Below are 57,671 nucleotides of genomic sequence, written 5' to 3' on the forward strand. Positions count from 1 at the left end.
CTTTTTTATTTTCTTCTTACTCGTTGCACTTCAATTGTAAATTCGTCATACAAAAAGAGCCGGACACTGAAGATGCCTGACTCTGAATAAATATTTAGTTGATAATGTTAAGACTTTTAGGGCTGAGGATAGGTTATTACTCCAGACTAATCAATTTAATCTAGTAAAATAAAAACGCCTCTATTAAGGGATTCAAGTAAAGAATATATCTTGAATACTTAATGGAGGCTGTTCTTTTACTTATAATAAGGTAAATCAAGAAAGGTGATGATAAATTCAGTTCCTTGACCTACCTGGGATTTGACTTCAATCGCATGACCAAGTTTGTCAATCATCTTTTTAACTAAATACAAGCCCATACCAGTAGATTTACTACCTGATTGACGGCCATTGCTACCGGTGAAGCCTTTGTTATAAATTCGACTAACATCCTGATTGGCGATACCAATACCATTATCTTTGATATGCAATTCGACATTATTATTTTTATTTGTTGTGAAAATAGAAATTTTGCCACCACGATCAGTGTATTTCAAACTATTTGAAATAATTTGATTGAGAATAAAACTCAACCATTTTTCGTCAGTTAAAATTTTCTTATCAGTAATGTCTAAACTGATGCCAATACGTTTGTTAATAAAGAGACGTTTGTTGGTTCTGATAGAAGCCTTAACAATATTGTTGAGATTCTGTTCTTGAATCAAATAGTCATTGGAAAAGTTATTCAGACGGGCAAAGTAGAGCGCCTGATCAACTAAGTAATCAATTTGATCAATTTCTTCATCAACTAAGTTTTTGTCTAACTCATCATCTTGTGAAAGCTTCAAGGCTGCTAAAGGAACTTTAATATCATGAACCCAAGATTCTGTATACTCCCGTTGATCCTTTTGATTTTGATAAAGTTTGGTCAATTCATTACGGTATTCTAAAGAAATGTTATTAATTTTTTCCTGAATATATTTTTGCTCATTATTGTTAGCACCAACCAGTTCTTTGGATAAGTCGTTTTGATAACTTTCTAATTGTTTGTACCAAAATTTCTTGTGATTGTAAGAAATTGATAAATTTACCACTAGAAAAACCATAGCTAAAATCCATGTATAGATTAGTGTACCAGGATAGAAATTGACGTTAGGGTCGAGAAAGAGAACTATCTCTACAAAAGTAACACCAATCAGTACAATTAAAATTGAATAAATATGATCTTTTAAATATTTGAAAAATGACATGATTTACCTCGTTAAGGAATAATGTATCCTTGACCAACTTTAGTTACAATATAATTTTTGAGACCATACTTCTCGATCTTGCTACGAAGGCGATTGATGTTAACGGTTAGAGTATTATCGTCAACAAAACGCTCATCATCCCACATGAAATTGAGCAATTGTTCACGGGTAACAATTTTGCCCTGATCTTTTAAGAGACGTTGAAGTAATTTGTATTCATTTTTGGAGAGATCAATTTTATTATCATCAATTTCAACTGAACCGCTTGAAAGATTCAATTTCAAACCGTTGTGTTCGATCACATCGCTAGTATTCTTGGTAAAATCGTAAGTTCTACGTAATAAAGCATTGATTTTAGCCACTAAGATATCAACTGAAAAGGGTTTTTCTACAAAATCATCAGCACCCATGTTCATGGCCATAATTTGATCCATATTGGAATTGCGAGATGAGATGATTATAATGGGAATTTTAGAAATTTTTCTAATTTCTTGATTCCAGTAGTAACCATCATAAACGGGTAGATTGATATCTAAAAGAACCAGATCGGGTTTGTATTCGTTAAATTGATCAATGATATTATTGAAATCCTTCGTAATATAAGAATTGATTTGCCATTTGGCAAGGTTCTCACTGATTAACTTGGAGATGGATTGGTCATCTTCGATAATCATAATTTTAGCCATATTAAAATTCCCTCCGTGCTAGAATGAAGACACTGTGTATATAATATGATAACAATAATTATTTAATTATGGAGAAATTACGTTGCAAATAATTGTAAAGAATATTTCAAAAGATTTTGGAAAGAAAAGAAGTGCTGTTCACGCTATTAAGGATATCAGTTTAAAAGTTGAACATGGTGAGTTTTTAGGAATCATGGGTCCTTCAGGTGCCGGCAAGACAACACTTTTAAATATGATATCTACCAATGAACGTCCTGATCATGGTCAAATAATTGTTGATGGTCAAGATCTGACACAATTGCATGATCGTGATCAGACTAAGTATCGTCGTAACAAGATGGGGTTCATCTATCAAAGCTTCGAATTGCTGGACTCTTTGAATGTGAAGGAAAATGTTATTTTACCACTAGCCTTAAATCGGTCAAATAAGAGATTAATTGAAGAGCGTTTCAATTATATGATGAATTTACTTAATATTGAAAAACTGAGCAAACGTAATATTGATGAATTGTCTTTAGGACAGCGTCAAATTGTAGCAGCTGCCAGAGCTTTGATCAATAGTCCGGAGATTTTGTTTGCAGATGAACCAACAGGAAGTCTTGATTCAAAGTCAGCTACGATTTTGTTGAATTATATGCAATTAGTTAATCAACGTGAAAAAACGACCATTTTAATGGCAACACATGATGCCTTTACAGCTAGTTATTGTAGTCGTGTGATTTTTATTAAAGATGGAGTAGTTTTTTCTGAAGTTGTTAATCCTGGTAATCGAGATAAGTTCTTCGAACAGATCATCAATATGCAACGGACGATTGGAGGGGGAAGCTATTTCAATGTATCACAAGATAATTAAGCGTAGTTTATATAATATGCGTGATAGCTATTTAATATACATTCTGGCTTGTGCTTTTGCCATAGGCGTTTTTGGAATTCTGATTTCTTTGGGTGATAATCCTTCGGTTCGAGTTTCACTGCGGTCGTGGAATTCATTTATTTCAGATATAACTGTCATAATGAGTGGGATTTTTGCTTTTTGCGCCTTTATTTATATGGTTTATGTTGGTGGCTTTTTCATTAAACAGCAACGTAATGAGTTTCGAACTTTTGAGAAATTAGGGATGCAACGCTGGGTCATCGTGGCAATTAGTTTTATTCAAACAACGATTGTGCAGGCTTTTGCCTGGATTATTGGTCTGACCACAACTTTAATTTTTCAAAAGTTTATGGGAATGGCACTATTTTATCTGATGCGCTTACGATTTAATTTCATAATGCATATCAGTTGGAATGATGTTTTCCTTTTAACCAAGATATTTTTCTTTTCGACATTGGCTTTGAGTGTGATTAACGCTATTAAGACTTTTTTGATTTTACATCGAAAGACAGTTAAACGTGAAATAAAGACTCGTTGGTGGTTAAGAATTCCAGCAGGACTCTTTGGCTTATTGTTATTGTTTAGCGCCCAGATCTGTACGGTATCGTTATTCTACGATATGCATACGATCAGTTACTCGTCCAAACCAGGTGTCGAGATATTTTTTGTTATGCTGGCTGATATTTTTGGAACATATTTAGTTTATTTTGGATTCTTGCCGACTATTTTGAATACTTTACAGCGAATTCATTCAGTTTCTTATTCAGGAATCAATATGTTCTCTTTTAAATACTTGAAGGAGAGATTGTTTCAAAATATTTCTATCTTATGGTTTGTAACTGAATTATCGGCCCTGGCTTTGATGCTACTGACTTTTTGCTATTTTGGATATCAAGCAGTACATCGTAATTATAATAGCATCTATCCTTTTGAATTGGCTGCTGATAAAAGTACTGTCGGTGTGATTAAGCAGGAACTGAAAAATAGTAAGGCCCACATTAAAGGTGAGTATCAGACAAATGTAAAAGTTAATTTGGTATCTTACTATAAAAAGGACAATCAAGACTATATTCGTCAACCAATGACTTTCATGTCATATAGCGATTATATGTCTTTACCCAAAAGGATGCGAAAATGGAACAGTAAAATTAATTCGCGTGAATTCCTGAAGATTGATTATAACGGATCAATTTTTGAAAATCGTCACTTTAAAGAACATGATATTCAAGTCAAAAATTCGCCTGTCATTGCTACGGTTAAAACAGGAAGCTCGTTTCCATATGGTAGTTCGATGCATTTTGGACCGATGATGGTTGTGCCTGACAAGTATTATCAAAAGATGCCGGCAGAAGTTGAAGATACTTTTTACGGTTGGGATTTTAAACGTGGAGATCGTTTGAGCACGAAACAATTGGAAAAACTCGATAATTTTCGTGATGCTTATTATATGAAAGTTGATTTTAAAAAGACCTTGGATCAATCGACCATTGAAGTATTGAAAAAAGCTCCTGATAGAGGAGAATCAATCTATACTCAAGCTGGATTCTTAAGGCAAGGGAGCATTAAGAAGAATTTTACCCAAGCTGGTGGATTCTATCTCTTTATCGTATCTTTGTTCAGTATTGCCTTGTTGATTGCCTTAGGAAGTGTTTTGACGTTGAGAATCTTATTGAGGGATGATTATCAATCACGACAATTGCGGACATTACAAAAAATCGGTGTCGAAGAAAGTGAGGTCAAGCGTATTGTTCGTCGTGAAAATACGTTAACTTTCCTGATACCGTTGATTTTTGCTCTGGCACAATCAATTGTTGCGATTGCGATGTCGAATACTGGACGGCACATCTCAAAAAATATTATTTTGATCTATGCTGGTTATGTCGTTTTATATGGTCTCTTTGGTTTAGTGAGTTTCAAAGTTTCTTGGCATGGCATTAAACACAAATTTAGTCTGTGACGATTGAGTAACTCTTAGTGAAGAAACCAAAGTCTTCCTCATTAGTACCCTGAATTTGTGATTGAACTTCTAGTTGTAAGTTTTTGTTCCATTGCTTTATTTGATGAGTTTGTGTAAAAGTTTTAAGAATTAAATATTCTCTTGGACTATCTCTTTTTTGAAAGACAGCTGTTGCGGTAGAATTAAAGGAGTATTCATGGAGACTGAATAATTTATTCTCAAATAACTTGGCTTGATCGGGATTGAATTTCAGATATGTCAAGGAATATAACCTATTAAATTCTTGATATTCTCCATTGATACTGCGGTATTGTGCAAAAGTGGACAACTTTTTTATTAAAAGATGGTCTGCGTTCAGACTAAATAAGGGTTTTAATAAAGTATCAGCAGAAGTTTGCTGACTCTTTAAAAAATTATATGTGCCTAGCTTTAATGTTATGTTCATAATTATTGAAATCCTTTCAATTTAAATTTTTTGGAGGTTTCTATGTTAGTTACAGTATTAGGTTTTTACGGAGGGTATCCTTATAAAGGAATTGGTACTTCTGGATACTTATTGCAAAACGACGGTAAAAATTTGTTGATTGATTGTGGTAGTGGTGTTCTAAATTCACTATCTAACTACATGCAACCAACAGATTTAGATGCTGTTGTTTTATCCCATTATCACCATGATCATACAGCAGATGTGGGTGTTCTGCAGTACAATTGGCTCGCTGCTAAGAAAGAAAATCCACTACCTATTTATGGTCATACACAAGATTTTGTCAACTTTGCTCAACTGACAGAACCAAATGCAACTAAAGGAATCGCCTATAACGACTATGAACCAACTGAGATTGGAACGTTAAAGTTCGAATTTCTCAGAACAGTTCATCCAGTTCCAGCTTATGCGATGAGAATTACCGATAGTAAAGGTAAGGTAATCGTTTATACAGCTGACACCACATATTTTGACGGTTTAGTTGACTTTAGTAAAGATGCAGATTTATTAATTGCTGATACTAATTTTCCGGATGACGTAACAGGTCGTAAATGGCACTTGAATACAAGGGAAGCTGGAACTTTAGCTAAGGATGCTAATGTTAAGCGTCTTATGATCAGTCATTTACCTCAAACAGTTGATGTTGAAACAATGTTAAGTCAATCACAAAAATATGCAGGAGAAATTCCGGTCGTGAATGCCTTCCAAGGTTTAGAAATCGAAGTTTAATCGCAGAGCGATAGGATTCTATTTTCAATGAAAGTACTATAAATAATAACTAATGCAATAAATTAATTCTAGTTTATGATATTTGTGAAAAAAATACATAAGCGGCTATTTATTGGGTACATGTTTTCACAATTAAACAAATTTCGAACAAATATTCGTAACTTTTTATTGAAAAACTATAGATTTTATTAATGCAATGGGTTACAATATTATTGTGTTTAAAGAGTTTGATACTACACAGGAAAGGAGAGATTATATATGGTAACCATTTATACATCTCCAAGTTGCACATCATGTCGTAAAGCCAAGGCTTGGCTCGAGGATCATGACATTCCTTACAAAGAAAGAAACATTTACTCAGAACCTTTAAATAAGCAAGAAATTAAACAAGTTTTACAAATGACTGAGAATGGTACAGAAGAAATTATTTCTACACGTTCAAAGGCATTCCAAAACCTTAAGGTTAATTTGGACGATTTAACAATTGATCAATTGTTGGATTTAGTTCAAACAAACCCTGGTTTGTTAAAGCGTCCTATTATTATGGATGATAAACGTCTTCAAGTTGGCTTCAATGAGGATGAAATCAGAAGATTCTTGCCTAGAAGTGTTAGAACTATGGAACTTCAAAAGGCTCAATTAATGGCTGGATTATAAAATATGAACAGAGCATTTCCTAATGGAAGTGCTCTTTTTTTTGTCTCAAATTTAATAAGGATATTTTGAACAATCTTTTAAAGAATATATTCACAATAGAACAAATATATTTATATTAATTGAAAAAGTATATTCATGACGTTTGGTATAATTCATCTTAAGAAAACGATTTCAAGGTGGACATTATGCATATATTCAGAAAATTCATCTTAAATAAGAATTTTTTTGTCATATTATTGGCAATATTATTTTTGGAAACCCTGTGTATAACTGTTTTTGAAACAAAGGATGTACAGGCAGCTACGGAAAATGATCTACAGCAATTGTTAAATCAAAATGCTGCTAATTTAATGAACAATGAAATTCTTGCACAAACTGATGACTTGATACCCACAGCAGCAACAATTACATATAGTGGCGTCAATGGTACGGCTAATTGGGACATTGACAGTACAGGAAAATTAACGGTTCATTCGGGGCAATTAGCTTATGGTGTGGGCAATTGGAAGAATTATGCTAGTTCAATAAAAAGTGTTTATGTAGAAGAGGGGGGTAAAAGTAAATAGTGACTTTGTTACATCAAATGGTAATAATGGAGTTTTTTCAGATTTAGAAAATGTTACGACAATTGATGTAACCAATTTAGATGTATCAGCAGCTAGGACATTGGGATACATGTTTAGTGGTGATAAAAAATTAACAGAAATAATTGGTCTTGAAACTTGGAGAACACCCAAAGTTAATTGGCTCAGTAGTATGTTTTACGATAATAATTCTTTAAAAAGCTTGGATTTGTCGAACTTTGATACTAGTCAAGTAAATAGCTTTTCTAGTATGTTTATGAATTGTCGTTCGTTAGAGTATCTTAATATATCGGGGTTCGATACTTCTAAAGCTGACAGTTTAAATCTTCTTTTTCTGGGGGTTCCTGGTGAACTAATTGGATTAAAAGGTTTGGATACATCCAATATAACTTCTATGAGGTCAACATTTCAGAACGTAAATTTCATTAAAAATAATCCTGATGATATCAAGGATTGGGATGTTTCTAAGGTTACGGATATGTCAGGCTTGTTTGATGGAAGTAAGTTTAATGAGTTGGATTTAAGCAAATGGAATATAGGTAAGGTTACAGACATGTCCTCAATGTTTAATGGTGATAGTAACGTTTCACAAGTTAAAGGAATTAAAGCATGGGATACTTCGGGTGTAGAAAATATGTCTTCAATGTTTGCAGGGGTAACCGATAGTGATCTTTCGGTGGTAAATGATTGGAATGTCTCAAATGTCACTTCAATGTACTCAATGTTCGGCAATTGTTCTAATTTGGCAGAATTAGATTTGTCCAATTGGAGTACTCCGAAGTTAAACAATGTGAAGAGTATGTTTAACAATGATAAATTACTCAACGAAGATACGTTGAAAGGATATGAAACTTTAGTTACTGATAAAACTTTGTATATGGGTTCTATGTTTTCAGGAACAGGATTCAAAACGATTGATTTATCACAGTATGATACTTCCAATGTGAAAGACTTAAGCAGCGTATTTATGGGAACTACTAAATTGCAAAAGATAATTGGTACGTTTGACACTAGTTCGGTGGTTGATATGACATCATTATTCAGTGGCTCGGCTATTACTGACTTTGATGGTTTAAATATTGTTGATTGGGATACCTCAAAAGTTGAGAACATGAACCGTATGTTCCTAGGAACATCGATATCGAATTTTGATTTCTTGAAGGATTGGAATACTTCGTCCCTGACTGATTTAAATTCGACATTTTCAAGAAATACTAAGGCTAAGACGATACCGTTGGTCAATTGGGATGTGTCTAAAGTTAAGAGCTTTTATTCGACCTTTTATGGTTCTAGTGCGTTGGAGAGTTTGCCCATTGAAAACTGGAATGTTACTAGTGCGACAACAATGTATGGGATGTTTTGGAATGCATCTTCTTTGAAAAAATTAGATTTCTCTAAATGGAATACTCCTAATGTGAAAAATTTTTATGCAATGTTGAATAGTACCTCTGGTCTAGAAACAGTCGATCTCTCAGGATTGGATACCACTAATGCAACTGATATGAATTATTTCTTTGGCGCAGAAAGTAATCTGTGGAAGATTACGCTTGGTTCTAAATCAGTTATGAAAAATCTTCAAGGGCAACCAAATACGACTGGAGTTCAATTTCCAAGTCCGGTTGTAGGTAAAGAAATTAATGATTCATCAACTTCTGAATCTTATAGTGCAATTAGTGATAAATGGCAAGAGGTTGATTACGAAAGTGGAGGTTCTGATCATCAACCAGTGGGAAATCTCTTTTCAGCACAAGAAATTGTTGATCAATTTTCCAACATAGGTAATCCAGTTACTACTTATGTTTGGCAGCAACATCCAATGATTAATATCAAAATGCAAGTACCAGATATTGATTTTGGTACGATCAATAATGCACCGCAGATCTTTCATCGAAAAGATAAAAATTTTGCTATAACGATTAATAACAACAATTATCCATCCGATAAAGTTGTTTCAAAAATCATGGTTTCTTTATCTGAACCTTTAATCACGTCAGATGGTCGAAATACTTTGGAGAATGCCTTAGTTTATCATGAAGAAGGAAAGGATCAGCAAATTCTATCAGATACTCCAATCACGGTTTATGAAAAAGAAATTCCCGATGGTATTAGTTCCATTAATTGGGATGATGAAAATGGCATTTTGTTAGATATGAGCAATCAAGGTTTTGTTAAGAGTGATAGTTACTCAACCACTTTAAATTGGACTATGATTAACAGTTTATAAGTCGTTACTTTTGACTAGTTTTTCGAGTTTTAGTATATTATTTGAATGACTCGAATTATCGGTATATGATAGTTGAAATAGTTTATAAGACTGTTAGAATGTAGATACAGAATTGAGGTGACTATGATGGAGATGGATCGACTTAATGAGAATACAATCAGAGTCATTCTTAGTACGGAAGATTTACAAGAACGTGGTGTAACTGTTTTAGATTTGTTAGGTAACAAAAAACAAATCGAATCGTTCTTTTACAGTATTTTGGATGAGGTTGATAAGGATCATGTCTTTACGAATAACGAACCAGTTACTTTCCAAATAATGCCAAACAAAGCAGGTTTGGAGTTGTTGATTAGTAAGAGTGATGATTCTGAAGATACGGATTCATTGCCATTAAATGGGCTACAAGGTTCAGTCGTTAATAATAATGATGATACTAACGAGGCAAAGATGGGTACTGAGGAATATGATAGTGATACAGCACCATATTTGAATGACCCGGATACACCTACGAAGACGATTATTGTTGAATTTAAAGACTTTGAGGACTATGTCCAATTGGCTGATTTATTACACTTAGAAAGTGGAATTTCAAATCTTTGGGAATATGACAATAAATATTACTTGCAATTGATTCTATTCACAGATGAGATGCATGAAATGACTTATAGTGATGTTTTAGCTTTACTTAGCGAGTATAGCTTTAAAACAAAAGTCACAGCGGCTGTCTTATCAGAGTATGGTAAGGAAATTATGTCCAAAACAGCGTTGGAACTTACTAGATATTATTTTGATAAATAAAACCAACTCAATCAGAGTTGGCTTTTTTTTGCGTAATTTTAATTAGAGGTGATAGAAGTGTACGCTGCTTTAAATGAGTCCGGCCTACTAGTTGATGCGCTAAAAGCAAAGAAAGAGGATAGCTATTATTGTTGTTATTGTAAACAAAAAGTTAAATTGATCACTACACAATCACGGATTTACTTTCGACACAAGAATAAATGTAACAATGAAATAAATGAACGACTGATTCATCGAAAAGGTAAAAAGATATTGATGAATGAATTGAGCAAATTGAATTTGCAATCCTTGAAGAGTGAAGTTTATTTGTCAAAAATTAAACAACGACCAGATATTCTAGTTAATGGAAATTTTGCAGTTGAGTATCAGTGTGCACAGATTAATGTTGATATTCTAACTAAAAGGGTCAACGGATATCGTACTGTAGGCATAAAGAATATTTGGATTTTGGGTGGTCACTATTTGAAGGCTAAGTTAGGACGTGAACATTTAAAATTTATTACTTACAATAAAATTTGGCGATTTTATCTGTTAACTTTAGATTCACGACAAGGAGTAATGAAACTTTTTTATAATATTGAATTCATCGGTCCTTTTAATAAATTAATTTATCAAGTGAAAGTTTTTCCAAGAACAAAATTTTACAAATTATTTATATTTCGACCGGAAATGACTCAAAAATCGAGAATATATTCCAATAAGCACTGGTTAAAGAAAATTCGAAAAAAGAATGATTTAGTTTCACAAAAGTTTAAATTAGACTTTTATAATGCACATAGAATAACTGTGGAAGAGTATCTTAAAAAGGGTAGATTTGAGGCTGAATATCCTATTTTTGCCAATCCGGCTTGGCAAAGACATTGTGGTCAAATATCCAGGCGATTGCGACAGCCATTGTTAAAAAAATAGCTACTAGAAACCCAATTATTAGGATCTCTAGTAGCTATATTCGTTTGTAGAGCTATTTTCTAAATCTATCTAAACTGATAACTGTTCCAGATGAAGAAACGTTACTGGCAACGTCTTGTGGAAGTTCTCGTTCCAACATGATATTAATGTTATTAGTGATATTTTCCTGAGAAGTAGATTCTCCGAAATTATTGATCATCACACCCGGTTTTTCATCGTCATCACAATCAAAGATTACAGCTGTTGGAGCCTTTTGAATATGCATTTCCATTGATAGTTGTTGATCACGTTTTAGACCTTGACTGACACATTGACTTTCTTTGTCAGTCATAATGGATTTGTAATCAAGCCCACTATTGTTAATTACACGTCTGATAGTGTTATCATCAAAGGGATTATTCAAAATATTTACTTGTTCTTGAAGATTCATTAAAAAGTTACGTGCTTTTTTGTTACCCTGACAGGATGCTGCTTTGTATAGTTTTGCAGCTTCAATTACATCTTGAGATGCACAGGTACGTTCCTTAATGTCGGTAATCTTGAAACCTTTTAATTGAACATAATCGTTAATTGTTGCCATATTATAGTTCGTCACAAAATGATATTGTGTATCAATATCGTGTTTTCTAGTGAAGTCAATAATTGCTTGTTCCACTTTTAAACAATACGAACATAATGGATTAATATATAAAAATACTTCCCACATTATGTTTCCCTCCATCTCTATTGCAATGTCATTCTACCAACATTTTTAAAAAAGGTAAAATTTTAAACTCAAAGATTGGTAATATTTATATTTAGATGAATCTTTTACAAAACTACGATATATTTATATTAAAGCGAGGTTATTATGTCAGAAATCAAATGGAATGAATTTTTGATACCTTATTCACAGGCAGTTGATGAGTTAAAAATTAAATTTAGAAACCTACGAAAAGAGTTTCTTGAAAAGAATGAACATTCACCCATTGAATTTGTGACGGGACGTGTTAAAACGGTTGATAGCATTAAGGAAAAGATGCGTCGCCGATTTATTTCTAAGGAATTATTGGAACAAGATATGCAAGATATTGCAGGAATAAGAATTCAGTGTCAATTTGTAGAAGATATTTATGAAGTGGCTAAATTATTACATATTCGTGAAGATATGCGAGTTATTGAGGAACGTGATTACATTGCTAACAGTAAGCCAAGTGGTTATCGTTCATATCACGTAGTAATTGAATATCCAATTCAAACGTCTAATGGACAGATAAACATCCTTGCCGAGATCCAAATTAGAACTTTAGCAATGAACTTCTGGTCAACAATTGAGCATTCGTTAAATTATAAATACAAAGGTGATTTTCCTGAAGAGATCAATGAACGATTGAAACGAGCCGCTGAAGCTTCCTTCATGTTGGATGAAGAGATGTCCAAAATACGAGAAGAAATTCAAGATGCTCAGCAATACTTTACAGATCGAAAACGGGATTTAAATGGCCCAACGGAGCAGGATAAAAAATGAAATTATGGATTAATAATAATAATAAAGAACAATCAGTTCAAGCAGCAAATAAATTACGTAGCAAGTTGTTAAATGCTGGTTTGATTTTGGATCGTCGTAATCCGCAATTAGTTATTAGTGTGGGGGGCGATGGAACACTTTTAAGTACCTTTCATGCTTATGCAGCACATTTGGATAGTGTGAGATTCTTAGCTTTACATACTGGTCATTTGGGCTTTTATTCTGATTGGACGGATACAGAGATTGATGAATTAGCTAAGCGAATTATTGAATGCCAAGATAATATTCCTTCAACCAGTTATCCGGTTTTGGATATTGTTGTTGAAAATAAAGAAGGTTCACTCTTTCATGGAATAGCAATCAATGAAACTGTTGTCAGACGTTTGTCCTCTTTAACTATGAAGACGCGGGTTGACTTAGATAAAGAATTCTTTGAGAGTTTTCGTGGGGATGGACTTTGTTTTTCAACACCAACGGGATCGACTGCTTATTCTAAGTCAGTTGGTGGTGCTTTAATTCATCCTAAAATTAGTGTCTTTCAAATGATTGAAATTGCTTCGATTAACAACCGTGTTTATCGGACAATTTCTTCACCAATCATTATTCCTCACAATCAACAAGTTGACCTTTATCCACAGACAGCTGATGATTACGTTATTAGTTGTGATGGAATTACTACAAAGCTCAAAAATGTTAAGAAGATTACAATTAAACTTAATTATCAACGAGCCCAATTTGCCCAATATCGTCATAGACACTTCTGGACTAGAGTAGAAACAGCCTTCTTAGCGCAAAATGAAAAAAAATAATCGTTTCCTAAAATTTATAGTCAATTCTCATGATAAAAAAACTATCCGTAAGTTTCTCGTGCAACATAAATTTTCCTCTAGTCAATTGCACAATATGAAAAATAAAGGCGGACGTATTTTTGTCAATCACAAACAACGACATTTCAATTTTCAATTACATGATGGGGATGAGATGTTGATTGTTCTTAATGCTGAGGAACCGTCTGATTTGATTAAACCAATGACAGGATCAGTAGATGTGCTCTTTGAGGATGACTATTTATTAGTTGTCAACAAGCCACCAGGGATAGCTAGTTTACCTGCTAAAGCTCGTGATAGTAAAACCATGGCTAATTTAGTTAAGGGGTATTTAATTTCTAAAAAAGAGAATAGTACGATTCATTTAGTTACTCGATTGGACCGTGATACTTCAGGCCTAATGGTCTTTGCTAAGACATCCTATGCTCATTCATTGCTAGATCAAATTCTTCATACAGAAGATTTCCAAAAATTTTATTTAGCAATGATTTATGGTCATATTCAACCAGCTAATGGATTAATTGATTTGCCTATTGGTATTGATCCAGATGCCTTTTATAAGAGAACGATTGATCATCAAACAGGTAAGAAGTCACAGACTGTTTATAAAACGGTGGAGAATTACAGCAATGGCAGCTTGTTGGAACTTAAATTGCTAACGGGTCGAACTCATCAAATACGAGTTCATTTGTCAGCTAGTGGTCATCCTATTATTGGTGATGATATGTATAGCCAAAAGATTGATCCTAGAATTCGTCGCCAGGCGTTACACTGTTATAATTTACAAATAGTTCATCCAGTAACAAAGGAGTTATTAAATTTAAAGGCGCCTTTACCTCAGGATATGGTAATCTTAAAGGGTGTATTAAGGGGTGAGGGAAATGGATGAAAATGAAAAAAGACTGCAAGAAAAATTTGAACAGTTAAAACGGTACCTCGATAGTGATGACAAGAAGAGATTTAGAAAAACCTATCTTGATATGCATTTTTACGATCAAAGTACGTTCTATCTCACTTTAAACAAAGAAGAACGAATTACGCTTTATTCCATCTTGGAACCGGATGAAATGGGTGATATGTTCGATACCATTGAAGATGATAATCCAGCAATTCCTGAATTATTGAAGGAAATGGATTTGGATTATGCTTCGAAGATGTTGAATGACATGTATGATGATAACGCCGCTGATGTTTTGGAACATTTAGACAAAGTTGATGTTGATCGTTTCTTGGAACAAATGCCTCGAAATGATGCTAATAATCTAAGAGGATTGTTACATTACGATACTGAAACAGCTGGTGGTATTATGACCACTGACTATGTTCAATTCCATGAAGAAGAGACGGCTTCTGTAGCTATTAAAGCTTTGAAACAATTTGCAGAAACTGCAGAAACAATTTATTATCTGTATATTTTAGATAGTCACAATGATTTAGTTGGAGTAATGTCGTTACGTGATTTAATTATGTTAGATGATGATGCTACTTTAGGCGATCACATGAATAGTGACGTTATAACGGTGAATGTAGATGCTGAGCAAGCTGAAGTAGCTCAAGTCTTTAGAGATTATGAGTTCTTAGCTGTTCCAGTAGTCGATCATTCAAATAAAATGGTTGGTATCGTTACGGTTGATGATGTTATTGAAGTTATTGATGATGAAGCTCAACAAGACTATTCTGGTTTGGCCGGTGTTAGTATGGATGAGGCCAACAATGATGGCCCGTTTAAGGCAGCCTCAAAACGTTTGCCTTGGTTGATAACACTGTTATTGTTAAGTATGATTACGGCAACTTTAATTAATCACTATGAGAATCTTTTGGCTGAAGCTAGTATTTTAGCGGTCTTTATTTCAACTATTACAGGTACGGCTGGTAACGCGGGTACACAGAGTTTGGCCGTGGCTGTTAGGCGTTTAGCAGTTGAAGAAATTAATCGTCATGAATTTTTGAAATTGATAGGCAAAGAATTGATCACTGGTTTTGTAACCGGACTAGTTACAGGTGTTTCAGTCTTCCTATTAGTTGGTATTTGGAAACATAACTTTGTTTTAGGTATGGTTATTGGCTTAGCAATGTGTGCCGCTATAACGGTAGCTAACTTAGCTGGAAGTTTAATTCCAATGTTAATGTCTAGCTTTGGATTTGATCCAGCTGTAGCGAGTGGACCATTTATTTCAACATTAAGTGATTTGACCAGTGTTTTGATTTACTTCAGCATCGCTGGTGTATTTATGCAATATTTCGTTAAGGTTTGAAAAATCGAACACAGAAATTTGGTCTGTGCAATTCGTTTCTGTCAAAAAATAAGTATTAAAAAAGCTCAGTATAACGACCATCAGGGTTGTTACACTGGGCTTTTTTAGCTATTTATTAATACCGTCGATAACCTTAGTACCGTGAACTTCTTTGACACCTAACTTTTCGGCAATAGTATCACAGTTTTGATAATTAACACCACCACCAGGTAGAATTGTAATTCTACCAGCAGCATAATCAACGTATTCTTTGATTTTATCGATGGTCTGATCAATAGGAGTAGTCAACGGGCCACCATGAGTAAGAATTCGGTCGACATCATGATCAACTAACCAATTAATAGTTGATTTCTTATTATCTTCTGCTAAGGCATCGAATGCCATATGAAAAACAATTTGCATACCGGCTGAAGCTGCAATTAGTTGTTCCATGGCATCTTCATCTAAATCGCCATCAGGAGTCAAAGCACCAAAAGCAACTCCGTCAACACCTAATTTTTGAGCCTGAAAGAGATCTGCTTCCATCATTTTGATCTCTAAATCATTATAAACAAAGTCTCCACCACGAGGACGAATCATTTCAACGACGGGAATAGATTTTTCTTGTAAATATTTTGTGCTTTCTTGAAGTACTCCTAAGCTAGGGGTAGTACCACCAACGGCAAGATTGTCGTTTAGTTCAATTCTATTGGCACCTTTTAATACAGCAGTAGGAATATTAGTGAAATTTTCAACAGCAACTTCTTTATAAATAATACTCAGCTCCTCTTATATTTATTCTTTTAAAAATAAAATCCCGACCAATTATAATACAATTGATCGAGATTTAACTAGCATATGAAATTAAGCCATCAATGCTTTAGAACCAAAGTAAGCAATTACGATAATAGCTAAGATGATTCTGTACCAACCAAAGGCCTTGAAATCATTACGTTTAATGTAATCAAGTAAGAATTTGATTGAGGCATAAGCAACGATAAATGATACCAAAGTACCAACAAGAAGAATTATCGTTTGATCACCAGTAAAGGTATTACCATGTTTGAAATATTTAAATATTTTCAAAAGACTAGCACCAAACATTGTTGGAATAGCTAAGAAGAAAGAGAATTCAGTAGCTACGAATCTAGATGTACCAACTGTCATACCACCTAAAATAGTTGCACCGGAACGTGATGTACCAGGAACTAGTGAAAGGACTTGGAAAAGTCCGATTTGAAAGGCAGTTTTGTAAGAAAGACTATCCAGATCAGCTGTTTGAGGTTCTTTATTTTTGAGCCAATTTTCAACGACAATGAATAAAATACCATAAATTAGTAAAGTGGCTGAAATTACTTGCCAACTAGTAAGGTGTTTATCCATCCAGTCATTTAATGGAAGTCCGATAATTACGGAAGGTAAGATAGCAACAATAACTTTAAACCAAATACTCCATGTTTGTTTCTTTTCTACATTATTTTTCTTAGGTGAGAAAGGATTCAATTTGTGGAAGTAGATGAGGATAACGGCTAAAATCGCCCCAAACTGGATAACTACCATGAACATATTGATAAAGGCAGTGGGTTCGTTTAATTTAACGAATTCATCAGCTAAATACAAATGTCCAGTTGAACTGATAGGTAGAAATTCAGTAAAACCTTCGATAATACCAAGGATAATGGTTTTAATGATTTCAATGAACATAATAATTAATTATTCTCCTGACTAAATTTGGAACTAAATAAAGTGTACACATACACACTCAGGAATGGAAATATTATTTTCCAAACTAGTCAAAATTCCTTTTTTCATATTTCTCTTAAAGATAGTGATGTTATCTGAATCTTGGTTAGCTGCGATCAAGTACTTTTCAGAAGGATCTAAATCAAAATCACGAGGGCCTTTACCATCTGATGAGGTAGTATTGATTTTCTTGAGACGGTCACCTTTTTCATTAACACCGAAGAGAGCAATTGTGTCAGCTCCACGGGTTGAAGCATAAAGGAATTTACCATCTTTAGTAATTCGAATAGCTGCAGTAGTATTCTTTTGCTCATCTTTAGCAGCTTCAACTTCATCAACCAATGTCAATCCGGCTGTTTCAGCATTATATTCCATAACTAGAATTTTAGATGATAATTCACAGGCAACGTACACGTATGGTTTGGTTGGATTGAATACTAAATGTCTTGGTGCGTATCCAGCAGGTGCAATATAGTTATTCATCAATTTAGGATTCTTAGCATCAGATATATCATAAATATAAATACGATCAGCACCATAATCACAAATGATCAACTTGCCATCTGGTGTAAGGCTACTGAAGTGAGGCTTAGATTGATCTTGTTCAACACGAGGGCCATGACCTTCAAATTTAACTTCAGAATAGTGTTCGATTTTACCGTCGTCAGTTAAATGATCGATTTTAACTTTGCTCAAATGGAAATAAGCACTAAAAATCAAATTACGACTAGCATCGAATTTAACATATGATGGGGAAGTTTCTTCCGAGAAGTCTTCATCCAATAATTTTGGTTCGTCACCGTTGATATCGTAAACAACAATACCACCACGATCACCTTTTTTAGCTAAAGCAATCAATTTCAAATCGTTTGTTACGTCAATATATGTAGGACCGTTTAATTCAACTAGGACTTTAGGTGTAGATAATTCACCGTTGTCGGAATTGAATTCAGCTGAATAAACACCTTTACCAGCTTTTTTTGTGTAACCACTAAAGAGAACCTTTTCAAACATTACAAAAACCTCCAAACATTGTATAGTATATAGTATATTCTTAATAGAAAATTTTTGGGGAGTACTTTATGAAAGAAACGCCGGAAAAAAGAAAAAGTTGGTTTTACCAATGGTTCTTGAATAACCAATTGACGGTGATTTTGATTAATGTTTTCTTGGTATTTTTGATTATCTATTTTTTTTCAAAAATAAAATTTGTCTTTGATCCGCTTAATCAAATTTTAGGAATAACCATGCCACCGGTTATTTTAGCCTTGGTATTGTATTATTTGATTAATCCGTTGATCAATGTTTTAGAAAACAAATTTCATGTTAATCGAATCATTTCAATCACATTTGTTTTTATTATTATTTTGGCACTATTAATTTGGGGCGTTATGTCCTTGATTCCGTTCGTTCAAGATCAGATTGATTCATTGGTTAAGAATTGGCCACAATATTGGAATTCATTGAATAAAAGCTTGCAAAATATGTTTTCTGATCCTAAGTTGCACATGGTACGTCAACGTTTAGTACAGACAAATGCCAGTATCACAAAGAGCTTTGAAAAATCGATGGATCAGATTTTACCACAAACAGTTAATAATATTAGTTCTGCTGTTAGTGTTTTAACGAATGTGGTTGTTATTATTATGACAGCACCATTCATTTTGTTCTTTATGCTAAAAGACGATCGTAAATTTAAAGAATCAATTGTTAAAGTGATGCCTAATCGTATTAAAAAGTCAGTAGGCGATATGCTTTCTGAAATCAGTCAATCGTTGAGTTCATATATAACAGGCCAATTGACCGTAGCATTTTGGGTTGCTGTGATGTTCTTTGTCGGTTATTTAATTATTGGACAGAGATATGCTTTAGTTTTAGGAATTGTAGCTGGAATTTTGAATTTGATTCCTTATATCGGTTCGACTTTAGCTTTAGTTCCTTCACTGGTCATTGCGGCTTTTATTGCACCATCAATGGTATTAAAAGTTTTGATTGTTTTTGTAGTCGAACAAACGGTTGAGACCCGTGTTATCTCTCCAATAATTGTTGGTAATAAAATGCAAATGCATCCAGTTACAACTATTTTGGTTTTGCTAGTTTCAGCAGGGATGTATGGTTTGGTCGGTATGGTTGCAGGTATTCCAATCTTTGCTATTTTGAAGATTATTTTTACCCGATTCTTCAATTGGTTTAAACGTAATTCCAGTTGGTATGATGATGAAGATGCTCAAAATCTGGATACAGAATCAGAAACGAATCCAGATAATGAAAAAAAATCTCAAGAAAATCACAAATAATTCATTTTTGTGTTGTCTAGACCGTACATGTCGTATATAATACACTATGAGTTTGCGGTTATTTGTTTTTCTCAGAAGAGATTTTGACAAAAGCAAGTAAACATAAGGCTTTACTAGCGCATGTCCTTGCTGTGGTGTTCACCGAGGGTATGCGCTTTTTTGTTTAAAGAAGGAGAAGAAATAAATGACTAATCACATTGCTTTATATGAACCATTAATGCCAGCTAATACTGGTAATATTGCTAGAACTTGCGCCGGTACTAACACTAAACTACATTTAATTCGTCCGTTGGGATTTAGTACAGATGATGCACATATGAAACGTGCAGGGTTAGATTATTGGGATAAAGTTGATATTACTTATCATGACAATTTGAACGATTTTTTAGATTCCATTCCTGATGATAAGTATTTATACTTGATTACAAAGTTCTCAGATAAAGTTTATAGTGATCAAGATTTCTCGGATACTTCGAAAGATCATTATTTCTTATTTGGTAAGGAGACAACTGGTCTTCCAGAAGATTTCATGCGTCGTAATCCTGAAAAATGTTTAAGAATACCAATGAGTGATAACATTAGAGCACTTAATTTATCAAATAGTGCTGCTTTAGTAATTTATGAAGCCGTTCGTCAACAACATTTTGCAGGTTTAGAACTAAGTCATCATTACGAAAACGATAAGTTAGACTAAAAATAAGTTATTAAGGAACTCGTTATTATTTTAAATACAAGGGGTAAATTAATATGAAAATAAATAAAGGTGAAGTTAACGTTCAATCATTCCATTACGATGTGGAATCACCAAGTGCTGATGTAAAGACAGAATTAAACATCAATATTGAACATCCAGAATTCAAGGATGAGAATGGTGAACCATTGAATGAGGATGAAGGTAAAATTTTACAAGTGGTTGTACCATTCGAAATTCATCCAGAAAATGCACCATTTAAAGTATCCGGTTTGATTGGTCAAGTGGTCCAACCAATTGGTTTCCATGGTGAAATTCAAGATTTAGAGGCTAAAGATGTTCAACAATTATCACGTCCGGTAGTTGAATACATTGAAACGTTGACTTATCAAGTAACAAGCGTCTCATTGAATCGGGGATTCTCGTTGAATTTTAACAAAGATATTGAAATTGAACCCAACCAAGCATTGAAGGATTTGAAGAATAAAGAGTCTAATAAATAAAAACAGTCCATGCGGGCTGTTTTTTTTGAGTATCAAAACAGGTATAATTTTAATTGATTATTTATAGAATCGTGTGAGGTATTTATGGCAAGAAAAAAGGCAACTTCGAAGCCTAGAAAGAGAAAAACAACTACAAACAATTCGCGTCTGATTAGGTCATTAATTAGTTTAGTTTGGATAATATTGTCAATTTTAGGTTTGTTCAAATTTGGAATTGTCGGTAAAACGTTTGATAATCTATATCGAATGTTAGTAGGAGACAGTTATCCAGTCTTATTGATCATCAGTATTTTTGTTGCGGCGTTCGTTATAGCAACAGGAAGAATTCCCATCATGACGCCAAAGAGAAACTTTGGACTGTTGCTTGTATATTTAGGGTCACTAATTATTTTACATGGCATATTTTTCTCTAGTATGTCGTTATACCATAATTATAATTTAGTAACTTGGAATACTTTGGCAGCTGATATGACTCAGGTATCAGTCGATAATTCAGTTGGTGGCGGTATGATTGGTTCATATCTATATAGCTTTTTCATGCCAATGTTTTCAACCGTTGGAACATATTTTGTAACTGCTTTGATTATCTTCATTGGAATATTGATGTTATTTAATGTAACGATGAAACAAGTCTCAATTGTAACGACTAATGTACTAGTTTACTTTAAGCATCTAGCTATCAAAATTAAAGATGCTGTTACTGGTAAGTACGGTGATTATGTCGATCAGAAAGCTGTTGAAAAAGAAAAAGCATCACGAGTTAAACCAGAACCTGTAATTGAACGTGATGATAATAAGTTTAAAGATGTTAATAGTTTTGCTAAGAAAGAATCAGAACCTTCAACTGATGATTCTGATTTTCATATTGATATGCCTAAGGCACCGGAGTTGAAACCAAATTTGGCCGATTCGACTTCTAATAGTACAGCTGAAGTTGTTTCAAAACCTTATGGAATTGATGGAACTAAAGATAAAGATTTGCCAGAACCAGTTAGCTCCAAAGCGGTCGATACTGACGATAGTGACTATAAATTGCCAGGATCAGACTTGCTCAAGCAAATTCCACAGACTGATCAAAGTGCAGAAGTGAAATTGATTGATGACAATAAAGACAAATTAAAGAAGACTTTTAAGAGTTTTGGCGTCGATGTTGAGGTCAAAAAGGCTAGTCTAGGACCAACTATTACTAAGTATGAAGTTCAACCAGCTGTCGGAGTGAAAGTAAGTAAAATCGTTAATTTGGCTGATGATTTAGCTCTAGCGCTTGCAGCCAAAGATATTCGAATTGAAGCTCCGATCCCTGGTAAGTCTTTTGTTGGTATTGAAGTACCTAATCAAACAATTTCGACAGTATCATTTCGTGATATAACTGAGAATCAAAAGGATAAAACACATCCATTGATTGTTCCGTTGGGAAAAGAAGTTTCTGGTAATATTATTGAAGCCAATATCACTAAGATGCCCCATTTATTAATTGCTGGGTCAACTGGTAGTGGTAAATCTGTAGCTATCAATACTATTATTACCGGTATTCTAATGAAAGCTAAACCTAGTGAGGTCAAATTGATTCTAATTGATCCTAAGATGGTTGAGTTAAACGTCTATAACGGAATTCCCCATCTCTTGATTCCCGTTGTAACTGATGCTAGAAGGGCTGCAGGTGCTTTACAGAAGGCTGTTAAAGAAATGGAACGCCGTTATAAACTATTTGCAGAAACTAGTCATCGTAATATTGGTGAATACAATGCAGATGTTGATAAATTCAATAAAACTGCTACTGATGAAGACAAGATGGAACGCTTGCCTTATATCGTCGTTATAGTTGATGAGTTATCTGACTTAATGATGGTTGCTGGTCATGAAGTTGAAGCGGCAATTGTTCGCTTGGCTCAAATGGCCCGTGCAGCCGGATTACACATTATTATTGCAACACAGCGTCCATCTGTTGATGTTATTACCGGATTGATTAAGGCTAATATTCCATCACGTATTGCTTTCGCTGTTTCTAGTGGGGTCGATTCAAGAACTATTTTGGATTCTGTTGGGGCTGAGAAGCTTCTAGGACGTGGTGACATGTTATTCCAACCAATTGGGAAGAGTAAACCAATTCGTTTGCAGGGAGCTTATATTTCCGAATCAGAGGTTGAAAATGTAGTTAACTTTGTAAGTAGTCAGCAAGCGGCTGATTATGATGAAGATATGATTCCAACGGACGTTGATGAGGGTGGTTCGACGAGTGATGATAAACCTAATGATGAATATTGGGATGATGCTGTTGAGATGATTGTTAAACAACAGTCTGCTAGTGTTTCGATGCTACAAAGAAGATTCCAGATTGGTTATAATCGTGCTGCTCGGATGGTTGATGAAATGGAAGATAAGGGTATTGTTGGACCTTCAGAAGGTAGTAAGCCAAGGAAGGTTTTAATTACCGAGGAACAGTTAGATACAATTAGAAAAAATCAGGTGAAAAATTGAAAAAAAGATTAGCAAAAAATATTTTTTTGAATATTAATCCAATAAAAAAATTCCGTACTATCAAAATTCAAATAGATTTCTTACGTCCATTAAATAAGGATGAAATGACTAGTCGACGCTTGTTGGCAAATGTTTTATCAAATTCAACGAAAGATTATCCTAGTTTTCAAGCGATAAATGATCGTGAAATGGATCTCTATGGATCAGAGATAAATGTTTATACACGCAATTTATTGAATTTCAATGACTTGGCTTTCAGTGTGGAGTTTGCTGATCCTGCATTTTTGATTGATGGAAAGACTCAAATTAAAGATAATTTAGATTTACTTGGAGAGATTATTTTCAAACCTAATTTGGATGGAGCAAATTTTGATAATGAAGCTTTTTCCACTGAAAAACGTAATTTAATGTCTAATTTATTGTCAATACAAGATAATCAAGATTTAGTCAGTTCGCTCGGCTTGATCAAGTTGATTTATCGTGATGATCCTAATCGTCAGGTTCCAATTTTTGGTAGTGTGGAGCAATTAGAGAAATTGAAAAATGATCAGCTTTTAAAGGCATATCAAGATATCATTGCTAACGATTTAGTGATTATTAATGTAGTTGGTAATATTGATGAGACGGAATTTTTGGAATATTTGAATGAAAGTATTTTTGCTGAAAAATTAAAGAACGATCGCAATGACTTAACTATCTCTTTCAGTAATTTTGACAATTTAATTAAGAATCCAGCTAATCAAATAGAACATAAGCACTTGAATCAGAGTCGTATAGGCTTAGCTTATGCAACCGAAGGTGTCTCTAAGGATTTCAATCGTTTGGCACCACAAGTCATGAATTTGATTCTAGGTGGCGATGATCAATCACAACTTTTCTTGCAAGTACGTGAGAAAAATAGCTTGGCATATTCAGTTTCAAGTACTTATCAACCAATCAGTCATTTGGTAACGATTCAAGCTGGCCTGGATGCAAAGTCAATTGAAGAAGCTTTAAGATTGATCAATGATCAAATTGCTTATATTAAGAATGGTAAAGTTACAGATGAACAAATCAAACATGCTCAAAAAGTGATGCTTACACGGAGAAAAATATCTACCGATTCAATTCAGTATTATATTATGCGTAGTATTTGGGAGACCATTTATCCTAAAACTTTGTTGACCAATCAACAATTTGAGGATGAATTAGATAGCCTAGATAAAAAGCATGTGGCAAGTGTAGCTACACATATGCATGCAATCGCACAGTATCAATTGATTGGAGACTAGGGATGACAGAGAGATTACAAAAATATACTAAAAAATTGGCAAATGGATTTGAAATTGAAATTGTACCTTTGCCAGGATTTAATCAAGTCTATAGTGTTGTTATGGCTAATTTTGGTTCAGTTGACACCAAGCAAGGCATTAAAACTTTGCCAGCTGGAATTGCTCACTTTATTGAACACAAGCTGTTTGCCAAACCAGGGTATGATGTTTCAGAGAAATTTGCTAAATATGGTGCTAATTCTAATGCCTACACTAGTTATACGAAGACAGCCTATTTATTTCAGACATTGGAAAATCCTTATGATAATTTGAAGACACTTTTAGATTTGGTTCAGAATCCCTATTTTACTGAAGAAAATGTTGCTTCTGAACGTGGAATTATTAATCAGGAAATTCAAATGTATTTAGATATGCCAGAGTTTGTTTTGGAACAAAGAATTTTAGCTCAGCTTTATCCTAACGATCCAATAGCCGAAGATATTGCTGGAACTAATGACACATTGCAATTGATCAACAACAAAAATTTGTTACAGGCTTATCAAGATAACTATCGTCCAAGTAATATGGATTTGGTTATTGTTGGGGATGTTGATCCTGAAAAAATTGAAAATATTGTTGAAAATTCTAATTTTCAAACATTGGGTCAACCATTAGAAAAAACTTTCAATAAATTAACTCCAATTGGTTCTGGCGGCCAAGAGCAAATGGATATTAGTCAGGCCAGATCTGCCTATGGTATAAGGATCGATATTGATATGTCCGGCTATGATTTAGTCAAAAAACAATTCGAAATGAATATGGTGATGGAAACTTTAATCGGTGAATCCTCTAGTAATTATCAAGAAATGAACCGATTAGGAATAATTGATGATAGTTTTTCTTATAATGTGGTTGCAGAAAACAACTATTGTTTTATCATTATTAGTGGGTCAACTAATAATTCTGAAGAATTTCAGGAATATCTTCGAAAAAATTTGTCATATGAGAGTTTGAAGGCCGTTTTAACGGACACTAAATTTGAACGAATCAAGCGTGATGCTATTGGTGCTTACTTATTTGCGCAAAATTCACCAGAGGCAATTGCTAATCAGATGGCAGAATTGTATTTCTACGATGTGGATTACTTAGAATTAATTCATATGATCAATTCAATTCATCGTGATGACTTACTAGAAGTTTCTGAACAATTTTTGAAAGATGAAAATTGTACCTACTATAATTTATTACCAAATAGGAAGTAAGCTATGTATGCATTGATCATGGGTAGTTCAGGAGATATTGGAACAAGCAGTGCTAAGAATTTAGCTGCCAAAGGGTGGTCTCTTTATCTGCACTACAATAAAAATTCTGAACGTATCGAGAAATTGCGAGCGCAACTCGTTGAAAAATATCCAAAACAAGATTTCATACCAATTAAATTTGATATGGAACATGACAAAGTTGAAGATCTGACAAAACAGATTTTCGGACTGGATGCAGTCGTTTTTGCACAGGGCAATACGTATTATAAATTGTTAGTTGATATTTCTGAATCAGAGATTGATTCTTTGTGGAATATTCATGTCAAATTACCAATTTTAATTTTGAAACAACTTCAAGATAAGTTGGCTAAGACGCAACATGGAAGAATTGTTTTCATTGGTTCGATCTATGGGAAAGTTGGTTCAGCAATGGAGGTTGTCTATAGCACGGTTAAGGGTGCTATGTCTTCTTTTGCTGATGCCTATGCTAAGGAAGTGGCTTCGCTAGATATCTCGGTGAATGTAGTTGCTCCTGGAGCGGTAAATACTAAAATGAATACTCAAGAATTTTCTAGTGAAGATTTAGAAAATGTTAAAGAAGAAATTCCAGCTGATAGGTTGGCGAATCCTGATGAAATAGCTGATTTAGTCAGTTATCTTGTCAATATCAAATCAAATTATTTAACTGGACAAACGATTTATTTTGCCGGCGGCTGGTTGTTATAAGGTCGTTAGTAGTTAGATAATAATTTATGTTATACTTAGAAAAATTAGTTAATCGGTGGTAAAAAATGGACGAAATTGGCCAAAAATTAAGAAATGCACGTATCAAAAAGGGCTACACAATTGATGATTTGCAACAAATCACCAAAATTCAAAAACGTTATTTAATTGCTATTGAAGAAGGTCAATTTGATCATCTTCCTGGTGATTTTTACGTTAGAGCATTTATCAAACAATATTCTGATGCTGTTGGTATCTCTAGTGATGATTTATTAGAGGAATATAAAGCTGATATTCCTAATTCTCAACCATCACAAGAAGCAACTCAACAAGAGACAAAGACACGTTCTATCAAGGAAGAATCAAATTCTTTCTTCTCTAATTTAGGGAACTATATTCCTCAAATTGTTGTGGGAATTGTTGTTATTGTTATTATTGCTGTAATTGCTTTTGGAATGGTTCATCGTAATCAAAATGCATCCAGTGTAACTATCCCAAAGGATAGTACAACTCAAACAACTAAGAAGAAGACAGCCAAGAAGTCAACTAAGACAACAAAAAAAGCTACTGCTAAAAAGAAAACAGCAACTAAGACTGTTAGTGTCAAATCTTCAGGAGACAATACATATACTGTTACTAACATGCCTACAGGTGGCCTAAAAGTCGTTGTAGCTGGTAATGGTGGTCAAGCTTGGATTCAATTTACTGAAGGTTCAAATACAACTTGGCAACAAGCTTTGAGTTCAGGTGAAAAGAAGGAAACAACTGTTCCTGCTGATACTACTAGTTTCAAGATTCAAACTGGTAATATCAACAATACAGAAATTACAATTGATGGTAAGAAGCTTGACTTAGGAACTACTGACAGTAGCAGTTCGATTGTCAAAACACTTACATTTAATGTTGAAAAATAAAGTAATGGTGTCTAATCTAATAAGAGTGGACACCATTATTTTGTAAAAAAGAGTTATTATTGGAGGATGTTTTAAATGGTATGGAATTTACCCAACAAATTAACAATGCTTCGAATTATTCTAATTCCGGTATTTATTATTCTATTGGCTTTCGGTTGGTCAGATTTGGGGGAAATTTATGTTCTGAACAATTTGATCCCAATGAATCATGTTTTAGCAACAATTGTCTTTATCGTAGCCTCATTAACGGATTTAGCTGATGGTAAGATTGCTCGTAAAAATCATTTGGTAACTAATTTTGGTAAATTTGCTGATACTTTAGCAGATAAAATGTTAGTTATGACAGCTTTTATTTTCTTAGTAAGTTTCAAAATGGCACCTGCTTGGGTTGTTGCAATTATTGTTTGTCGTGAATTAGCTGTCACTGGTCTTAGAACGATTGTTCTTGAACAAGGTGGTAAAGTCATGGCTGCTCAAATGCCTGGTAAGATCAAAACTACTACACAAATGGTTGCAATTATTTTCCTATTGATGAATAATATTTTCTTCTCTGCAATCAATGTTCCAATCGGACAAATTTTCTTATATATTTGCTTAATTTTCACTATTTACTCTGGTGCTGATTATTTCTATCAAGCAAGAGATATTTTTAAGAAATAATACGTAATTTGAAAGAGAGAGCAATGAATAAATCAATTGAAATTTTAAAAGAAGCTGAACAGGCCAATTTTGAAAATGGATTGCCTCAAAAATGGTCTGGTTTTGCTACGGAAACAGTTGAAAAACTTAAACAAAATAAATTGAAAGTTACTGCGGCCGAGAGTTTAACAGCGGGTCTTTTTCAAGCAACTGTTGCTTCAATACCCGGAGCATCGAATATTTTTGATGGTGGATTTGTTACCTATGCTGATGATATCAAAGTTCAATTATTAGGAATGGATCCGAAGTTGATTGAAGAATATACAGTAGTCAGTAATCCAGTAGCCCAAGCGATGGCTGAATTGTCAGCTGAAAAAATAAAGGCTGATATTGGTCTTGGTTTTACTGGGGTAGCTGGTCCAGATCCTCTGGAGGGTAATCCTGTAGGGACAGTTTTTATTGGTGCTTGTAATCGTCAAAATCATCAAGAAATTATCAAAGAATTTCACTTTGAAGGTACAAGACAGGCTATTCGTTTAAAATCAGTTTTATGTGGATTTGCTCTCATTCAAGAAATAATATAACGAACAAACATTTGTTCGCTTTTTTCTTGCTTTTTTGGTAGATTACTAATAATATACTTAGTGATGAATGCATTAGGAGGAAAGCAATTTGGCTAAAGATGAACGACAAAAGGCTTTAGACGTAGCCTTAAAAAAGATTGAAAAGGATTTTGGTAAAGGTGCCATTATGAGAATGGGTGATGACCTTAATACTCAAATCTCTACAGTTTCTACAGGCTCTTTGGCTCTAGACAATGCTTTAGGCGTTGGTGGATTTCCAAGAGGTAGAATTGTTGAAATTTATGGACCTGAAAGTTCTGGTAAAACAACTGTAGCTTTGCACGCCGTTGCTGAAGTACAAAAGCAAGGCGGAACAGCCGCTTATATTGATGCTGAAAATGCCATGGATCCAGAGTATGCCAAAGCATTAGGTGTTAATATTGATGATTTATTGCTATCCCAACCTGATACTGGTGAACAAGGACTAGAAATTGCTGATGCATTAGTAAGTAGTGGTGCGGTCGATATTGTTGTTGTCGATTCTGTTGCCGCTTTGGTACCACGTGCTGAAATTGAAGGTGAGATGGGTGATGCTCATGTTGGTTTACAAGCAAGACTAATGTCACAAGCATTACGTAAATTATCTGGTTCTATCAACAAAACTAAAACAATTGCGCTTTTCATTAATCAAATTCGTGAAAAAGTTGGGATTATGTTTGGTAACCCTGAAACTACACCTGGTGGGCGTGCTTTGAAATTCTATTCAACTATTAGATTGGAAGTTCGTCGTGCAGAACAAATCAAAGATGGTTCAGATGTAATTGGTAATCGAACAAAGATCAAAGTTGTTAAGAATAAGGTTGCTCCACCATTCAAGGTTGCTTTAGTTGATATCATGTATGGTAAGGGAATTTCTCAAACTGGTGAACTGGTCGACATGGCGGTTGATAAGGATATTATCGATAAAAGTGGTTCATGGTATTCATACGGTGATGAAAGAATTGGTCAAGGTCGTGAGAATGCTAAGACTTATTTAGCTGAGAATCCAGAAAAGATGGATGAAATTAAACAAAAAGTTCGTGCTGCTTATGGCATGGATGGAACCAAAGAAGAAGCTGGATCTGAAGAAGAGAAAACTGATTCTAAAGTTAAAAAGGATGCTAAAGATTCCGAGAAAAAGAACGAAAATATTGATTTAATTCCTGATTCGAATAAAAAAGAGACTGAATAAGTCTCTTTTTTTCTTTTTATTTGGTTGACAGGCTATATTTATTCTATAATATTAAGTTGTATGTAAATAATTTGTAACAATAAATTTTACAAACAAAATTTTTAAAAAAGCAAATATGGAGGTGATAGCATGTATCCAGCTATCATAACCTTCTCTTTCGCTCTAGTAACATTGATCGTGGGTATACTCTTCGGATATGCTCTCTGTAAGGATGCCTACGAAAAGAAACTTTCACAAGCTAAACAAACTGCTGAAGATATTGTTTCAGATGCAAAGAAAGCTGCTAAATCCTTGCAAAAGGAAAAGCTTCTTGAAGCTAAAGATGAGATTCATCAATATCGTGAGAAACAAGAAGATGAATTGAAGGAACGTCGTAAAGATGTTCAGAGACAAGAAAATCGTATTCTCGAACGACAAGACATTTTGGATAAAAAAGACCAATCGCTTGAAAAGCGTGAGGAAAATATCGAAAACAACGAGAACGATATTTCAGCACGACAACAGAAACTTAGTGAAAAAGATAAACAATTGACTGAAACTCTTAATGAACAGCAAGCGGAGCTGGTAAGAGTAAGTAACTTAACACGTGAACAAGGTAGAAAGATTATCCTTGGTAAGTTAAACAAAGAATTGGTACACGAACGTGCCAAGATGATTAAGGAAAGCGATGAACAAGCTAAACAGCATATTGATAAAGATGCGAAGGCTTTGATTATCGCTGCTATCCAAAGAAGTGCAGCTGATACAGTTTCTGAATCAACTGTTACTACCGTTACTTTGCCTAATGAGGACATGAAGGGAAGAATCATTGGACGTGAAGGTAGAAATATTCGTACAATCGAATCCTTAACTGGTGTCGATTTAATTATTGACGATACACCTGAAGCGGTCGCTTTGAGTGCTTATGATCCAGTCAGAAGAGAAATTGCTCGAATGGCTTTGGAAAAATTAATTGAAGATGGTCGAATTCATCCAGCTCGTATCGAAGAAATGGTCGATAAAGCTAGAAAAGAAATGGATGATCATATTCGTGAACTTGGTGAACAAACTATTTATAGTTTGGGTATTAGTTCTATTAATCCAGATTTAATTAAGATCATTGGACGTATGCAATATCGTACAAGTTACGGTCAAAATGTTTTGAGTCACTCAATTGAGGTAGCAAAGTTATCCGCTGTGATGGCTGCTGAAATGGGTGAAGATGTTATGTTAGCAAAACGAGCAGGTTTATTACACGATATCGGTAAGGCCATCGACCGCGAAGTTGATGGATCACACGTAGAAATAGGTGTTGATATCGCAACTAAGTACAAAGAACCAGAAGTAGTTATTAATACAATTGCTTCACATCATGGGGATGTTGAACCAACGTCATTTATTGCAACAATTGTTGCAACAGCTGATGCAATTTCTGCAGCACGTCCTGGTGCTAGATCAGAATCGATGGAGAATTATATTCATCGTCTTGAGAAATTGGAAGAAATTGCTAATAAGCATGATGGTGTTGATCATTGTTATGCAATTCAAGCTGGTCATGAAATCAGAGTTATGGTTAAACCAGAAGAGATTTCTGATGATCAGGCAGCAATTCTAGCTCGTGATGTTAAAGGTGAGATTGAGCAAAACCTTGAATATCCAGGTCACATTAAAGTTACTGTGGTCCGTGAAGTTAGAAAAGTAGAATTGGCTAAATAAAAAGGGGGTGTATCGTTTGATACGCTCTTTTTTAATTTACTTTTTGTTTATGCCATAGGTATTGTATAATTGTTCTATTAACGGAAAGTGAGTTTTTCAAAAATGTCGGGTATGTTTAGTGTAATAGTAAAATTATTTTTAACGATGATTCTGTCGGCTATAATAACTCCTTTCGTAGTGAAGTTAGCCTATATTTTGGGTGCTGTCGATAAACCAAATGCACGGCGTGTAAATATAAAGCCAATGCCTACGATGGGTGGATTGGCCATTTTTATAGCATTTAATTTTGCTACGTTTGCTCTGTTGCGAGAACAATTCCCAACACATGAGTTATTCAGTGTTTTTCTAGCAGAATGTATTATTGTATTAACAGGTATTATTGATGATATTCGTGAATTATCGCCCAAGGCTAAGCTAGCAGGTATTTTCGCAGCTTCTTTAGTTATTTACTTCTTGGCAGGTATCAGAATGAATGAAGTTACATTGCCAATTATCGGTTCATTCGAACTTGGTTGGTGGAGTTTGCCAATAACGATCATCTGGATTATCGCCATTACTAATGCGGTGAATTTAATTGATGGACTTGATGGATTAGCTACTGGTGTTTCCATTATCGCGTTGTTCACAATGGGAGTCATGGCTTACTTCTTCTTAAATCTAACTAATGTTTATGTGGCTATTTGGATTTTTGCCTTAGTATTTGCTTTGGTAGGTTTCTTACCGCACAATTTCCATCCAGCCAGTATTTTCTTAGGTGATACGGGTTCACTATTTATTGGATTCATGATGGCAGTGTTCTCACTTAAGGGATTGAAAAATGTTACATTCATTACTTTGTTAATGCCAGTGGTAATCATGGGTGTTCCTATCACTGATACTGTTTATGCAATTCTTAGAAGACTTTTGAATAAAAAACCAATTATGCAAGCTGACAAGCATCACTTACATCATAGATTGATGCAATTAGGCTTGTCTCATCGTCAAACTGTTTTAGTAATATATGGTTTGTCTCTGGTTTTTGCTTTTATCTCAATGCTTTATCCACTATCAACTTTGTGGGGGAGCGTACTATTAACGATTGGAGTTCTGATTGGTTTGGAATTATTTATTGAATCAATCGGTCTATTGGGGGATAATCGTCAGCCGTTACTACATGCAATTCAAAAATTTATTAAACGATTAGAAAAGAAGGATTAACAGACGCCGTTATAGCGCCTGTTTTTTTTGTGTCTGACAACGGTTCTACAATTGCTAGACACTGGTAGACTGGATTCAACAGTATACAGTATGTAGATAGTATAAATAGATGACACCTCTTTTAATAGATTTCAAGGAGAGATGAAAAATGAAGTTAGGCGAGCAATTGAAGAAGTACGGTGATGAAGGAAATCTTGTTTTTGATAAACATTTTGTTTTAAGAGATGGGGACTACGAATAATAAAAACTCTCAATCAATTCGTTTTTAGAATTGGTTGAGAGTTTTTAATTTGCTTCAATAGGAACCTGTTTATAATTTTTTTCAGTTTCCTTTAATGTGATTTGGTTTTGGAAGAGATCTTTAATATTTTGAACCGTTTGTTTAGCGCTATCCAAATCTAAGAAGATTTGGCATTTAACATCAGTCGAAAATTGTTTATCTTCTAAATTTATTTTTTCCTTTTGGGCATAGTTATCAAATTTATCGAACATATGATAGGGAATTGTTAATTCGTATCCTTGTTGAATTCGATTTTCAACTAAACCGATTTCCTTAACAGCCTCAGCAGTAGTTGATGAATAGGCTCTAATCAGACCACCAGCACCTAATTTGATACCACCGAAATAGCGAGTCACAACGACGGTTACATTTAAGAGATCTTGTTGTTGAAGAACGTTGAGAATTGGTGAACCAGCTGTTCCGCTAGGTTCGCCATCGTCAGACATACGTTCAACCTTGACATTTTCCATAACGATAAAAGCAGTGCAATTGTGAGTTGCTCCAGATTCTTGTTCTCGAATTTTTTGGATAAAGGCTTTGGCCTCATCCTCAGAGAAAGTTTGGGCAACATGGGCAATAAAGCGTGATTTCTTAATGTCTTTCTCATGACTGCCAGTTTTGGCAATTGTTTTATAATTTTGCAAAAAAAGTCGCTCCTTTACGTAATTTTAATTATGACTAATTTAAATGAATATTTTGGTGGCAGAATTATTAATGCCAAAGAATTAACTCCTGAATTGAAGAGAACTTTGCTTGACCAGGGTGCAATACAAACAGCAGCAACTTATCAAATCAGAGGTGAGAGATATTGTCGACGTTGTTTAATGAGGTTACCTCAGAAATCAGAAAAATATGACTATTGCCGTCATTGTATCAATCTAGGAAAGATTAGTTCAAGTGATACTTTGCTCATAACTAACGCAGACATTATATTTCCGACACAGGAGAAGTATTTGAATTGGGATGGTGAATTGACTGACAATCAGCGAAAAGGTGTTCATGAGCTTTTAAATGCCTTTGACAGGCATCAAGATCATTTAATTTGGGCCGTTACTGGTGCTGGAAAAACAGAGATGATATTCCCACTAATTGAGCAGGCGCTGATCAATCAGCAACGAGTTGCCATTTGTTCTCCACGTGTAGATGTTTGCATCGAACTCTTTCCTAGATTACAAAAAGTTTTTCCAAAAACGGCGATAGGCTTATTTCATGGTAAAAGTTTAGAAAAATATCATCTTACACAAATAGCTGTAATGACTGTTCACCAATTGATTAGATTTGAAAAAGCTTTTGATGTGTTGATTATTGATGAAGTGGACTCTTATCCTTTAGCTGGTAATCAAATGCTACATCAGGCAATTAAAAAATCTAAAAAGAGTATAGGGATGATGGTTTATTTGTCGGCTACACCGCCAAAGGAACTTCTACAGAAAGTACGAAAAGGTCAAATAACACTTTCTAAATTATATCAAAGATTTCACGGCCACCCATTACCGGAGCCACATTGTCATTTGTTATTCAAGGAAATAGATTTTTTAGGTATCAATCCTAGACTACGTTTAAAACTTAATCAAGTTGTAAGCAGTCACCAACGTTTGATGATATTTTTTTCATCAATTCCCGTTATGGAGAAATTTGCTCAAAAATTAAAACGATATTATCCGACATTGTCATTTGTGAGTGTTAGTTCTCTTGATAAAGAGCGTTTGGAAAAAGTGCAACGATTTCGTGAACACCGTGTTCAAGTTATTTTAACAACAACGATTTTAGAACGAGGTGTGACTTTTAAACGGGTAATGGTCTTAGTATTGAATGCTGATGCTAAAGAGTTTTCGAAGACCTCGTTAATACAAATTGCTGGTCGTGCAGGGCGGGATAAAAAATATTTCGACGATGAAGTACATTTTTACTATCGTTATTATAATCGTCAGATCCGTCAAGCATGTAAGGAAATAGAGTATTTAAATCAACAGGTGAAGAAATGAAATGTTTAAATTGTGGAGCTGAAATAAATAATAATTTAAAAATATCAGAGATATTTTTTTTAAAAGAAATTATACCGGATTATATCTGTAATTTATGCCGTCAACAATTATCACCTTTGGCAAATCGGAATAATTGTCCTCGATGTTTTAAACCAAATAGTGAGGGAATCTGCTCAGATTGTCTCATTTGGGAGCAAAAATATGGAAAAATCAATTGCCATCAGGCTTTGTTTGAGTATAATCAGTTCATACACAGCTATTTCAAGCTGTATAAACGATATGGAGATGTCTTGTTAGCAAAATTATTTTATCAAGATATAAAGAACTGGTCTTTAAAGAATCACTTTGATGTAGTTACTTATGTTCCTGCAAGCCAAAGCCATTTTGAAAAACGTGGTTTTGATCCTGTTTATGAATTATATGCTGATATCTTTGATTTAAAGAAACTTTTGTTTAAAATTGATGCCGACAAACCGCAAGCTCAAAAAAATCGTTTGGAGAGAATGCAAACTCCACAAACATTCTTCGCTTTGCCTGAAATTAATAATTTGCAAAAGAATCAAAGAATTTTGATATTAGATGATATTTACACGACAGGACGAACTTTGATGTACGCTCATGATATATTTTTAAGTCACGGATTTAAAAATATTTGCACGTTTTCATTATCAAGGTAGTGAAAACGTTGTCATATGGGCTTAAGAATATTATAATTGCATTAAAGAGATGTAAAGATGCTCTTTAATTTCCTACTCGTCGGAAGGAGAGATTATTATGTTAAATATTAATGTACGTGGTGAAAATATTGAGGTAACTTCATCAATTCGTGAATACGTTGAAAAAAGAATTTCCAAAATGGAAAAATACTTTAGCGATGACAGTAATCCTATTGCACATGTAAATTTGAAAACATATCCATCAAAGGGTACAAAAGTCGAGGTTACAATTCCTCTATCATATATCACATTGAGAGCTGAAGAGGTCAATGATGATTTGTACGCTGGAATCGATCTAGTAATTGATAAGCTTGAAAGACAAATCAAAAAGTTCAAGACACGTGTAAATCGTAAGAGCCGTGAGGGTGGCAGCCTAAAGGATATTCCTTTGGATGATGTAACACCTGAAGAGACTGAAGAAGATAAATCAGAAATTGTTAGAACAAAGCGTCTTTCATTGAAACCAATGAATGCAGAAGAGGCTGTTCTACAAATGGAAATGCTTGGACATGAATTCTTTATCTTTGAAGATTCAGAAACAAATGGTGCAAGTATTGTTTATAAACGTAACGATGGCAGATATGGCCTAATCGAAACTAATGAATAATTAATAAATTAAATGAATAACAATGTTGGTCTGGAGCTTATGCTTCAGGCTTTTTTGCTGTCCATAAAGCTTTGTAAAGTATTCTTAACACTACTAAGGCGTAAAATGGTGTATCATTGTAGACCTGAAAAGTCTATTTGACGATATTAAGTTTAAAAGTTTAAAAAAAAATGCTACTATTAAGAGTATGTTCATTTACACTTAGGAGAGATATATAAATATGGCAAATCCGCTAAGAAGATGGGTCGAAAGCGACAAAAGAGAAGTCAAACGTATGGGCAAGATTGCCGATAAGATTGAAAGCTATGCTGATGCTTATAGCAAGCTTTCTGATGAAGAACTTCAAGCTAAGACTCCTGAATTTAAAGAAAGACTAGCAAAGGGTGAAACACTAGATGATATTTTGCCAGAAGCCTTTGCTACTGCTCGTGAAGGAGCTAAAAGAGTCCTTGGACTTTATCCATTTAAGGTTCAATTAATTGGTGGTATTACTTTGCATGAAGGTAATATTGCTGAAATGAAAACTGGTGAAGGTAAAACTTTGACAGCTACATTACCAGTTTATTTGAATGCTTTAGCTGGTAAGGGTGTCCATGTTGTTACTGTTAATGAATATCTATCCGGTCGTGATGCCAAAGAGATGGGTGAGCTATATAAATGGCTTGGCCTAACGGTTGGTTTGAACTTGAATAGTATGGATTCTGAAGAAAAACGTGCTGCTTATAATTGTGATGTTACATATTCAACAAACAGTGAATTAGGTTTCGATTATTTGCGTGATAACATGGTCGTCTACAAGGAACAAATGGTACAACGTCCACTTCATTATGCAATTGTCGATGAGGTTGACTCTATTTTAATTGATGAGGCTAGAACACCTTTGATCATTTCAGGTGCAGCTGAAAAATCAACTGCCATGTATGTTCGTGCAGATCGTTTTGCTAAGACCCTTGAAAAAGATGATTACAAGATTGATTGGCCTACAAAGTCAATTAGTTTAACAGAAACAGGAATTAGAAAAGCTGAAGATTACTTTGGCCTTGATAACCTTTATGATATTGATAATACAGTTTTGAATCACCATTTGGATCAAGCTCTACGTGCTAACTTCATTATGAGCCTTGATATTGATTATGTGGTTCAAGAAGGCGAAGTAAAAATTGTTGATCAATTTACTGGTCGTGTTATGGATGGTCGTCGTTATTCTGATGGACTACACCAAGCTATTGAAGCTAAGGAAGGTGTAGAAATTCAAGATGAAACTAAGACTATGGCTAACATCACTTATCAAAACTTCTTCCGTATGTACGATAAGTTATCTGGTATGACTGGTACTGCTAAGACCGAGGCTGAAGAATTTAGGGAAATCTATAACATGGAAGTAATTTCTATTCCAACTAACAAGCCAGTTATTCGTGATGATAAAGATGATCTTCTTTATCCAACATTAAAGAGTAAATTTGCTGCCGTTGTTGAAGATATTAAGAGACGCCATGCAAAGGGACAACCTATTTTGGTTGGTACTGTTGCGGTTGAATCTTCTGAATACCTATCTAAGTTACTTGACAGTGAAGGAATTCCACATGCCGTCTTGAATGCTAAGAACCATGCTAAAGAAGCTGAAATCATTATGAACGCCGGTCAACGTGGTGCTGTTACTATTGCCACTAATATGGCTGGTCGTGGTACTGATATCAAACTTGGACCTGGTGTTAGAGAAATAGGTGGTTTAGCTGTTCTTGGTACAGAACGTCATGAATCACGTCGTATTGATAATCAGCTTCGTGGACGTTCTGGTCGTCAAGGTGATCCTGGTGTTACACAATTCTATATGTCACTAGAAGATGACTTGATGAAGCGTTTTGGTTCTGAACGTATTAAGCGTGTGCTTAAGACTTTGAAGATTGAAGATGATGACGCTGTTATCCAAAGTAAAATGATGACACGTCAGGTTGAATCTGCTCAAAAACGTGTTGAAGGTAATAACTACGATACACGTAAGAATACTCTTCAATATGATGATGTTATGCGTGAACAACGTGAAGTTATCTATAAAGAGAGAATGGAAGTTATCACTGAAGATAAAGATCTTGATCGTGTATTACTTCCAATGCTTAAACGAACAATCCAAGCTCAAGTTAATGTTCATACTCAAGGTAAACAAGAAGATTGGGAATTAGAGGCAATCGTTGACTTTGCTAAATCTGCTTTAGTTAATGAAAATCAAATTTCAGTCGTTGATTTACAATTAAAGAGTGCTGATGATATTGTTAAATATTTGATGGACATAGTTAATAAGAATTATGAAGAAAAGAAAGAGCAACTTGGTGATCCCGCTCAAATGCTAGAATTTGAAAAGGTTGTTATTTTGAGAGTTGTTGATGAACACTGGACAGATCATATCGATGCCATGGATCAATTACGTCAATCAATTGGATTACGTGGTTACGGTCAATTAAATCCTTTAGTTGAGTATCAAGAAGAAGGATACCGTATGTTTGAAGAAATGGTTTCAGATATTGAATATGATGTAACTAGATTATTCATGAAGGCCGAGATCAGACAAAATATGGAAAGATAAAAGCGGGCCTTTGGCCTGCTTTTTTTATAAGGGTGATTGTATGGAATTTGGTGAAATTAAAAATAAAATTTCAGAGATGGAAAACAAAATAAGTCAATTCAGGGGGTCTCTTTGACTTAGATGCCTTGGAAGAAAGTATTGCTGAGAATGAAGGCCGAATGGCTGAAGCCGGTTTTTGGGATGATCATGATAAAGCTCAAAAGGTTATCGATGATACGAAGGCTATGAAAGATAAGTATGATAACTTCAAAGAATTAAGCCAAGGTTTGGATGATATTAAGGTTTCAGCAGAGTTATATCAAGAAGATCCTGAGGATGAATTAATGGAACAAATGGTAGACGATTCTTCTGATTTGTCCCAAAAGTTGCGTTCATATGAGTTAATGATGTTGTTATCAGAACCTTATGATTCTCACAATGCTATTATGGAAATTCATCCTGGTGCCGGTGGTACAGAGTCTCAGGATTGGGGTTCCATGCTTTTGAGAATGTATCAAAGATGGGCTGATCAACATAATTTTTCCATTGAAATTGAAGATTACCAACCTGGTGATGAAGCTGGAATCAAAAGTGTTTCGATAATAATTCGTGGAAAGAATGCATACGGCTTGTTACGTTCCGAAAGAGGAGTTCATCGACTAGTCAGAATTTCGCCTTTCGATTCTGCCGGTCGTCGTCATACGTCTTTTGCCTCAGTTGATGTAATGCCTGAGTTGGATGACAGTATTCATGTTGAAATTAATGATGATGATTTAAAAGTTGATGTTTTTAGATCTTCTGGTGCTGGAGGTCAACATATTAATAAGACTTCTTCAGCGGTGCGAATTACCCATTTACCTACTGGAATTGTTGTCAGTTCACAGGCTCAACGTTCACAATTACAAAATAGACAAACAGCAATGAATATGTTGAAGGCTAAACTTTTCCAAAGAGAAGAGGAAGAGCGTGCCAAGAAACATGCTGAAATTCAAGGTGAACAGAAGGATATTGGCTGGGGTTCACAAATTCGTTCATATGTATTTCATCCCTATACTATGGTTAAAGACCATCGTTCCAACTATGAATCAGGAAATGGACAAGCAGTCATGGATGGAGATTTAGATCCGTTTATTTATGCTTATCTCCAATGGAAACTACAAGGGGCCAAAATAAATGAAAAGTAAAATCTTAGTTGTTGACGATGAACCTGCAATTTTGGAGTTAATTGAATACAATTTGGAAAGTAATGATTATCAGGTTTCGACAGCAACTGATGGCGAAATGGCGTTTGAAAAGGTAAGTAATGGAGATTTTGATTTAATGTTGCTTGATCAAATGTTGCCTAAAATGAATGGTATGGAAGTTCTCAAAAAAATGCGTGAATCTGGTAATCTTACTCCTGTGATTTTTTTAACCGCAGTAGATTCAGAGGATACTAAAATTAAAGGCTTGATTAGTGGTGCTGATGATTACGTAACTAAGCCGTTTAGCATTAAAGAATTATTAGCGAGAATTGAAGTTGTTTTGAGAAGAACATCTCATGAACAGAAAAAAAGTAGTTTTCAGCTTAATACCGATGTTAAAAGTTTGATTATTGATGGCCAAGAAATTGGTTTGACGAAAAAGGAATACGAATTACTAGAGTTTTTGATTAGAAATAAAGGGATCGTCGTCTCACGTGAACAAATTTTTGATAATGTTTGGGGAATTAATTCTAATTCACAAATGAGGATGGTTGATATCCAAATTAGTCACCTCCGTGATAAAATTGAAAAGGACACCAAAGATCCACAAATAATAAAAACCGTGCATGGTTTCGGTTATATTTTAGAGGTATAACGATGAAAAGAAGAATAGGACCCATAATTGCTATTTTAATTTCAGTAGTTATCTTTGTTGTGTTGGTGATTTTTTCCGATACTATTTTGGGCGATTCACAAAAGGATATGTTTACTGAAGAGACCGTTTCATACCAAGAATTAAAGAAAAATCATGATCCGTCAGAAGCAGCCAGAATTGCTGGGTTGGATTATGTTGATTCAAGTAAAGAAGATACTTATTTACAGAAAAAAGCTTATGATATGTTCCATCGTGGTCGGATAGCTCCTGGTAAAAATTATGTTACTGACGTTAATTTTGGCGAAAGAATTATGTATTACTTACCAGGTTCTAGTCGTTATGTAGTTGCTAAAAGGTACAACCGTCTTTGGAGCCAGGCTCCATTGACATTTGTATTAGTGGCTCTGATGTATTTTGTTATCACTGACTCGGTCATTTTATTTTATTATCGGAAACGTCAAATTCTCAGCAATGATATTAAAAGTGTGACTGAGAATTTGAGACGTGTACGTAAGAATAAAGAAATGGCTTCACTTATTTTGTCGCCTGATGACGAATTATATGGTTTAGTTGAACAAACTAATAAAATTAGTATGGATATTAATGATTTACGGGATGATGTTCGGTTACGTGAGAGACGTTTCAGGGGGTTAGTAGGCCATTTACCAATCGGTGTAATGTTGTTGAATTCCCAAGGTGATGTTTTGATGCATAATCAAGCAATGGCCGGTCTTTTAGATGTGAACATTTCTAATGATATTCATCCGTTCATTGAAGATATTAAAACTTATAGTTTGAGTCGAATGATTGAGCATACTTTACGTAAGAATAAGAATCACCACCGTGAGATTCAATTGGTTGGTAATTCACAAAAGTTTGTCGACGCAAATGTTATTCGTTTGGTACATACGCGTGAGGATTTTGACCAACAAGTTTTGGTTATTTTATATGATTTAACCGAAAGTCGTCAGATTGAAAGAATGCAAGTTGATTTCGTTAATAATGTCAGTCATGAATTGAAAACACCTGTAACCTCAATCGAAGGTTTCTCAGAGACCTTATTGAATGGTGCCAAAGATGACCCTGAAAAACTAGATCATTTCTTGAAGATAATTCATAGTGAAAGTATTCGTTTAACTGAATTAATTCAGGATATCTTGTCACTTTCTAGAGTTAAAAAGGGTAATTATAAGGCCGAAGTAGTTAATCTGCACGAGGATATTGATAGTATTTTGGAACGCCAAGATACAACAATAAAGAAACATAATTTAACGATTAAAAAACAATTTTTTGGTAATGAAGATGTAACTATCAATAAAGAGAAGTTCGATTTGATCATTCAAAATCTGATAAAAAATGCTATTTCGTATAATAAAGAAAACGGTGAAATTAACATTGAGGTTCATCATGATGAAATTGAGAATCGTCTTAAATTTATTATTAAAGATACCGGTATTGGAATTTCTGAGGATGATCAAGGTCGAATCTTTGAAAGGTTCTATCGTGTCGATCGTTCTAGAAGTTTAGAAACAGGTGGTACTGGTTTAGGTTTAGCTATTGTTAAAGAAACTTTGGATACCTTAGATGGAGACATTCGAATGGAATCTCATAAGGGATTGGGAACAACCTTTACGGTAAATATTCCTTTGTAAAATAGAAAAAATTGTCATGGTAAAATAATTTATTTTATCATGACTTTTTTTTATACAAAAAATATACAATGTTGTACTATCCTAGTTGGATAGAGGTGAGAACATTGAAAAAAAGACTTGTCGCATTATTTGCAATTATGCTTTCCAGCATTCTCGTTTTGAGTGGTTGCAAAGGCAGCGGAAGCCAAGAAACTATTACAGCAGTTGGATCTTCAGCTGCCCAACCATTAGTTGAACTTGCCGGGGAAGAGTTTACAAAGAGTAACCCTAACCAGTACGTGAATGTACAAGGTGGTGGAACTGGTACAGGACTGAGCCAGATTCAACAAGGTGCGGTTAATATTGGTAATTCTGATTTGTATGCAGAACAGAAAAAAGATATTGATGCTAGTAAGCTTGTTGATCATCGAATAGCTGCAGTGGGTATGGTTCCAGTAGTTAATAAAGATGTAAAAGTTAAATCCCTGACAATTAAGCAATTAAGACAAATTTTTTCTGGTCAGGTAAAGAACTGGAAGCAAGTTGGTGGACAGGATTTACCAATTACGATCATTAACCGTGCCGATGGAAGTGGTACGCGATCATCGTTTGAGAGTGATGTTATGAATGGGACTCCATTCGTTCGCTCACAAGAACAAGATTCCAGTGGAATGGTCAGACAAATTGTCTACAATACAGATGGTGCAATTAGTTATTTGGCTATGCCATACTTAAATGATACTGTAAAGACAATTGAGGTTAACAATGTAGAACCAACCATTGAAAATATTGAAAATAATAAGTGGAAGATTTGGTCTTATGAGCATCTTTATACCAATGGTAAACCTACTGGGATGACTAAAGATTTTTTGAATTTCATTATGACCAAGCATGTTCAACAAAACGTGGTTAAAAAGATGAATTATGTTCCCATTAACGAAATGAAGTATGAAAAGGATTATAAGGGCAATGTTACGCCCGTTTCAAAGGGGGTAAAATAATTGAAAGATCCAATTAGAGAAAGTTTAACTAGAAAATCGGTATCTGCCAAAAGAGAAACTCGGGGTAAGATTATTTCTTTCAGTTTTACTGCCATTATTGTTTTATTAGTTGTTACTATTATCGGATTTATTGCTTCAAGAGGGGTCATTATATTTATTAAAGATGGTGTCAATCCAATTGATTTTTTGACTCATTCTGTATGGGCTCCAAATAAGTTAGATAGTGCTGGACATCCAATTGTTGGTGCTGCACCAATGATTATTGGGTCGTTTTCAGTTACTTTGATTGCAGCTTTGATAGGAACACCCTTTGCCATTGCTGCAGCAATTTTTATGACTGAAATTTCACCAAGTTGGGGTCGGAAGGTTTTGCAGCCTGTAATTGAATTACTTGTTGGTATTCCTTCAGTTGTTTATGGATTCATTGGTTTAACAATTGTTGTACCCGCAGTAAGAACAATTGCTGGTGGTAGTGGATTTGGTATTTTAGCTGGATCATTTGTTTTATTTGTTATGATCTTGCCAACCATTACATCAATGTCGGTTGACGCTTTAAAAGCGGTTCCACGTTATTATCGTGAAGCCTCGCTTGCCTTAGGTGCTACTAGATGGCAAACTATTCACAAAGTGGTTTTAAGAGCTGCAACACCGGGATTACTGACGGCCGTTGTTTTTGGAATGGCTCGTGCCTTCGGTGAGGCCTTAGCCGTTCAGATGGTTATTGGTAATGCTATGTTGTTACCACAAAATCTGGTTTCACCATCATCAACACTAACTAGTGTTCTGACTATGAATATGGGAAATACTATCATGGGTTCAACATCCAATAATGCTTTGTGGTCATTGGCCTTGTTGCTTCTCTTGATGTCACTACTCTTTAATTTTGTTATTAGAACGATCGCCAAGCGAGGTGAATTCTAATGTTCAACGAAAAAACTAAAGATAAGATTGCTACTGGTGTAATTTATTTTATGTCAGGTATTATCGTTTTAATTTTGATAGGTTTATTAGTTTATATTTTAGGTAGTGGGTTACGCTATGTTAATTGGCATTTCTTAACTTCTGGTTCTAAAGCCTTTCAAGCTGGTAGTGGCGTAGGTGTTCAATTATTTAACTCTTTCTTCCTATTGATTTTATCAATGTTAATTTCTATTCCAATCTCTATTTCGGCTGGTATTTATTTATCAGAATATGCAGGGAAAAATAAACTGGTTGAATTGATTAGAGTTTCAATTGAAGTTTTGAGCTCTTTGCCATCAATTGTTGTTGGTTTGTTTGGATTTTTGATTTTCGTTATTAGTTTCAAGTTTGGTTTTTCCATTTTGTCTGGTGCTTTGACACTGACTGTTTTTAATTTACCAATTCTAACTAGAAATGTTGAAGATTCATTAAAATCAGTTTCACAGTCACAACGTGAGGCTGGATTGGCCTTAGGTTTGTCAAAATGGGAAACAGTTATCCATGTTATCATTCCAGACGGACTACCAGGTATTATTACTGGGATGATTATTGGTGCTGGTAGGGTCTTTGGTGAAGCTGCTGCCTTAATTTATACTGCGGGACAAAGTGCACCACCACTTGATTTTACTAATTTCAATATTTTTAGTATAACTAGTCCTCTAAACCTAATGAGACCGGCTGAAACCTTAGCTGTTCATATTTGGAAGGTTAATTCTGAAGGACTAATTCCGGATGCTGTTCAGGTATCAGCCGGTGCCTCGGCTGTTTTGATTATTGCTGTATTAATTTTTAATCTTCTATCTAGATATATTGGCAATTTAGTTTACAAAAAGATGACGGGTAAATAAGATATGATTGAACAAAATGATCAACAATACATCCTTCATTTGGATGAAGATAAACATGAAATCGCCATGAAGACTGAAGATTTACAGGTATTTTATGGCGAAAAGGAAGCGATGCATAAAGCATCCTTGCAATTTGAAAGATATAAAATAACATCTTTAATTGGAGCCTCTGGTTCTGGTAAGTCAACATTCTTGAGATCATTGAATCGTATGAACGATAATGTTGAAGGTGCAAGCGTTAAGGGTAAAATCATGTACCGTGGTTTGGATATCAATAAGAATAATGTTGATATTTATGAAGTAAGAAAGCATATTGGGATGGTGTTTCAACGACCTAATCCATTTTCTAAATCAATTTATGATAATATTACTTTTGCACTAAAGCGTCACGGATTGCATGACAAGAAGAAATTAGATGAAATAGTTGAAACAACATTGAAACAAGCTTCATTGTGGGATCAAGTAAAAGATGATCTTAACAAAAGTGCTCTAGCTCTGTCAGGTGGACAACAGCAGCGTCTCTGTATTGCTAGAGCAATTGCAATGAAGCCAGATATTCTTTTGATGGATGAGCCAGCTAGTGCGTTGGATCCAATTTCAACTTCAAATGTTGAAGAGACCATGATGAATTTGAAAGATAATTATACAATTATCATCGTTACACATAATATGCAACAAGCCGCTAGAATAAGCGATTATACGGCATTTTTCCATTTAGGTCATGCTGTGGAATTTAATGAGACGAGAAAGATATTCACTCGTCCAAAAATTAAAATAACAGAAGATTATGTTTCGGGACACTTTGGATAGGAGCGTTAAGTTTGGCAAAAAAAATTTTGACATCTTCCGATGTACATTTATTTTATGGAAAAAAAGAAGCATTAAAAGGTATTAACTTAGATTTTAATAAAAATGAGATCACTGCTCTAATTGGTCCTTCAGGTTGTGGTAAATCGACGTATTTAAGATGTTTGAATCGTATGAATGATTTAATTCCTGATGTAACTATTACAGGAACAATTTCATTGGATGGCAAGAATATTTATTCTCCTAATGTCGATACTGTAGCCTTGAGAAAACAAGTGGGGATGGTATTTCAACAGCCTAATCCGTTTCCTTTCTCAATTTATGATAATGTAGTGTATGGACTAAGATTAGCTGGTGTTAAAGATAAGTCAGTTTTGGATGAAGCAGTTGAAACTAGTTTGAAAAATGCCGCTGTTTGGGATGATGTGAAGGATAAATTGCATCAAAGTGCATTGTCACTTTCAGGTGGTCAACAACAAAGAGTATGTATTGCTAGAGTTTTAGCGGTGAAACCTGATATTATTTTATTAGACGAACCAACTTCTGCTTTGGATCCTATTTCGTCGGCTAAAGTTGAAGATACAATGTTGGCACTACGTGAGGATTACACTATTATTACTGTTACACATAATATGCAACAGGCTTCGAGAATATCCGATCAAACCGCCTTCTTCCTAAATGGAGAGTTAATTGAAGCAGATAAAACAAAAAATATTTTCTTAAATCCAAAAGAGAAACAGACTGAAGATTATATTTCAGGAAAATTCGGTTAGGAGAAAAAACGATGCGCACTACTTTCGAGGAACAATTAAATAACTTACATTTACGATTCTCAGAAATGGGTATGATGGCGAGTGAGGCCATTATGAAATCTGTTAAAGCATATATTGATCATGATAAATCTTTGGCCAAAGAGGTTATTCGTAACGATCATGTGATTAATAAACGAGAGATGGACTTGGAAAAGGAATCTTTTGAAATGATTGCTTTGCAACAACCAGTTACATCTGATTTGAGAATGATTGTAACGGTTTTAAAGGCTAGTTCTGATTTAGAAAGAATGGGCGATCATGCGGTAAGTATTGCTCAGGAAACAATTAGAGTTAAGGGTGAAACAAGAATTCCCGAAATTGAAAAACTAATTGCGGAAATGGGTGAAATGAGTACTAGTATCGTTGAAGATTCACTGGAAGCCTACTTGAAAAAAGATAGTAAGATGGCTGAAGAAGTTGCTCATCGTGATGTAGAGATTGATGCAAAAAGTACTTTGATCAATGAACTATGTATCAAAGATATGCAGAAAACTGTAGAGAATGTTTTAAGTGGTTCGTCTTATATGCTTGTGGCTAGTTATTTGGAACGTGTTGGTGATTATGCAACTAATATTTGTGAATGGGTTGTTTACTTGAACACTGGACATGTGGTAGAACTGAATCGGAAGCATATTCCTGATGTCGATGAGTAGAATTGATATTTTCTTGAATATGTAGTATATTTTTTGGACAAGTTGAGGTGAATTTATATGAAGGAAAGAATCACAAGATCTACTACGGATCGAATGTTAGCAGGTGTATGCGGTGGTTTAGGTGCCTACTTTGGCGTTGATTCAACCTGGATACGTTTAGCCTTTATCTTTCTGTTACCTTTTACTTATTTTCTACCAGTCTTAGTTTATGTAATTCTCGTATTCTCTTTACCTGAGAAACGAAATATTCAAGAGACGGATTTTAATAAGAGAAAGCGTGGCACTAAAGCTGCCAAGAAATATTACTGATTCAAAAAAGAATGAGGGTATGAAATGAAGTTACTTATAAAAGTGGCAATACAAACGCTTTTGTTTTTAGCAATTGCTAGATTATTGCCCGGTATGTTTCGAGTGGACACTTTAGCTACGGCGATTATTGCTAGTCTTGTTTTAGCCATTTTGAACTGGACAATCAAACCACTTCTACATATTATTTCTCTACCGATTACATTTATTACATTTGGACTATTTTCCTTTGTAATTAATGCAATCACTCTAGAATTAACTTCGGCGTTAGTTGGGTCAAATAGTTTTTATTTCAATGGATTTGGTTCAGCCCTAGTCGTTGCCATTATTCTAGCAATCTGTAATTCGATCATTAATAGTTATACAATGAATAATTTTCAAAGACGCGTCTAGAACGCGTTTTTTTGTTTCTAAAATGATAAAATTATTATAAATAAAGAATCTGTGGGGGTTAGCAATGACAAATTTTGTTACAGTATCTCAAATGGTAAAGGATAACGAATTGAAAGTTTATGCTGGAGAAGAGTTATTAAAAGATAAAAAAGTCATAACGACCGATATTTCTCGCCCGGGAATCGAATTGACGGGTTATTTTGATTATTATCCAAGTGAACGAATTCAGTTATTTGGTCAAACAGAAACTTCATATTCACGTTCAATGACTGCCAATAATCGTTATAAAGTGATGCTTGAATTGTGTCGTGAAGATACGCCGGTCCTTTTGATTTCAAGAAATATTCAACCAAGTAAAGAATTGTTGAGAGCTGCTAAGGAACATCATGTTCCTGTTATTGGTTCAGAGTTACCAACAACAAGACTTTCAAGTATGATCACCGAGTATTTGGATGAGAAACTAGCTCCCAGAGAGTCAATTCATGGTGTTTTAGTAGATGTTTATGGTATTGGAATTTTATTGACTGGTCATTCTGGAATTGGTAAAAGTGAAACAGCTTTGGAATTGATCAAACGTGGTCATCGTTTAATTGCTGATGATCGTGTTGATGTTTATCAACGTGATGAAAAGACTATTGTTGGTGAAGCACCTAAGATTTTGAATCACTTATTGGAAATTCGTGGTATTGGAATTATCGATGTTATGAATCTTTTTGGAGCAGGTGCCGTTCGTTCTCAAAGTGAGATTCAATTGATTATTAATTTGGAGAATTGGTCTGCCGATAAGAATTATGATCGTATTGGAACTTTGGAAGATAGACGTACCTTTTTTGACGTTGATGTACCACAAATTACTGTTCCGGTTAAAGTCGGTCGTAATATCTCTATCATTATCGAAGTCGCTGCCATGAATTATCGTGCTAAGAAGATGGGATATGACGCTACAAAGAAATTTGAAGATAATCTAGGATTATTAATCAAAGAGAATGAGGAAAAAACAAAGAATGAAAAAAATGGAGAAGGTAAGTAATGAATTTTGATTTGCTGGCATTAAACCCAATTGCTTTAAATCTAGGCGGTTTAGAGATTCACTGGTATGGAGTTATTATTGCCCTGGGTGCTTTAGTTGGAGTTATCATGGCAATGCGTGAAGCAAAAAGAAGACATCTGGATCCTGATAATATTTTGGATTTAGTTTTATACGGAGTTCCAATTGCTTTAGTTGGTGCTCGTCTGTATTATGTTATTTTTGAATTACCATATTACTTGGCTAATCCTAGTGAAATAATTAAGATCTGGCATGGTGGTATTGCAATTTATGGAGGTTTAATTGCCGCATTTATTGTTTTGTTGGTTCTATGTAAAAAAAGAAATATTTCGCCCTGGTTGATGCTAGATATCGCCGCACCTTCAGTTCTTTTAGGACAAATAGTTGGTCGCTGGGGTAACTTTATGAATCAAGAGGCTTTTGGTGCTAAAACTACTTTGAGTTTTTTACAATCTTTACATATGCCACATTTCATTATTGAACAAATGTATATCAATGGTGCTTACCGTCAGCCAACCTTTTTGTATGAATCTGTTGGTAATTTAATAGGTTTGGCTTTGATTTTAATTTTGAGAAATCGTAAGCATCTGTTAAAACGTGGTGAAGTATTTTTAACATATTTAATTTGGTATCCGGCAGTTAGACTTTTTGTTGAAGGTATGCGAACAGATAGTTTATATATTTTACCAGGCGTAAGGGTTTCACAAGCCTTATCACTAATACTATTTTTCGTTGCCATTGGAATTTTTATTTATCGTCGAAAGAATGAAAATGATCCTTGGTATAATGAGTTGTGAGCAATCTAATTGATAATTAAAAAATAAATGGTAATATTTGTTGAGTAATAGGAGGTAATTCGACGATGAAAACATACGATGTAGTAATTATTGGGGCAGGTCCTGGTGGATTAACTGCCGCTTTATATGCTTCACGTGCCAACCTTTCAGTAATGATTCTTGATCGTGGTATCTATGGTGGTCAAATGAATAACACCGCTGCGATTGAAAATTATCCTGGATTTGAATCAATTTTGGGTCCAGACTTGAGTGAAAGAATGTATAAATCTTCAACTCAGTTTGGTGCTGATTTTGGTTATGGTGCTGTTCAATCAGTTGAAGATAAGGGTAATGTTAAAATTATCCACACTGATGATGGCGATTATGAAGCTAAAGCATTAATCATTGCAACTGGTTCACAATATAAGAAGATTGGGGTTCCTGGTGAAAATGAATTATCGGGACGTGGTGTTTCTTATTGTGCTGTTTGTGATGGTGCTTTCTTCAAGGATCAAGATGTCGCCGTTATCGGTGGCGGAGATTCTGCTGTTGAAGAGGGAATTTACCTTACACAACTAGCTAAGTCAGTAACAATTATTCACCGTCGTGACCAATTGCGTGCTCAAAAAATTCTGCAAGACCGTGCATTTAAAAATGACAAGATTAAGTTTGTCTGGAATGCTGATGTTAAGGAAATTACGAGTGCTGACGATAAAGTTTCCGGTGTTAAATACGTTGATAAGAAGACTGGCGAAGAACACATTGTTCCAGCTAAGGGTGCTTTCATTTATGTTGGTATCAAACCAATGACAGAACCATTCAAGGACTTAGGTGTTTTGGATGAAGACGGATGGATTAATACTAATGAACATATGCAAACAAATATTCCTGGTATTTTTGCTGTTGGGGATGTTCGTAAGAAGGATCTTCGTCAAGTAGCTACAGCTGTTGGTGAAGGTGGTATAGCTGGTCAACAAGCATACAGTTATATTCAAGAACTTGCTGATGATAAGGTAACAACAAAATAGTATAAAAAGTATTTTGAATATGAGGATTATGAAATGGAGAATATCCATTTTGTAATCCTTTTTTTGTGCCTTGACCTAATAATAAAAGACTAAATATTGAAAAAATTATTATTAGCATTTGGTTTGAATATATACATGTTTAAACATATACTATTAGCAAAAGACAGGAAGTGATTCTTATGTGTGAAGTAGTAGATAAAAAAATAAATCAATTGATGAACGAATCTGGTTTCAATATTGCTAGAAACCTAAAAGTCTTAAGAAAAGAAAAGAATCTAACTCAAAAGGAAGTAGCAAGACATCTGAATATTGATGTGACAACTTTATCTCACTATGAGACAGGTATTAGAATGCCAGATATTGATACACTAATTGCGTTGGCAAGATACTATGATACGGATATAAACAGAATCATCAGTAATAATCTCGAATAATTTGTATATTTGTGGTCGATTTTTAAGGATATTTTAAAAAAAATAGCTTAAAGTGTCGTAATCAAATATAAATGGTACTCTATGATTGATATAATGGTTGTAAGTACTTACAAATTAGGAGGACAAGTTATGTCTTGGCAAGATAATATGCAACAATGGCTCGACTATAAAGATTTGGATCCAGATATGAAAGAGCAACTTAACGAAATGAAGAATGATGATAAGGTTGCGGAAGAAGCTTTCTACGAACCAATGGAATTCGGTACTGCTGGTATGCGTGGTCTTATTGGACCTGGTATTAATAGAATGAACATTTATACTGTTCGTCAAGCAGCTGAAGGTCTAGCTTCTTTCATGGATACTCTGGATGACAAGTTGAAGTCACAAGGTGTAGCAATCAGTTATGATTCACGTTACTATTCACAAGATTTTGCTTATGAATCAGCAAAAGTTTTGGGAGCTCATGGAATTCACAGTTATGTGTTTGACAGTTTAAGACCTACACCGGAATTATCTTTTGCAGTAAGAAGTATACCTACATATGCTGGTATTATGATTACTGCTAGCCATAATCCTAAGCAATATAATGGATTTAAAATTTACGGACCAGATGGTGGTCAAATGCCACCAGTTGAATCGGATAATATTACTAGTTTTGCTAGAAAAGCTAGCAATCTATTCGCTATTAAAGTAAAGCCTGTAACAAAGTTGAGAGAAGAAAAATTATTAACTCTTATTGGTGAAGATGTTGATTTAAACTATATGAAGAATTTGGAAACGGTTATTGTTAACCGCGATTTGATCAATAATATCGGTGATAAAATGAAATTTGTTTATTCACCACTTCATGGTACCGGTAAGATGATTGCTCCTCGAATTTTCCAAAAGTTAGGATTCAAGAATTTTAATATGGTAACTGAACAAGCCATTTTGGATCCTGAATTTGCTACAACTCCATTCCCTAATCCTGAATTTGCTCAAACTTTTGATTTAGCAATTGAACGTGGTAAGAAGATTGGTGCTAATATATTGATTGCAACAGATCCTGATGCTGATCGTTTGGGAGCTGCAGTTAGACAACCAGATGGTTCTTATAAGTTGATGACAGGTAATCAAATTGCTTCGGTTCTTTTGAATTACTTATTACAAGCAAAGAAGGGCCTTAAGCAATTACCAGCTAATGGAGCAGTTGTTAAATCTATTGTCTCGTCTGAATTGGCAACAGCTATTGCTAATAAATATAATGTTGAGATGCTCGATGTCTTGACTGGATTTAAATATATTGCTGAGAAGATTGAACAATTTGAAAAAAATGGTAGCAATGAGTTCCTCTTCGGATTTGAAGAAAGTTATGGATATCTTGTAAAGCCATTTGTTCGTGACAAAGATGCTATGCAATCAACTTTATTATTAGCTGAAGCTGCAGCTTATTACGAATCAAAAGGTAAGACCATCTATGATGCACTAGAAGATCTTTATGAAGAATTTGGTTACTATCGTGAGAAGACTATCTCTAAGACATTTGAAGGTATCTCTGGTAAAGATAAGATGGCTCAAATTATGAAGACACTTCGTGAAGAAGGTATCGACGAAATCAATGGCGTTAAAGTTGTTGAATCAATCGATTATTTAAAAGATACAGATACTACTGAGGCAGGGGTTAAACCTACGGGATTACCAAAGGCTGACGTATTAAAATATGTTTTAGCTGATGATACTTGGGTTGCCGCTAGACCTTCAGGTACTGAACCAAAATTGAAATTTTATATTGGTGTTAAGGCTGATACAGAGGCCAATGCCGCACAAAAACTAGCTGATTTTGCTAAAGAAATCGAAGGTTGGGAATAAAATAAGAGATAGAGACAAAAGTTATTTTTTGTCTCTATCTTTTTGTTTCGTTACAAGTATTTCTCAACTGCGATATAATATTTTCATGTAGTTTGTGAAAAGAGGAGAAGGAATTGTCAACAAATCAACATCTAATTATTATTTCGCTTGATTCTTTAGGATTTAGAGATATTGATGAACATCTCGATGAATTACCAACATTGAGCAAGTTAGTACACGGGGGAACTTGGGTTAAAAGGGTTCAAGGAATCTATCCAACTTTAACTTATCCTTCGCATACGACCATTATCACTGGTCAATATCCAAGTGTTCACGGAATTGTAAATAATACTAAGATTCAATCTAATCGTCGATCACCTGATTGGTACTGGTATCAGAAGGATGTTAAATCAACGACATTATATGATTTAGCACGAAAAAAGGGACTTAAGACGGCCGCCTTTCTTTGGCCAGTAACAGCCGGTAGTAAAATTGATTACAATTTGGCTGAAATTTTTCCTAATCGAATTTGGACCAACCAAGTCTTGGTTTCACTGAAGGCTAGTTCACCGTTGTTCATTTTAGAAATGGATAAAAAATATGGAAAATTGCGTAATGGTATCAAACAGCCTGCTTTGGATGATTTTATTACGGCTTGTGCGGTTGATACGGTAAAAAATAAGCAGCCTAATTTGATGTTGTTACATTTGGTTGACATGGATAGCATGCGCCATCAATATGGGGTTCGTTCTGAAGATGCTATGAAGGCTTTGCATCGATTAGATGGTCATGTAAAGCAAGTAATTGATGCTAGCAAAGAAGCTGGTACCTTTGATGATACGAACTTTGTAATTTTAGGAGATCATTATCAAATTAATGTTGATAAGATGATTCATTTGAATACTTTGTTTGCAAAGAGAAATTGGCTAACACCAATCAAAGATCAAACTTTCAAAAAGGATTGGTCAGTAATGGCTAAAACTTGTGATGGATCAACCTATATTTATACAAAGAATTTTGATCAAATCCAACGTTTGAAGGAACTAATTTCAGGTGTTGAAGGTGTAGAAAGAATTTACTCATCACGAGAGGCAGCAGCCATGGGAGCAGATCCTAATTGTACTTTGATGGTTGAAGCTAAGGCTGGTTATTACTTTACTGATGAAAGTGATCGTCCTAATGTTGTAGAGCAAGTACTTCCTGATATGATGGGAGATGCTGATCGATATCGTGGTGTTCATGGATATCATCCTCAAAAACCAGGCTACAAAACAACCTTAATTTTTAATGGACCAATGGTTGAAAAAAATCATACAGTCGAAAAGGCTAATTTGGTAGATGAAGCACCAACTTTTGCTAAGTTGTTAGGCTTAAAATTTGATGCACCAATAGCCGGAAATAGTATTGAGGATGTATTTATCGATTAGAATAGAGGAATTTTATGAGGTTTAATAAGAAACAGTGGAGTTGGATCTTCTATGATTGGGCCAATTCTGGCTATGGAATTATCGTTACAACAGCAGTATTACCAGTTTATTTCAAATCAATAGCACAGAATTCAGGAGTTTCGGCGGCTAATGCAACGGCCTTTTGGGGTTATGCCAACAGTTTTGGAACTTTATTAGTTTCTATTTTGGCTCCCGTTTTAGGTGCATTAGCAGATTATCCGCATCACAAAAAGCGATTAATGAATTATTTTTCATTTTTAGGAATTATTATGACGTTTGGTTTGGCGTTAGTACCGTCAAATCAATGGCAATTATTATTAGGTGTGTATATCCTGTCGATAATTGGATATTCAGCTGGTAATTTATTTTATGACAGTTTTTTAACAGATGTTGCCAGCAATGAGGAGATGGATACTCTTTCTTCAAATGGATATGCTTACGGCTATTTAGGTGGAGTTGTAGCTTTTATCTTATTCTTAGTTCTACAATTAACGAGTGGCTTTGGTATGTTATCCAGTTATGGTGTGGCACGATGGAGTTTTCTTCTAGCAGCCATTTGGTGGATTATTTTTTTTATTCCATTGTTGAAAAATGTCCAACAGGTCTATTCATTACCAGAAAATGCACACCCTGTTACATCAAGTTTTAAACGTGTCTGGAAGACAATTACTCATTTGAGAAAGTATAAGGCTGCAGCTTGGTTCTTAGTAGCCTATTTCTTCTATATTGATGGAGTTGATACAATTTTCACGATGGCTACCTCAATCGGTATGGATATGGGAATTAACACGACAACATTAATGCTTGTTTTGTTAGTTGTTCAATTAGTAGCTTTTCCATTTTCTATTTTGTATGGTTGGTTTGCTAATAAAGTTTCTACTAGAGCGGGAATTCTTTTAGGAATTGTTCTATATTTTGGTATTTGTTTATATGCTTTGAAACTAACCAGTGCTAAAGATTTTTGGATCTTAGCTGTTTTAGTTGGAACCAGTCAAGGTGGTATTCAAGCTTTGAGTCGTTCTTATTTCGGAAAACTGATTCCCAAAGAATCCGGAAGTGAGTTCTTTGGTTTCTATAATATATTAGGAAAATTTTCGGCTGTGATGGGTCCAATTTTGGTTGGTATCGTCACCCAGATTACGGGAAAATCCACAATTGGCGCTGCTTCATTGAGCATTTTATTCTTCATTGGATTGATAATTTTCTTAATGTTGCCACGTTTGGTAAATGAAAATTAAATTATGGCGAAAATATGTTCGCTATGGTAATATAGAGCCAGCGCAATAAGCCTGACATTAATTACATCTAATTCGTGTGCGAGAGTTAGATGTTTTTTTTAGCTCAAGGGGGGTAAATTAATCCGTGATAGATAGAGTTACTAATAATAAATTTGATTTGGTTTCTAAATATTCACCTGCTGGAGATCAAGCTCAAGCAATCGATACCATTACTAAAGATTTCAAGGCTGGCGATAAAGAAGTTGTTCTTGAGGGTGCCACTGGTACTGGTAAGACCTTTACAATGGCTAATGTAATTAAAAGCTTGAATAAACCAACATTGATTATTTCACATAATAAAACATTGGCAGGACAACTGTATGGTGAATTTAAGGAATTTTTCCCTAACAATGCGGTTGAATATTTTGTTAGTTATTATGACTACTATCAACCAGAAGCCTATGTACCATCTAGTGATACGTATATTGAAAAGGATTCTAGTATTAATGATGAAATCGATAAACTTCGTCATTCAGCTACTAGTTCACTTTTGGAACGTAACGATGTTATTGTGGTTGCCTCTGTTTCATGTATTTTTGGTTTAGGTGATCCTAGAGAATATGCCGACAGTATTATTTCTTTACGGGTTGGTCAACAGATTGCTCGCGATACTTTGTTGGAAGAATTAGTTGATAACCAATTTGAACGTAACGATATTGACTTTCAACGTGGAAGATTCCGTGTCCGTGGCGATGTTGTTGATATCTTTCCGGCTTCACGTGATGATAATGCTATTCGTGTGGAATTTTTTGGTGATGAGATTGATCGAATCATTGAAATGGATGCATTAACAGGAGAAATAAAAGGATCAATGGATCATATTGGTATCTTTCCGGCTACTCACTTTATGATCAGTGATTCTAAAATGGATGAAGCTTTGAAACGTATTAAAGACGAAATGGATGTTCAAGTTGATAAATTTACTAAAGAAGGTAAATTGCTGGAAGCTCAACGTATTAAACAGAGAACTGAATATGACATTGAAATGATGCGAGAGATGGGTTACACATCTGGTATTGAAAACTATTCTCGTCATATGGAAGGTCGTGCTGAGGGTGAACCACCATTTACTTTGCTAGATTTCTTTCCTAAAGATTTTAATATTATGATTGATGAATCTCACGTTACTATGCCACAAATTCGAGGAATGTATAATGGTGACCGTGCCAGAAAGCAACAGTTAGTCGATTATGGCTTTCGATTGCCTAGTGCATTAGATAACCGTCCGTTGAAGTTGGATGAATTCGAAAAACATGTTAATCGTATTTTATATGTATCAGCTACACCGGGTCCTTATGAGTTGGAGAGAACAGATCATAAAGCTGAACAGATTATTCGTCCTACAGGTCTATTGGATCCTAAGATTGAAGTACGTCCAATTATGGGACAAATTGATGATTTGGTTGGTGAAATTAATGATCGTGTGGCTAAACATGAAAGAGTCTTTGTAACCACCCTAACAAAGAAGATGGCTGAAGATTTAACTGATTACTTTAAAGATTTAGGAATTAAAGTTAGATATTTACACAGTGACATTAAAACTTTGGAGC

General features: G+C 34.6%; 56 protein-coding genes and 1 pseudogene (1 of these 57 running past the window's edge). 49 read left to right on the plus strand and 8 right to left on the minus strand.

The window, feature by feature from the left end:
* Nucleotides 1–236: 236 nt before the first annotated feature.
* Both FD33_RS01130 and FD33_RS01135 read right to left on the minus strand, forming a co-directional pair.
* Nucleotides 237–1,229: a sensor histidine kinase gene (locus tag FD33_RS01130; RefSeq protein ID WP_025084627.1), complete on the minus strand. Its 993-nt coding sequence runs from the start codon at nt 1,227–1,229 to the stop codon at nt 237–239.
* Nucleotides 1,230–1,240: 11 nt separating this feature from the next.
* Nucleotides 1,241–1,915 carry a response regulator transcription factor gene (locus tag FD33_RS01135; protein ID WP_025084626.1) on the minus strand — a complete coding sequence of 225 codons (675 nt, stop codon included), beginning with the start codon at nt 1,913–1,915 and terminating at the stop codon, nt 1,241–1,243.
* A gap of 82 nt (nt 1,916–1,997) precedes the next feature.
* Here FD33_RS01135 and FD33_RS01140 point away from each other — a divergent pair, with 82 nt between their 5' ends.
* Together FD33_RS01140 and FD33_RS01145 are read left to right on the plus strand one after the other, a co-directional pair.
* Nucleotides 1,998–2,768: an ABC transporter ATP-binding protein gene (locus FD33_RS01140; RefSeq protein WP_081784483.1), complete on the plus strand. Its 771-nt coding sequence runs from the start codon at nt 1,998–2,000 to the stop codon at nt 2,766–2,768.
* A complete protein-coding gene (locus FD33_RS01145) occupies nt 2,749–4,746 on the plus strand; it encodes an ABC transporter permease (RefSeq protein WP_025084624.1) in 1,998 nt (665 codons plus the stop codon). Before FD33_RS01140 ends, FD33_RS01145 begins: the two co-directional genes overlap by 20 nt.
* Here the strand turns inward: FD33_RS01145 and FD33_RS12575 are convergent.
* Nucleotides 4,736–5,008, minus strand: a complete 273-nt coding sequence (locus FD33_RS12575; RefSeq protein ID WP_148299147.1) for a hypothetical protein — start codon at nt 5,006–5,008, stop codon at nt 4,736–4,738. The two genes, FD33_RS01145 and FD33_RS12575, sit on opposite strands and share 11 nt — an antisense overlap.
* 225 nt (nt 5,009–5,233) lie before the next feature.
* On the opposite strand from FD33_RS12575, the gene FD33_RS01155 reads away from it, so the two are divergent.
* From FD33_RS01155 to FD33_RS01180, 7 genes and pseudogenes are all read left to right on the plus strand, one after another.
* Entirely contained in the window at nt 5,234–5,959 is a 726-nt protein-coding gene (locus FD33_RS01155; protein WP_025084622.1) for an MBL fold metallo-hydrolase, read from the plus strand.
* A 258-nt stretch (nt 5,960–6,217) separates the two neighbouring features.
* Nucleotides 6,218–6,616, plus strand: a complete 399-nt coding sequence (gene spxA, locus FD33_RS01160; RefSeq protein ID WP_054643068.1) for a transcriptional regulator SpxA — start codon at nt 6,218–6,220, stop codon at nt 6,614–6,616.
* A gap of 185 nt (nt 6,617–6,801) precedes the next feature.
* On the plus strand, nt 6,802–7,182 hold the full coding sequence (locus tag FD33_RS01165) for a hypothetical protein (RefSeq protein ID WP_056955681.1): 381 nt from the start codon (nt 6,802–6,804) through the stop codon (nt 7,180–7,182).
* Between the two features lie 40 nt (nt 7,183–7,222).
* Nucleotides 7,223–7,525 (plus strand): annotated as a pseudogene (locus FD33_RS13095) (BspA family leucine-rich repeat surface protein); the annotation flags it as partial.
* A 45-nt stretch (nt 7,526–7,570) separates the two neighbouring features.
* Entirely contained in the window at nt 7,571–9,424 is a 1,854-nt protein-coding gene (locus tag FD33_RS13005) for a BspA family leucine-rich repeat surface protein (protein ID WP_338025585.1), read from the plus strand.
* Nucleotides 9,425–9,550: 126 nt separating this feature from the next.
* On the plus strand, nt 9,551–10,222 hold the full coding sequence (locus tag FD33_RS01175; RefSeq protein WP_025084620.1) for an adaptor protein MecA: 672 nt from the start codon (nt 9,551–9,553) through the stop codon (nt 10,220–10,222).
* Nucleotides 10,223–10,270: 48 nt separating this feature from the next.
* On the plus strand, nt 10,271–11,131 hold the full coding sequence (locus tag FD33_RS01180; protein WP_082603691.1) for a competence protein CoiA: 861 nt from the start codon (nt 10,271–10,273) through the stop codon (nt 11,129–11,131).
* Between the two features lie 52 nt (nt 11,132–11,183).
* On the opposite strand, the gene FD33_RS01185 is transcribed toward FD33_RS01180, so the two are convergent.
* Nucleotides 11,184–11,837, minus strand: coding sequence for a DsbA family protein (locus FD33_RS01185; protein ID WP_025084618.1), 654 nt, complete (start codon nt 11,835–11,837; stop codon nt 11,184–11,186).
* A 144-nt stretch (nt 11,838–11,981) separates the two neighbouring features.
* On the opposite strand from FD33_RS01185, the gene FD33_RS01190 reads away from it, so the two are divergent.
* The 4 genes from FD33_RS01190 to mgtE are packed head-to-tail and all read left to right on the plus strand — an operon-like array spanning nt 11,982 to nt 15,720.
* Entirely contained in the window at nt 11,982–12,638 is a 657-nt protein-coding gene (locus FD33_RS01190) for a GTP pyrophosphokinase (RefSeq protein ID WP_025084617.1), read from the plus strand.
* Nucleotides 12,635–13,447: an NAD kinase gene (locus FD33_RS01195; protein ID WP_025084616.1), complete on the plus strand. Its 813-nt coding sequence runs from the start codon at nt 12,635–12,637 to the stop codon at nt 13,445–13,447. The genes FD33_RS01190 and FD33_RS01195 overlap by 4 nt, the downstream gene beginning before the upstream one ends.
* Complete coding sequence (locus FD33_RS01200) at nt 13,434–14,354, plus strand: RluA family pseudouridine synthase (protein WP_025084615.1); 921 nt, start codon at nt 13,434–13,436, stop codon at nt 14,352–14,354. The genes FD33_RS01195 and FD33_RS01200 overlap by 14 nt, the downstream gene beginning before the upstream one ends.
* Entirely contained in the window at nt 14,347–15,720 is a 1,374-nt protein-coding gene (gene mgtE, locus FD33_RS01205; protein WP_025084614.1) for a magnesium transporter, read from the plus strand. The genes FD33_RS01200 and mgtE overlap by 8 nt, the downstream gene beginning before the upstream one ends.
* Nucleotides 15,721–15,828: 108 nt before the next feature.
* Here mgtE and FD33_RS01210 read toward each other — a convergent pair whose 3' ends face one another.
* The 3 genes from FD33_RS01210 to FD33_RS01220 form a co-directional block, all read right to left on the minus strand.
* Nucleotides 15,829–16,473, minus strand: coding sequence for a copper homeostasis protein CutC (locus FD33_RS01210; RefSeq protein ID WP_025084613.1), 645 nt, complete (start codon nt 16,471–16,473; stop codon nt 15,829–15,831).
* 90 nt (nt 16,474–16,563) lie between these two features.
* Entirely contained in the window at nt 16,564–17,403 is an 840-nt protein-coding gene (locus FD33_RS01215; RefSeq protein WP_025084612.1) for an undecaprenyl-diphosphate phosphatase, read from the minus strand.
* 33 nt (nt 17,404–17,436) lie between these two features.
* A complete protein-coding gene (locus tag FD33_RS01220) occupies nt 17,437–18,456 on the minus strand; it encodes a lactonase family protein (protein WP_025084611.1) in 1,020 nt (339 codons plus the stop codon).
* Between the two features lie 68 nt (nt 18,457–18,524).
* On the opposite strand from FD33_RS01220, the gene FD33_RS01225 reads away from it, so the two are divergent.
* The 13 genes from FD33_RS01225 to FD33_RS01285 all read left to right on the plus strand — a co-directional run bounded on the left by FD33_RS01225 (nt 18,525) and on the right by FD33_RS01285 (nt 32,885).
* A complete protein-coding gene (locus tag FD33_RS01225; protein WP_025084610.1) occupies nt 18,525–19,739 on the plus strand; it encodes an AI-2E family transporter in 1,215 nt (404 codons plus the stop codon).
* 184 nt (nt 19,740–19,923) lie between these two features.
* Nucleotides 19,924–20,433, plus strand: a complete 510-nt coding sequence (gene trmL / locus FD33_RS01230; protein WP_025084609.1) for a tRNA (uridine(34)/cytosine(34)/5-carboxymethylaminomethyluridine(34)-2'-O)-methyltransferase TrmL — start codon at nt 19,924–19,926, stop codon at nt 20,431–20,433.
* 53 nt (nt 20,434–20,486) lie between these two features.
* A complete protein-coding gene (locus FD33_RS01235) occupies nt 20,487–20,933 on the plus strand; it encodes a DUF1149 family protein (RefSeq protein WP_025084608.1) in 447 nt (148 codons plus the stop codon).
* Nucleotides 20,934–21,017: 84 nt separating this feature from the next.
* Nucleotides 21,018–23,411: a DNA translocase FtsK gene (locus FD33_RS01240; protein WP_056955684.1), complete on the plus strand. Its 2,394-nt coding sequence runs from the start codon at nt 21,018–21,020 to the stop codon at nt 23,409–23,411.
* Nucleotides 23,408–24,682 carry an EF-P 5-aminopentanol modification-associated protein YfmF gene (gene yfmF, locus FD33_RS01245; RefSeq protein ID WP_025084607.1) on the plus strand — a complete coding sequence of 425 codons (1,275 nt, stop codon included), beginning with the start codon at nt 23,408–23,410 and terminating at the stop codon, nt 24,680–24,682. The genes FD33_RS01240 and yfmF overlap by 4 nt, the downstream gene beginning before the upstream one ends.
* Nucleotides 24,683–24,684: 2 nt before the next feature.
* On the plus strand, nt 24,685–25,923 hold the full coding sequence (gene yfmH, locus FD33_RS01250) for an EF-P 5-aminopentanol modification-associated protein YfmH (RefSeq protein WP_025084606.1): 1,239 nt from the start codon (nt 24,685–24,687) through the stop codon (nt 25,921–25,923).
* Between the two features lie 3 nt (nt 25,924–25,926).
* Nucleotides 25,927–26,649, plus strand: coding sequence for an elongation factor P 5-aminopentanone reductase (ymfI, locus tag FD33_RS01255; protein WP_025084605.1), 723 nt, complete (start codon nt 25,927–25,929; stop codon nt 26,647–26,649).
* A gap of 65 nt (nt 26,650–26,714) precedes the next feature.
* Nucleotides 26,715–27,560 (plus strand): helix-turn-helix domain-containing protein, encoded by an 846-nt coding sequence (locus FD33_RS01260; protein WP_025084604.1) that lies wholly within the window; start codon nt 26,715–26,717, stop codon nt 27,558–27,560.
* A gap of 75 nt (nt 27,561–27,635) precedes the next feature.
* Nucleotides 27,636–28,220, plus strand: a complete 585-nt coding sequence (gene pgsA, locus FD33_RS01265) for a CDP-diacylglycerol--glycerol-3-phosphate 3-phosphatidyltransferase (protein WP_025084603.1) — start codon at nt 27,636–27,638, stop codon at nt 28,218–28,220.
* A gap of 23 nt (nt 28,221–28,243) precedes the next feature.
* Nucleotides 28,244–28,783, plus strand: a complete 540-nt coding sequence (locus tag FD33_RS01270; RefSeq protein WP_051564098.1) for a CinA family protein — start codon at nt 28,244–28,246, stop codon at nt 28,781–28,783.
* An 88-nt stretch (nt 28,784–28,871) separates the two neighbouring features.
* Nucleotides 28,872–29,993, plus strand: coding sequence for a recombinase RecA (gene recA / locus FD33_RS01275; RefSeq protein ID WP_056955685.1), 1,122 nt, complete (start codon nt 28,872–28,874; stop codon nt 29,991–29,993).
* A 129-nt stretch (nt 29,994–30,122) separates the two neighbouring features.
* Nucleotides 30,123–31,688 (plus strand): ribonuclease Y, encoded by a 1,566-nt coding sequence (gene rny, locus FD33_RS01280; RefSeq protein WP_025084600.1) that lies wholly within the window; start codon nt 30,123–30,125, stop codon nt 31,686–31,688.
* 111 nt (nt 31,689–31,799) lie between these two features.
* Nucleotides 31,800–32,885, plus strand: a complete 1,086-nt coding sequence (locus FD33_RS01285; RefSeq protein ID WP_054643132.1) for a glycosyltransferase family 4 protein — start codon at nt 31,800–31,802, stop codon at nt 32,883–32,885.
* 285 nt (nt 32,886–33,170) lie between these two features.
* Here FD33_RS01285 and FD33_RS01290 read toward each other — a convergent pair whose 3' ends face one another.
* Nucleotides 33,171–33,809, minus strand: coding sequence for a YigZ family protein (locus tag FD33_RS01290; protein ID WP_025084599.1), 639 nt, complete (start codon nt 33,807–33,809; stop codon nt 33,171–33,173).
* A 30-nt stretch (nt 33,810–33,839) separates the two neighbouring features.
* Between FD33_RS01290 and FD33_RS12580 the strand changes: the two genes are divergently transcribed.
* The 23 genes from FD33_RS12580 to uvrB form a co-directional block, all read left to right on the plus strand.
* The gene (locus FD33_RS12580; protein ID WP_056955686.1) at nt 33,840–35,150 is read left to right on the plus strand and encodes a DEAD/DEAH box helicase family protein; all 1,311 of its coding nucleotides are present in this window, start codon (nt 33,840–33,842) and stop codon (nt 35,148–35,150) included.
* On the plus strand, nt 35,147–35,827 hold the full coding sequence (locus FD33_RS01300; protein WP_056955687.1) for a ComF family protein: 681 nt from the start codon (nt 35,147–35,149) through the stop codon (nt 35,825–35,827). The genes FD33_RS12580 and FD33_RS01300 overlap by 4 nt, the downstream gene beginning before the upstream one ends.
* Nucleotides 35,828–35,924: 97 nt before the next feature.
* Entirely contained in the window at nt 35,925–36,473 is a 549-nt protein-coding gene (gene hpf / locus FD33_RS01305; RefSeq protein WP_025084597.1) for a ribosome hibernation-promoting factor, HPF/YfiA family, read from the plus strand.
* A 220-nt stretch (nt 36,474–36,693) separates the two neighbouring features.
* Complete coding sequence (secA, locus tag FD33_RS01310) at nt 36,694–39,054, plus strand: preprotein translocase subunit SecA (RefSeq protein ID WP_025084596.1); 2,361 nt, start codon at nt 36,694–36,696, stop codon at nt 39,052–39,054.
* Nucleotides 39,055–39,094: 40 nt separating this feature from the next.
* A protein-coding gene (gene prfB, locus FD33_RS01315; protein WP_193322502.1) for a peptide chain release factor 2 occupies nt 39,095–40,217 on the plus strand; the annotation gives its coding sequence in 2 pieces (ribosomal slippage) (nt 39,095–39,166 and nt 39,168–40,217; 1,122 coding nt in all).
* The gene (locus FD33_RS01320; RefSeq protein ID WP_025084594.1) at nt 40,207–40,872 is read left to right on the plus strand and encodes a response regulator transcription factor; all 666 of its coding nucleotides are present in this window, start codon (nt 40,207–40,209) and stop codon (nt 40,870–40,872) included. The genes prfB and FD33_RS01320 overlap by 11 nt, the downstream gene beginning before the upstream one ends.
* Before the next feature lie 2 nt (nt 40,873–40,874).
* Nucleotides 40,875–42,524, plus strand: coding sequence for a sensor histidine kinase (locus tag FD33_RS01325; RefSeq protein WP_025084593.1), 1,650 nt, complete (start codon nt 40,875–40,877; stop codon nt 42,522–42,524).
* Nucleotides 42,525–42,628: 104 nt separating this feature from the next.
* On the plus strand, nt 42,629–43,504 hold the full coding sequence (locus FD33_RS01330; RefSeq protein ID WP_025084592.1) for a phosphate ABC transporter substrate-binding protein PstS family protein: 876 nt from the start codon (nt 42,629–42,631) through the stop codon (nt 43,502–43,504).
* Nucleotides 43,505–44,425 (plus strand): phosphate ABC transporter permease subunit PstC, encoded by a 921-nt coding sequence (gene pstC / locus FD33_RS01335; RefSeq protein WP_025084591.1) that lies wholly within the window; start codon nt 43,505–43,507, stop codon nt 44,423–44,425. It abuts the gene before it with no gap.
* Nucleotides 44,425–45,312 carry a phosphate ABC transporter permease PstA gene (gene pstA, locus FD33_RS01340; RefSeq protein ID WP_056955688.1) on the plus strand — a complete coding sequence of 296 codons (888 nt, stop codon included), beginning with the start codon at nt 44,425–44,427 and terminating at the stop codon, nt 45,310–45,312. The genes pstC and pstA overlap by 1 nt, the downstream gene beginning before the upstream one ends.
* Nucleotides 45,313–45,315: 3 nt before the next feature.
* Nucleotides 45,316–46,122 carry a phosphate ABC transporter ATP-binding protein PstB gene (pstB, locus tag FD33_RS01345; protein ID WP_025084590.1) on the plus strand — a complete coding sequence of 269 codons (807 nt, stop codon included), beginning with the start codon at nt 45,316–45,318 and terminating at the stop codon, nt 46,120–46,122.
* 11 nt (nt 46,123–46,133) lie between these two features.
* Nucleotides 46,134–46,892: a phosphate ABC transporter ATP-binding protein PstB gene (gene pstB, locus FD33_RS01350; RefSeq protein WP_025084589.1), complete on the plus strand. Its 759-nt coding sequence runs from the start codon at nt 46,134–46,136 to the stop codon at nt 46,890–46,892.
* 11 nt (nt 46,893–46,903) lie between these two features.
* Complete coding sequence (phoU, locus tag FD33_RS01355; RefSeq protein WP_054643098.1) at nt 46,904–47,584, plus strand: phosphate signaling complex protein PhoU; 681 nt, start codon at nt 46,904–46,906, stop codon at nt 47,582–47,584.
* A gap of 57 nt (nt 47,585–47,641) precedes the next feature.
* On the plus strand, nt 47,642–47,893 hold the full coding sequence (locus FD33_RS01360; protein WP_025084588.1) for a PspC domain-containing protein: 252 nt from the start codon (nt 47,642–47,644) through the stop codon (nt 47,891–47,893).
* A gap of 24 nt (nt 47,894–47,917) precedes the next feature.
* Nucleotides 47,918–48,283: a phage holin family protein gene (locus FD33_RS01365; protein ID WP_056955689.1), complete on the plus strand. Its 366-nt coding sequence runs from the start codon at nt 47,918–47,920 to the stop codon at nt 48,281–48,283.
* A 64-nt stretch (nt 48,284–48,347) separates the two neighbouring features.
* Nucleotides 48,348–49,313: an HPr(Ser) kinase/phosphatase gene (gene hprK, locus FD33_RS01370; RefSeq protein ID WP_025084587.1), complete on the plus strand. Its 966-nt coding sequence runs from the start codon at nt 48,348–48,350 to the stop codon at nt 49,311–49,313.
* Entirely contained in the window at nt 49,313–50,128 is an 816-nt protein-coding gene (gene lgt, locus FD33_RS01375; RefSeq protein WP_034543837.1) for a prolipoprotein diacylglyceryl transferase, read from the plus strand. Before hprK ends, lgt begins: the two co-directional genes overlap by 1 nt.
* Nucleotides 50,129–50,193: 65 nt before the next feature.
* Nucleotides 50,194–51,135: a thioredoxin-disulfide reductase gene (gene trxB / locus FD33_RS01380; RefSeq protein WP_025084585.1), complete on the plus strand. Its 942-nt coding sequence runs from the start codon at nt 50,194–50,196 to the stop codon at nt 51,133–51,135.
* Between the two features lie 179 nt (nt 51,136–51,314).
* Complete coding sequence (locus FD33_RS01385; protein ID WP_025084584.1) at nt 51,315–51,569, plus strand: helix-turn-helix domain-containing protein; 255 nt, start codon at nt 51,315–51,317, stop codon at nt 51,567–51,569.
* A 129-nt stretch (nt 51,570–51,698) separates the two neighbouring features.
* Complete coding sequence (locus FD33_RS01390) at nt 51,699–53,417, plus strand: phospho-sugar mutase (protein WP_025084583.1); 1,719 nt, start codon at nt 51,699–51,701, stop codon at nt 53,415–53,417.
* Between the two features lie 113 nt (nt 53,418–53,530).
* Nucleotides 53,531–54,823, plus strand: coding sequence for an alkaline phosphatase family protein (locus tag FD33_RS01395; RefSeq protein WP_025084582.1), 1,293 nt, complete (start codon nt 53,531–53,533; stop codon nt 54,821–54,823).
* 14 nt (nt 54,824–54,837) lie between these two features.
* Complete coding sequence (locus tag FD33_RS01400; protein WP_025084581.1) at nt 54,838–56,082, plus strand: MFS transporter; 1,245 nt, start codon at nt 54,838–54,840, stop codon at nt 56,080–56,082.
* Nucleotides 56,083–56,206: 124 nt separating this feature from the next.
* Nucleotides 56,207–57,671, plus strand: the 5' portion of a protein-coding gene (uvrB, locus tag FD33_RS01405) for an excinuclease ABC subunit UvrB (protein ID WP_025084580.1). It continues 545 nt past the right edge of the window; only the first 1,465 of its 2,010 coding nucleotides appear in the window; its start codon is at nt 56,207–56,209; the stop codon falls past the right edge of the window.

Source organism: Companilactobacillus paralimentarius DSM 13238 = JCM 10415 (assembly GCF_001434985.1).
GTDB lineage: Bacteria > Bacillota > Bacilli > Lactobacillales > Lactobacillaceae > Companilactobacillus > Companilactobacillus paralimentarius.

Coding starts and splice junctions, on each gene's coding strand:
- FD33_RS01130 (WP_025084627.1), bottom strand. CDS start 1,229: ATGTCATTTTTCAAATATTTAAAAGATCATATTTATTCAATTTTAATT.
- FD33_RS01135 (WP_025084626.1), bottom strand. CDS start 1,915: ATGGCTAAAATTATGATTATCGAAGATGACCAATCCATCTCCAAGTTA.
- FD33_RS01145 (WP_025084624.1), top strand. CDS start 2,749: ATGTATCACAAGATAATTAAGCGTAGTTTATATAATATGCGTGATAGC.
- FD33_RS01155 (WP_025084622.1), top strand. CDS start 5,234: ATGTTAGTTACAGTATTAGGTTTTTACGGAGGGTATCCTTATAAAGGA.
- spxA (WP_054643068.1), top strand. CDS start 6,218: ATGGTAACCATTTATACATCTCCAAGTTGCACATCATGTCGTAAAGCC.
- FD33_RS01165 (WP_056955681.1), top strand. CDS start 6,802: ATGCATATATTCAGAAAATTCATCTTAAATAAGAATTTTTTTGTCATA.
- FD33_RS01175 (WP_025084620.1), top strand. CDS start 9,551: ATGGAGATGGATCGACTTAATGAGAATACAATCAGAGTCATTCTTAGT.
- FD33_RS01185 (WP_025084618.1), bottom strand. CDS start 11,837: ATGTGGGAAGTATTTTTATATATTAATCCATTATGTTCGTATTGTTTA.
- FD33_RS01190 (WP_025084617.1), top strand. CDS start 11,982: ATGTCAGAAATCAAATGGAATGAATTTTTGATACCTTATTCACAGGCA.
- FD33_RS01195 (WP_025084616.1), top strand. CDS start 12,635: ATGAAATTATGGATTAATAATAATAATAAAGAACAATCAGTTCAAGCA.
- FD33_RS01200 (WP_025084615.1), top strand. CDS start 13,434: ATGAAAAAAAATAATCGTTTCCTAAAATTTATAGTCAATTCTCATGAT.
- mgtE (WP_025084614.1), top strand. CDS start 14,347: ATGGATGAAAATGAAAAAAGACTGCAAGAAAAATTTGAACAGTTAAAA.
- FD33_RS01215 (WP_025084612.1), bottom strand. CDS start 17,403: ATGTTCATTGAAATCATTAAAACCATTATCCTTGGTATTATCGAAGGT.
- FD33_RS01220 (WP_025084611.1), bottom strand. CDS start 18,456: ATGTTTGAAAAGGTTCTCTTTAGTGGTTACACAAAAAAAGCTGGTAAA.
- FD33_RS01225 (WP_025084610.1), top strand. CDS start 18,525: ATGAAAGAAACGCCGGAAAAAAGAAAAAGTTGGTTTTACCAATGGTTC.
- trmL (WP_025084609.1), top strand. CDS start 19,924: ATGACTAATCACATTGCTTTATATGAACCATTAATGCCAGCTAATACT.
- FD33_RS01235 (WP_025084608.1), top strand. CDS start 20,487: ATGAAAATAAATAAAGGTGAAGTTAACGTTCAATCATTCCATTACGAT.
- FD33_RS01240 (WP_056955684.1), top strand. CDS start 21,018: ATGGCAAGAAAAAAGGCAACTTCGAAGCCTAGAAAGAGAAAAACAACT.
- yfmH (WP_025084606.1), top strand. CDS start 24,685: ATGACAGAGAGATTACAAAAATATACTAAAAAATTGGCAAATGGATTT.
- ymfI (WP_025084605.1), top strand. CDS start 25,927: ATGTATGCATTGATCATGGGTAGTTCAGGAGATATTGGAACAAGCAGT.
- FD33_RS01260 (WP_025084604.1), top strand. CDS start 26,715: ATGGACGAAATTGGCCAAAAATTAAGAAATGCACGTATCAAAAAGGGC.
- pgsA (WP_025084603.1), top strand. CDS start 27,636: ATGGTATGGAATTTACCCAACAAATTAACAATGCTTCGAATTATTCTA.
- FD33_RS01270 (WP_051564098.1), top strand. CDS start 28,244: ATGAATAAATCAATTGAAATTTTAAAAGAAGCTGAACAGGCCAATTTT.
- rny (WP_025084600.1), top strand. CDS start 30,123: ATGTATCCAGCTATCATAACCTTCTCTTTCGCTCTAGTAACATTGATC.
- FD33_RS01285 (WP_054643132.1), top strand. CDS start 31,800: ATGTTTAGTGTAATAGTAAAATTATTTTTAACGATGATTCTGTCGGCT.
- FD33_RS12580 (WP_056955686.1), top strand. CDS start 33,840: ATGACTAATTTAAATGAATATTTTGGTGGCAGAATTATTAATGCCAAA.
- FD33_RS01300 (WP_056955687.1), top strand. CDS start 35,147: ATGAAATGTTTAAATTGTGGAGCTGAAATAAATAATAATTTAAAAATA.
- hpf (WP_025084597.1), top strand. CDS start 35,925: ATGTTAAATATTAATGTACGTGGTGAAAATATTGAGGTAACTTCATCA.
- secA (WP_025084596.1), top strand. CDS start 36,694: ATGGCAAATCCGCTAAGAAGATGGGTCGAAAGCGACAAAAGAGAAGTC.
- FD33_RS01320 (WP_025084594.1), top strand. CDS start 40,207: ATGAAAAGTAAAATCTTAGTTGTTGACGATGAACCTGCAATTTTGGAG.
- FD33_RS01325 (WP_025084593.1), top strand. CDS start 40,875: ATGAAAAGAAGAATAGGACCCATAATTGCTATTTTAATTTCAGTAGTT.
- pstA (WP_056955688.1), top strand. CDS start 44,425: ATGTTCAACGAAAAAACTAAAGATAAGATTGCTACTGGTGTAATTTAT.
- pstB (WP_025084590.1), top strand. CDS start 45,316: ATGATTGAACAAAATGATCAACAATACATCCTTCATTTGGATGAAGAT.
- phoU (WP_054643098.1), top strand. CDS start 46,904: ATGCGCACTACTTTCGAGGAACAATTAAATAACTTACATTTACGATTC.
- FD33_RS01360 (WP_025084588.1), top strand. CDS start 47,642: ATGAAGGAAAGAATCACAAGATCTACTACGGATCGAATGTTAGCAGGT.
- FD33_RS01365 (WP_056955689.1), top strand. CDS start 47,918: ATGAAGTTACTTATAAAAGTGGCAATACAAACGCTTTTGTTTTTAGCA.
- hprK (WP_025084587.1), top strand. CDS start 48,348: ATGACAAATTTTGTTACAGTATCTCAAATGGTAAAGGATAACGAATTG.
- lgt (WP_034543837.1), top strand. CDS start 49,313: ATGAATTTTGATTTGCTGGCATTAAACCCAATTGCTTTAAATCTAGGC.
- trxB (WP_025084585.1), top strand. CDS start 50,194: ATGAAAACATACGATGTAGTAATTATTGGGGCAGGTCCTGGTGGATTA.
- FD33_RS01385 (WP_025084584.1), top strand. CDS start 51,315: ATGTGTGAAGTAGTAGATAAAAAAATAAATCAATTGATGAACGAATCT.
- FD33_RS01390 (WP_025084583.1), top strand. CDS start 51,699: ATGTCTTGGCAAGATAATATGCAACAATGGCTCGACTATAAAGATTTG.
- FD33_RS01400 (WP_025084581.1), top strand. CDS start 54,838: ATGAGGTTTAATAAGAAACAGTGGAGTTGGATCTTCTATGATTGGGCC.